Genomic DNA, 53422 nt, shown 5'->3' with positions numbered 1-53422 from the left:
GCATCAAGGCATTATCGAGCTGAAGGCGGAAGGGCTGTCCGTCTCTGCCCATGGAGGCTTGCGTAAGTCCGGCACATCGTCGGCAGCTGCCTGAGAAGTGGGAAGCCTCGCCCGTGGCGCGTCAGCGCTTAGGGCGGGGAGCAGTCACTAATAGGGGGCTAACTCACGGCCTGCCACACCAAGTTAATCCCCACTAAGAACATGGCCAGAATGACTAAGCGGTAAAACAGCTTTTCATTGACGCGACTCTGTAGCCAGAGGCCGTTACGCACCCCGATCCAAGCAACGGGCACAAGCAGCAGCGAGGCCCAGGCGCTGGTCATGTTGACTTCGCCTAGCCACATATACGGGCCTAGTTTGATAGTGTTTACCACCGCGTAGGTCACCGTACAGGTGGCAATAAAGGTCTCTTTCGTGAGCTTGCGCGGCATCAGGTACATGTTCATCGGTGGCGCGCCCGCGTGGGCAATGAAGCTGGTAAAGCCGCACACACTAGAGGCGGGCAGTGCCCAGTAGGTGGAAATGGGTTTTTTCGCCACGGGCTTGAGCAGCATATAGGCCGCAAACACGACCGAGAGAATGCCCAGCACCAGCCGCACGCCCTGCTCGCTCAGGCTGCCAAACAGCAAAGTGCCCACCGTCACTCCAATAAACAGCCCCGGCACAAAGCGCCATACCTCCGCGCTATCGTGCTTACCCCACCACGCTTTGACGGCAAATGCATCCATCACCAGCAATAGCGGCAGCAGCAGCCCGGCTGCCTGGGTCGGGCTAATCGCCAGCGCCATCAACGGCACCGAGAGCGTGCCAAAGCCGCCTGCAAAGCCCCCTTTAGAGACGCCGGTGAGGTAGACAGAAAAGATAATCAACAGCCAGGCGATAAGGGAGTAATCCGGGAGCATGGGAGTCTCTCAAAGTGTTCAAAAGCGACCGACATAAAAAGCCCCGCAGAGGCGGGGCACAACAGCATAGCATTAGATAAAAGTTAGCGGGCGAATAGAAAGGCAGCCGCGCCTTGTCATCACGTTGATCACAAAATAATCAGCGTCGCCAGCCCCAAGAACGATAGAAAGCCAACGACATCCGTAACGGTGGTCAGGATCACCGCGCCGGATAGAGCAGGGTCAATTTGCAGCCTTTTGAGTACCAAGGGGATCAGTACACCAGACATATTGGCGAGGCTCATGTTGATAAAAATCGCCAGCGTGATGACCAGAGTAATGAGCGGGTCGCTAAACCACAGGTAGGAAATACCGCCGACCACCAGCGCCCATACCAAGCCGTTCAGCATGCCCACCCACAGCTCTTTGTTGTAGAGCCACTGCTTGTTGTTACCGGCGATTTGCCCAAGCGCTAAGCCGCGAATGACCACCGTTAGCGTCTGGCTGCCAGCAATCCCGCCCATGCTAGCGACCACCGGCATGAGGATAGCGAGCGCTACAACTTGATCCAGCACCGCTTCAAACTGACCGATCACAAAGGCGGCTAGAAAGGCGGTTAATAGGTTGATACCAAGCCAAACGCCGCGGCTCTTGGCACTGCGCAAAATCGGGGTGAACACTTCCTCTTCGTCGCTCACGCCGGACATGTGTTTCAACGTCATGTCGGCATCGTCTTGGGTAATTTCCAGTACGTCGGCGGCGTTTAATTGGCCTACCAGTAGCCCGTCGCTATCACATACCGGCACAAAGGACAGCTCTTTGGAGCGCAGCAGGGCGGCGGCTTCGCTGACTTTCATCTGGTCGTTGAGCGTGTAGGGAGCATCGTCCATGAACTCGTCCACGGTGCTCTCCTGGGGCTGTTTGACCAAATCAATCAGCGTCAGGGTGCCCAGTAGGCGCTTGTCCTTATCGGTGATCATGATCTGCTGAGAGTCATCGTCGAGCAGGTGATGAATACGGATGTAACGCTGCACGGCTTCCAGCGACATGCCCTGCTTCACATTGACCGTTTCCGGGTCCATGTAGCGGCCAACCATGTCCTCTTCATAGGCATGAAGATTCTCGACCTGGGCGCGGATCTCCTGGTCTAGACTGGCGTAGACGGTGGTTTTGATCTCTTCGTCAGCAACATCGAGAACTTCGGCGACTTCCTGGGCATCCAGGCCCTTAACAATTTGCTCAACGTCGCTGGCGGTCAGGTCTTCGATGTAGTCGGCACGGATGTCTTCATCGACTTCGGCCAGCACCTCGCCGAGCATCGTTTCTGGAATGTACTCCCACAGCAAATCACGGGTTTTGGCGGGAAAAGACTCAAGAGTGCGTGCAATCGCTAAAATATCGAGCTCATTAAACAGCTCGTTTAAGGCAGCGGTATCTTCTTCGTCTAGCAACTTTTGAAGATAGAGCAGCTGCTCCTCGGTGTTGGTGTATTTCTCTTCATCGCGCATAGAGTCCATCCTTTGGGGAATTAATTTTTAACACAACTACTTGAAAGCGCTTGATGGCTCACTATGAATCTTAGCGATAGCCTGGGTTGAAAGCCATGCAGGCTTATTGACCGGCATAATTAAGGAGAGCGTAGTGACGCATGGTGGCTGATGAGCTTATCCGCAGCATTATTCATATAGCGCCTGCCATCGAACCGTCATTAAAAAGTCGCTTACCCGTCATACATATTTCATTTTGCGCTACTAGCCTCTTCAAAAAACCGTTATGACCATGTCCATGACTACGAGGGGCTCCATGAGCAAGGAAATCGAAGATCACCGCTTGTTTAACCACAGCCATAACCAGCCATTTGCCGAGGTACTGGCTCAGCACGTCTCCCGGCGCGACGTAATGCGGGGCGGCCTGGGGTTGGCGGCGGCTTCTATGCTGGGGTTTGGCGGTGCGGCTCAAGCACTCGCAGGCGAACAGGCGAAGACGCCACTAACCCTCGCGTTTGAAGCGGTGCGAGGTTCTCGTATCGACGCCATCGTTGTGCCGGAAGGATACGTGGCTCAAGTGTTAGTGCCCTGGGGCACGCCGCTGCAGGCAGGCCAAGAGTGGCAGGCTGACCAACCCATGACGCCCGAGCGCCAAGCGACAAGTGTGGGCATGCACCACGACGGCATGGCCGGTTTTGCCCTGGATGCGGATAACGCCTCGCGCCGTTTTGTACTGGCACTGAATAACGAATACATCGACCAAGATGCGCTGTGGGCACCCCAAGGTGGACCGACCAATGCCGAAGCGGGCGCGCGCCCAGCGGACGAGTCACGCACTGAAATCAACGCCCATGGCGTGACGATCGTCGAAGTAGAGAAAGACGCCAGCGGCCAGTGGTCTCACGTTGCCAATTCGCCCTATAACCGCCGCCTCACCAGCGCCACGGTGATGGATCTTGCCGGCCCCGTGGCGGGTAGCGACTACGTAAAAACCCAGTTCTCCCCTGACGGCACGCAAACCCGTGGTACCAACAACAACTGCGGTAACGGCGTAACGCCCTGGGGCACTTACATCGCCTGTGAAGAGAACTGGCCCGATATCTTCGTCAACCGTGGCGAGCGCTTCCAAGACGATGCGCGCATCGGTATTCCTACGGATAAAAGCCGCTATGGCTGGGATACCTCGGCAGGCGATGCTAGTGAACAGAACGGCGAGTTTGCGCGCTTTGATATCACTCCACGCGGTGAGCGTGCCGAAGATGATTACCGCAACGAAGCGCGCACTTTTGGCTACCAGGTAGAAGTCGACCCCTACAGCGGCGCCCGAGCGGTGAAGCGCACGGCGCTGGGGCGTTTTCGCCATGAGGGGTGCTGGCTGGGTAAACTGGAAGCAGGCAAGCCCATTGTGTTCTATTCAGGCCACGATGCCCGTAACGAGTATGTCTATAAGTACGTCTCTGATGCCGCCTGGGACCCTGCCGATGCCAACCGCCCCGGCGTGGAGTACGACCGCCTCGCCATTGGCAGCAAGTATATGGATAACGGCACGCTCTATGTCGCCCGCTTCCATGCCGATGGCAGCGGCGAGTGGCTGCCCTTAACGCCGAATGCTAAGACACAGGATGGCCGCATGTTGGCCGCTGCGCTTGGCCTAGCCGAGAACGACTTGGCAGGCATCATCATCAACACCTGCGATGCTGCTGATCTAATGGGCGCCACGCCAATGGACCGCCCCGAGTGGGCCACGGTAGACCCGGCCTCGGGTGAGGTGTATCTAACGCTGACGAACAACACCCAGCGCAGTGAAGAGGGCAGCGATGCCACCTTCACCAACGACGGAAGCGAGCTTGCCCAGCCGGGCGTTGGCTTCGCTACCGCCCCTGCGAACGCCGCGAACCCCCGCGCCAATAACGAGGCCGGGCACGTGATTCGTTGGCGGGAGAGCCGCTTGCCCAACGCCTTCACCTGGGAAGTGTTTGTGTTTGGCGCAGCCGCCGATGACGCCGATAACCACTCCGGGCTAAACGAGATGAACCAGTTTGCCAGCCCCGATGGCCTGTGGTTCGACGAGCGTGAAGACGGCCAAGGCATTCTCTGGATTCAGACCGACAACGGCTATGAAGGCGTTACCGAGCACACCAACGACCAGCTACTTGCCGTGGTGCCCCAAGGGTTAGAGGATATTCGCGGTACGGGGCCGGTGATCAACAGCAGCAACCAGCAACAGCTCAAACGCTTTGCGGTGGGGCCGAACGGCTGTGAAGTTACCGGCATCTTTGCCACGCCAGATAAAACCGCGCTGTTCATCAACATCCAGCACCCCGGCAACTGGCCAGCGGATGCTAGTGCGTTGGTGCAAGACGCCACTGCGGCGGCGAGTGGTCAAGTACGCCCGCGTGCGGCTACCGTGGTGATTCAGAAGCGCGATGGTGGGCCGGTGGGGGTGTAAACCGCCCCGCCCACCATAGCGGTCATGCAGAGCGTCATTGCCATTCTAAGGGCGTCGAGCCATCTTCAGGCTCGACGCCTTTTATCGCTATTTTTTCATCGCACACCTCCAACGTACACCTGCTTTCTAGTGGCATTACGCCTGCTGAAAGGGTGTCATGTATGTCAATAAGAAGGAGGGGCGCGACCTCTGATCACTAGCTTGATGCTCAACCTTGGATCAATCAAACGAAAAGAATTACACTGTGCCTTAAGTTTTTCTGAAAGGTGCTGTGATGAATCAGTTCGCTGGTGCGGAGACTAATCGGGCCGCTTTGCCATTACTGGATAGCGAGGTGCTGCGTACCTTTGTAACAATTGCGGAAAGTGGCAGTTTTACTCGCGCTGCCCAGCAATTGTTTCGGACTCCTTCCGCGCTGAGCATGCAGATCAAACGCCTGGAAGAGATACTGGGGCAGAACCTTTTTGTGCGTGAAGCGCGCCAGGTGCGATTGACGGCAGAGGGGGAAGTGCTGCTTGGCTATAGTCGGCGGTTGTTGAAACTCAATGCTGAGGCAGTGACTCAATTCTTGGCGCCGGCACTGGAAGGGCGTGTAGGCCTGGGCATAACCGATGATGTTGTCTGGCGTGTACTGCCCACCGTACTGGCCCAGTTTGCCCGCTCTCATCCTGCCGTGCAGGTCGATGTGATTGTTGGCCGCAGCGTAGAGCTGCTCGCAAGATTGGATGAGTCGGAACTTGATCTGGCTCTGGTGATGGCGGGAGAGCCTGGGCAGGCGAGGCGTGGCGAGATTGTGCATAGCGAGCCGCTGGTATGGGCGGGTCGTGAAGATGGTGTTGCCGTACAGCGTACGCCGCTGCCGGTGACCCTGGCTCAACAGGGTTGTGCATGGCGTAGAATTGCACTCCAGGCACTGGATAGCGCTGGGATGAACTATCGAATTGCCTACTCCTGCGACCACTGTGCCGGGCAAGAAGCCGCCATGTTGGCGGATCTGGCTATTTCACCGTTTCCAAAAAGCTTAATTCGCCCCCCGCTCAAACGTCTCACTCGTGATTTGCTTCCCCCGCTGGGCGATTATCAGGTAGCGCTGGTTAAACGGCCTGGTAGTGGCGATGCCAGCGAAGTGTTGGCCGAGCGGGTGGTGGAGGCTTTTCGTGAAGGATGAGCTGACGTCATTAGTCATTCGGAAAGATTGTAAAGTCGGCTAACGAGGTGCCTTTATCAACTCGCTGTCATCTTCATAGGTGAGATTGGTTTCCCAGCTTTCGCTGCTGGTGGCTATCGCCGCATGGATACCAGCGGTGTCGCCTGCTTTGAAAGCCGCATAGATAGCTTTATGGTCCTTCAGTGCGGTTTCGGGAAGTGAGCGCATGGAAGTTTCCAATGCGGCTTCGGTTAGTTGCAGTAAGGTTTCCCCGACGCGGATGGTCATGGGGTTATGGGTGCTGTGTAGAATGGCGCGATGGAAGGCTATATCGTGCTTTGAAGTCTGAACGCTCGCGCGGATGGCCTCTTCCATGGCGTCGATACTCTGCTGAATACGCTGATGATCCTCTGCCGTTGCCCCGTGCATTGCTTGAAGCGTATAAGCCGGTTCGAACATGCGACGAAACTCCAGTACATCTCGCGTCATGCCTCGTGCCAGGATCATCCCAAACGCCATAGGATCCACTAGCGGTGTGCCTGGTTCACGGCGAATAATGGTACCTTGACCTCGTTTTACTTCCACAATTCCAATGGCTTGTAGCATTTTAATGGCTTCACGCACGCTGGATTTTCCAATTCCTAAGCTTTGGGTTAGCTCCGTCTCTGAGGGCAGGTAATCACCAGGCTTCAGGTCACCACGTATCAAAGCGCTTTTTATGCGTTCGAGAAGTTGTAGCGCTACAGAACTGCGCTCCATTGAATCCCCAAAAGGCGGCTTGTTCGAGAAAGTGGTCTCGTACTGGTGTTTCAAACTCATGTAGGCCTCGCGTGACTCATGGATGTCTATCCCATTCTATCAATGCCTTAAGCCTAGCGGCTCCAGGCGTTTGCTTGCATATATTTAAAAAGAATATGTTTATCTTGCTTTGGTTTTATTACTTGCCTTGATTATGGTTTGTTTTTAGGGCTAGCATGATATCAGACATCTGATGTCTGGTGTTTAGGTAGGCCCAAGCACGCTGAAGCGAGAATTAGCATGACGAAGAAGCGCATAGTGGTACTGACAACTGGCGGCACTATTGCTAGCAAGCCTAGCGAGTCAGGTCGTAGTGAATCAGGTGCATTGAGCGGTGAACATTTGCTCAGTCAGGTAACGTTACCGCAGGGCGCTGATATCACGTTAGAAGTGGTATCAATCCTACAGAAGCCCAGTAATGCGATTACCCTCTCTGACCTTGCTGAGCTTTATCGTCATGGCCGGGAGGCGTTAGACCGTGAAGAGGTCGATGGTTTAGTGATCACCCATGGCACCGATACGTTAGAAGAAACAGCGTATTTTCTCTCGCTGACATTACCCATTGATAAGCCTTGCGTGATCACTGGCTCTCAGCGGGCGCCCCACCAATTAGGCACTGATGCTTTTAAAAATATTTGTGATTCCGTTGTAGCAGCGGCAGATGACCAATTGCGTCAGTTGGGCTGCGTAGTGGTATTTAATGAGTCGATCTTTGCAGCGCGCTACGCACGCAAGGTAAATAGTTTTCAACTGAATGGTTTTGAAGCCCCAGGCGTAGGGCCAATGGGGTATGTCGATGGTCGTCGGGTGAAGCTTTATTACACGGCTGCGGCGATCACTTCACCCATGACGGGATGGGACTTCCCGTTACCCAGAGTTGACCTGCTTCCCGCCTATTTGGATGCCTCTCCGGCGTTACTAAAAGCCTGTATTGAGAGTGGGGCAAAAGCTGTTGTGATTGATGGTTTGGGGCGTGGTCATGTGCCTCCAAGTTGGATGGCTCCGATCAAAGAGCTGATTAACGCGGGTGTCCCCATAGCGATAGTCAGTAACTGCGCTCAAGGACCGGTAAACACTAGCTATGAATTTAGCGGCAGTTTAGCCGACTTAGCGTCGGCTGGAGTGCTAATGCTTAACGATATCAGTGCACGTAAGGCAAGGCTTGCCCTTGCACTGTTACTGAGCAATACCCCAAGCGCAGCGCTAGGGGAGGCGATGGAGCGCATTATGTCCTGAGCATTTAATCCTGCTCAGGTCTCAGGAAACAAAAGAGTAATTCACCATAACTAAATAAGGTGCTGGACATGAAACTAACATTAAAGAAAGCCACACTCTCTGCTGCCATTGCAGTCGCTTCTTTAGGAGCTGCCCAGCTTCATGCAGCAGACTACACTTTCAGTTTCGCCCATGTGTTAATTGAAGACACACCTAACGGTCAGGCGGCGCTACGCTTTAAAGAAGAGGTAGAAGAGAAGTCAAACGGTCGTATTGCAATTAACGTATTACCTGCTGCGCAAGTGGGTGGTGACGTTGAGATTATTGAGCAGGTTCAAATGGGCCTAGTCGATATCGGTATTCCCCCAACTGCTACGCTGGGCAACTTTGAGCCACGCATGCAGATTTTGGATTTACCGTTCTTAATTGCCGATTACGACACCATGGTGGAAACCCTGGATGGTGAAGTAGGCCGTGAAATCCTCGATACCTTAAGTGGCCATAACATGTATGGCGTTAACTTCTGGGGCGCGGGTTTCCGCCATATCACTAACAATGATCGCCCGATCGAAACTCCTGAGGATATGGATAGCATCCGCATGCGTACCATGCAGGCGCCTATCATCATCTCCACCTATGAAAACCTGGGCGCTAACGCCACCGCAATGGCCTTCACCGAGGTTTACAACGGCCTGCAGCAAGGCGTGGTGTCGGGTCAGGAAAACCCACTGGCCAATATCTATACCATGCGTTTCCATGAGGTGCAGGATTATCTCTCGCTAACCAATCACGCTTACCACGCCTATGCTGCAGTAATGAATCAGGACTCCTGGGACTCGCTGCCGGAAGATCTGCAGGCGGTCATGCTGGAAGCTTTCGATAACGGTCGAGACACTTCCCGTGAGCTAACACTGCAGGACGAAGAAACCATCTTGGAGGAGATTAAAGACGAAATTGCGATCAACGAACTCACCTCAGAGCAGCGTGACGCCTTTATTGAAGCCAGTATGCCAGTGCATGAAGAGTATGAAGATATCGTTACTACGGAGCTGCTACATAAAGTTTATGACGCAGTAGGTATCGAGTATTAAGTCTAAGCTTTATCAATAAAGCTGTTCTCTGCTGACCCATTAGGGGTGTGGATATCTCATGTTCGAAGCGCTCAACAAATGTCTTGATCGCTTGGAAAGTGTGGCGATGGTCGTTTTCATGTCGATTGCGACCATCCTCACTACCATCCAAGTCGTGTATCGCTACGGCTTTAGCGGTTCGCTATTTTGGGCTGAAGAAGTCGTTATTTACTCCATTATCTGTATGAGTTTTGTAGGCGCCAGTATGGGTGTGCGCCATGGCACGCATATTTCGGTGGATGTGCTGAATGCCATTGCCTCGCCCGCTGTGAACCGCTGGCTGCACATGATCGCAGCACTGATCGGTATCGTCTTCGCTGGCTTCATGACCTATTACGGCTTTGTCCTCTATTTCAGCACACTGGACCGTGGGCAATTAACCGCTGCACTTCGCCTGCCGATGGCATGGTTCTATCTGCCGATAGGCGTATCCGGTGTTCTGCTGATTCTGCGTTATCTATGGGTCATCAATGAAGTTTGGAAAAAGCCTCCGGTGAGTCTCTCCGAAGAGCTTGTGGCTGAGTCGGATAAGCTCATTTAACCCTGGAGGGCGACCATGATTACTGCTTTATTACCGATCTTTTTTGCCGTTCTACTGCTTGGGCTACCCATCTTTGCTTCCTTGGCATTGGCGGTGTTTCTTGCGATTGAATTCTTTGGCGCCACCAATCCTGTCATCGTGCCGATGCGCATGTTTACCGGCATGAACAACTTTTCGCTGATGGCAATTCCGTTTTTTATTCTGGCGGCGGAGCTGATGCGGATTGGCGGGCTTTCCGACCGGTTGATCAATCTTGCCAAGGCGTTGGTAGGGTGGGTGCCAGGCGGCTTGGCAGCGGCCACGGTGCTGTCATGCCTCTTCTTCGGGGCCATTTCCGGTTCAAGCCCTGCCACGGTGGTGGCGATTGGCTCGATCATGTTCCCGGCGCTTGTCGCTGCTGGCTACGATAAGCGCTTTGCGATTGGGTTGATAGCCACTGCCGGTACTTTGGGGCCGATCGTGCCGCCGAGTATTGCGTTGATTATCTACGGATCAGTGACCGGTACTTCGGTGGGACGGCTGTTTGCAGCAGGTCTGCTGCCCGCCATTGTGATTGCCTCTATTCTCATCGCCTACTGCATCGTCTTTAGCAGCCTCAAAGGCTATGAACGCGCGCCTTTTCCTTCGCTGCGGCAAATTTTAGTCGCCTTTAAAGATGCTGCCTGGGGCCTTGGACTGCCGGTAATTCTGCTGGGGGGCATTTATAGTGGCGTCTTTACTCCGACCGAGTCGGCGGCGGTCGCCTGCGTATATGGCCTGTTTGTCGGCATGGTGGTCTATCGCACCATTAACGTAACGGAACTGGTGGGAACGCTACGAAGCTCTGGTTTGATTTCCGCGACGCTGCTGCTGATTACGGCGGGTGCCTCTGCTTTCTCTTGGCTGCTCGCCATTACCGGTACGCCCAGTCAGTTGGCAGGTGAGGTGCTGTCTTGGACTGACGATCCGTTTCAGGTCATGGCGCTGTTTAATGTCGTGATGATCGTTGCTGGCTTCTTCCTCGACAGCGCCTCCGCCATCATCGTGCTCTCGCCGCTGCTGCAGCCTATTGCGGCCCAGGTGGGCGTGGACCCGGTGCATTTTGGGGTGGTCACGCTGATCAACTTCTCAGTAGGGATGATTACCCCGCCGGTCGGGTTGAACCTATTCGTTGCCATGGCGATATCTAAAATGTCGCTGCAGGAAGTTTTTAAGGCCTGCCTGCCGCTGATTGGTTTGATGTTGATAGCGCTGATTATCATCACTTACGTTCCATGGCTAAGCACTTGGCTGCCCTCGCTGATTTATTAATAAATCGCTTGAATACGTTAGTTAATAAGGACAACGAACCATGAGCAAAACGATTGAACAAGCGGTGGCAGAGCAGGGCCTTATGTTACCGGCGATTCCAACACCGCGTGGCCTGTTTCTGCCCTGGTCCCGGTTAGGCAACCAATTGTTTTTAGCGGGCCAGATCTGTGAGCGTGACGGTGATGTTCTCTATCCTGGCAAGGTGGGGGGTGAGTTCGATCTTGAAACCGGAAAACTAGCGGCCCAGGCGTGCGCTTTGAACCTCTTGGCTGAATTGAGCGATGCTGTCGATGGCGACTTCTCCCGCGTGGTGCGCTGCGTGCGCATGAATGGCTTCGTCAATGTGGCGCCGGGCTTTCACGATGTGCCGCTGGTGATCAACGGGGCATCCGAGCTTTTTGTCGCGCTCTTTGGCGATGCAGGGCGTCACGCTAGAACCGCCATCGGAGTCGCGACACTACCCGGTAATGCGGCGGTGGAAGTCGAAGCTATTTTTGAAGTGCGTTAAGCACCCACAAAGGTACGTAAAGCATGCAGGATTCACCCATTTTTCTACCGTTGCGTGAGCAGCGAGAGCGGCTTCGGGCGGGCACGCTGACGGCTACCGCGTTGGCCGAAGCGGCAATCGCTGCTTATCAGCAGCGCGGCCAACATGACCATGCCTACCTCACTTGGAACGGCGAGCAGGCACTGGCAATGGCAAAAGCTGCCGATGCGGTGCTCGCCCAAGGTGGTGATGCGGGGGCACTAATGGGCATGGCGGTATCGATCAAGGATATCTACGCCGTGACGGGGCTTCCGACTTATGCAGGCTCTTCCCAACGCCTGCCGAAGCGCTGGGAGCGTCCCGGCCCGGTGGTGAGCACGCTATTAAAACAGCTGCCTTCTGTGATGGGTAAAACCCACACCGTTGAGTTTGCCTTTGGTGGACTGGGCACCAACGCCCACTGGGGAGCACCGCGCAACCCGTGGGATGCACGTCAGCACCGCACGCCTGGTGGCTCCAGCTCAGGCGCGGGTGTTTCGTTAGTGGGTGGCACGGCAAGCTTGGCGTTAGGCACTGATACCGCCGGTTCAGTGCGTATTCCTGCCTCTATGACGGGTGTAGTTGGCTTGAAAACTACCGCCGGACGCTGGTCGACCGAGCAGATTGTGCCGCTTTCAAGTACGCTGGATACCCCAGGATTACTGGCGCATCGGGTCGATGACCTTGCCTTTGCGTTTGATGCACTGGATGGCAGCCTTTGCGGTCAGAATGATCGAGTACCAGCAACACCTATGCTTGCCGGTTTGACCTTTGGGGTGCCGGAAACGTTTTTCTGGGACGATTGCAGCCCAGGTGTCGCGGAAACCGTTCGTGCTGCGATTAAGCGGCTGGAGGCTGCAGGGGCGCGGATAGTCACGTTGGAACTGCCTGGGATTGACGAGGCGTATGAGTTGTTCAAGCTAGGTGGCGTGGCGGCGGCAGAGCTAGCATCGTTTCTAAAGACGGAACTGCCCGAGATGATTGACTCCCTGGACCCTAACGTCGCCGCTCGCGTCAAAGCGGCAGATGATATGCCCGCCTGGGAGTATGTACGTCGTCGCACGATTTTGGACTCGCTCTATCAATCGGCTGCCGTTCGCATGGCAGATGTCGATGCGGTCCTGACTCCCACGGTAGCGATTACCCCGCCCACTATCGAGAGTCTTGAGCCGGCAGGCGCCTACCCCAAAGCCAACATGCATGCTCTGCGAAACACGGTGATCGCTAATTTTTTAGGCCTATGTGCCTTAACGCTGCCGGTTGGTAAAGACAACGCAGGTATGCCCGTTGGCCTGCAAGTGCTGGCAGGGCCTTGGCAAGACGCCAAACTGCTAGCAATGGGTCAGGCAATTGAAAACGAGCTGGGGACAGGCTTAGAAATCCTGGGGCAACCGCCAGCGGTGTGAATAAGAAGAGGCGGACCCGCCGATGCGGTGCGTAAGGCCCTCATCGTGCTGGCCAAGTGCAGGCCGTTAAGCCCAGCAATTGCAGTGGCACATTCAAGTCTTGGCGCTAGGTAGACAGTGCCCGATAGCCTGAGCATCAGCGCCGCCCATACGCCATTAAAAACACGTCTACAGCGCTGGTGATCTGGCGCTTTAGCTCGTCATCCGTGGGCGGTGGGCGTACGCCCATACGAACTTCTTTGGTCAGCATTCCCTGCCACATGCTGCAGAGTTGATCGGCAGCTAGCGCGGGGGCGGGCAGGGTGAGGTGGCCTGCGCTGGCCAGTCCTTCCAGTTTTTCCCGCAGCCACTGGCTAATAGCCCAGGGGCCTGCCTCAAAAAAAGCCTGTAACAGCTTGGGGTGCTGTTCACCCTGCTGACTCATCACCCGTTCGACCGCCAATACATGGGGCTCCAGTAAAAAGCGCACCATGCCGATGCCTACTTCAATGAGCGACTGGCGTACCGCGTCGTGGGTGTCGGGGAGCTGTTCCAACCCTTGCCGAATCGTCGCGGTTTCCCGCCGAATCACGCTGCCAAACAGCGCTTCCTTAGACGTGAAGTGCCCATACACCGTTACTTTGGAAACGCCTGCCTCCCGCGCAACGGCCTCCATGGTGACGGCCTCCAAGCCATTACGGAAAAACAGGCACGCCGCAGCGTCCATCATCGCATTACGTTTGGCCATATCTTTAGGGCGGCCCGCGCTGCGTTTTTGGTCAGATGACGGCGGTTGAGCGTCTGTCATGCAATTAACCTCTGCCCAAGCATAAATAATTATTGAACGGTGGCGTACACATATTATAGTGAACGTTATCGTTCAAGAATAAATCATTTGAGGCCAACATGGGCACGTTAAACACTTCCTGGGGGCATCGGCTGCGCGGCATGCTGGCGGCACTGCTGATGATAGGCGCTACCGTTGTGGTAATACTCCTGCTAACCAGCCAGCACAGTAGTGCCCAGCAGGCACGCCAGCAGGGGGCAGATAACGCTTTATTACAGGTGGCAACCATTCCGCTTGCCGAGGCAGATGCGTTGAGGCGGGAAGTGCGCTTAACCGGTCGGGTGGTGGCGCGCCAGTCGGTGTCGTTGGCTTTTGAACCAGCGGGGCGGGTGGAAGCCGTACTGGCCGAGCGCGGAGATGCGGTTGAACAAGGGGAGGTGCTCGCCCGTCTGGATACCCGCCGCTTGGAGAGCCGTTTAGCCGAAGTGGCGGCGCGCAGCGAAGAAGCCCGTGCCAGCTTGGCCCTTGCCCAGCGCCAGGAAGAACGCGAAGCGCAGCTCAATCAGAGTAACTTTGCTAGCCGCACGGCGCTGGACCAAGCCCGCACCGACCGCTTAACCCTGCAAGCGCGACTCGCTGCCCTAGCGGCCGAGCGCGATAGTCTCACGGCTGACTTAGAAGACAGCACCCTAAAAGCCCCCTTCGCTGGGCGGGTGGTAGAGCGCCATATTGATGTGGGCAGCTTGATGAGCAGCGGCACGGCGGCTTTCGATATCGTGGATACCCGCCACTTAGAAGCGCACCTTGGCTTGCCAGCCCGGCTAGCGGCGACGTTCACCATGGGGGAGTCTGTGACGCTGCACGTAAATGGCCAGCCAATTACGGGTGAGGTACTCGCTCGCCTGCCCCAGGTGGATAGCGACAGCCGCACGCAAACACTGGTGGTGGCGCTGACAAGTAACAGCCGCGCGGTGCCTGGTGATTTGGCCGAGTTGAACTACTCAATTACCGAGCCCGCTAGCGGTTACTGGGTACCACTATCTGCACTACGTGCCGCCGACCGCGGGTTGTGGAACGTACTGGTTGCCGAACCTCAGGAAAATGAGCGCTACCGTGTGGCACAGGCGAGCGTAGAGCTGCTGCATACTGAAGGCGACGACGCCTTTGTGCGCGGCACGTTGGCCCCCGGTATGCGATTAATTAGCAGTGGCACTCACCGCATCACGCCTGGGCAGCAGGTCACGCTCAGTGAGGAAGTGGCCCATGCAGCGCATTGAGTGGTTGTTTAATCGCCGCCTGCTGGCGCTGTCGCTTGGCTTGCTCATTGTCGCGGGGCTATCGGCTATCCAGACCCTTCCCAGGGCGGAAGACCCACACCTTGTCGCGCGGATTGCCACCGTGCTGGCACCGTACCCAGGGGCGACTCCCGAACAAATCGAAGCCTTGGTCGCGCGTCCTATCGAACAGGAGCTACGCACCATTGGTGACTGCTCCCCGCCCTACGCGCTGACGCGCCACGGGCGAGGCTTCCCACTTCTCAGGCAGCTGCCGACGATGTGCCGGACTTACGCAAGCCTCCATGGGCAGAGACGGACAGCCCTTCCGCCTTCAGCTCGATAATGCCTTGATGCTTGATGTTCAGCGCCGCGTTGATGTCCCGGTCGTGCTGTGTGTGGCAGGCGGGGCACTCCCACGACCGGACGTTCAACGGCATGGCGTCCATCTTGTGCTGGCAGACATGGCAGGTCTTGGAGCTGGCAAACCACGGGTCAATCTTGACCAGATGCTTGCCCTGCTCCCTGGCCTTGTAGTCCAGCTTGGTCATCAAGGCATGCCAGGACGCATCGCCGATGTGCTTGGCGAGGCAGGTGTTTTTCATCATGTTGCGGACCTTCAGCGTCTCGACGATCACCGCTTGATTATCGTCAACGATCTGTCGAGAGAGCTTGTGCTGGAAGTCGTTGCGGGCATTGGCGACCCGCTCATACGCCTTGGCGACGAGTAACCGTGCCTTGGCCCGGCGGGCGCTGCCCTTCTTCGTGCGTGACAATGCCTGCTGTTTGCGCTTGAGGTTCTTCTGCGCCTGCTTGAGGAAGCGCGGATTGGCGACCTTGCGGCCATTTGAGTCGATAGCAAGATGGGATAGCCCCATGTCCAGTCCGACGACGCGAGAGGTATCAACGTCCATGGTCGGCACGGGGGTCGCCTGGTCGGTATCAAAGAGCAGCGAGGCGTAGTGCTTGCCGGTGACCGTGCGCGACAGCGTGATGCTCTTGAGCTTGCCGTCAACAGGCCGGTGAACTTTGGCCTTGATCGGCCCCAGTTTGGGCACCTTGATCCAGTTGTCGCCGGCCTTGACGCCGACGCAGTGATAGCTGGACTGCTTGCCCCGCTTGCTCTTGAAGCGCGGATAGCCGGCCTTCTGCTTGGGGTCGAAGAAGCGCTGGAAGGCATGATCAAGGTTGATGCAAGACTGCTGGAGCGCCATGGAATCCGCCTCTTTCAGCCAGCCGTACTTGCGCGATTTCTTGGCCACCGGCAGCAGCTTCTTGATGTCGTGCTTGGCGCTCAGCGACTGCCCGTGACGCTTGTAGCGATGCGACATGATGCGAAGGCCGGTGTTGTAGCAGAAACGTACCGCACCGAACTGGCGGTTCAGGAACTCCGCCTGCTCGGTCGTGGGATAGATGCGTACCTTGGTGGCCTTCAGCATGTCAGTGCTCACTGCTATAATAGCCAGAGATTAAGGACTATAACGAGGAATGTAAAGTGAGTGTGTATGAAAGTTATCGGCGAGGGCGGCATAGCGTCACTCGGCTAGTCGTCCACCTTGTTTTTACGACGAAGTATCGGCGCAAAGTGTTCGACGGCTACATGATAGGGCAGCTCCGAGAGGCATTTGAATCAGCTTGCGAAAAACTCGACTGCCGCATCCTTGAGTTCGATGGTGAAGAAGACCATGTTCACCTGCTCGTGGAATATCCGCCGAGGCTGTCGATCAGTGTGCTGGTCAACAATTTGAAATCCACGTCGTCCCGACGGGTGCGGTTCTTGAATGCCCATATTCCGCGCCTCAGCAAGAGCGCCGTGCTGTGGTCGAGATCGTATTTCGCTTGTAGCGCAGGCGGAGCCACTATCGAGACGCTCAAGGCTTATGTGCAGGGACAGAAGACACCAGAATAGGGCCGCTTGTGCGGCCCCCGCTTACCTCCCCGCCCGAGTGGGCGAGGGTTCACGCGGGTTTTTGCTGACGTTTTCCACAAGTAGACGCCCTCCTCCTCTTATCTACGCCCCTTAACAGGCTCGCGAGGAGGGTTTGAGTCACCCTGCATACCGTCATGTTATGAGCAACAATGACAACAAAGGTGATCTTATGTTTGCGAAATACTCCGTTGCCCTGGCTACCAGCGCGACACTGAGCATAGGGCTTTCCGCGCAACCTGCTAGCGCCGACACGTTCGTACACTTATTTGAGTGGCAGTGGGAGGACGTTGCCCAGGAGTGCGAAAATTGGCTAGGCCCAAAAGGATTTAAAGCCGTACAGGTCTCGCCCCCACAAGAGCACATTCAGGGTGATGCTTGGTGGACTCGCTACCAACCGGTCAGCTATCAACTTGAAAGCCGCAGCGGCTCCAGCGAAGCATTTGCTGATATGGTGCAGCGCTGTAACGCAGCGGGGGTCGATGTTTATGCGGATGCGGTGATTAACCATGTTGCCCACGGCAAGGGCCAGGGCATTGCAGGCTCCTCTTATGACAGTGAAGCACTGAGCTATCCCCATTATCAACGCGACGACTTCCACGAACCCTGCGGCATCGAACAGAGCGACTATGCGCAAAATGCCGAAAGCGTTCGACAATGTCAGTTAGTTGGCTTGCCCGATCTGAACACGAGCGACCCCACTGTGCAGAGCCGTATTGCGGATTACCTGGATACCTTGGCAGCACTGGGTGTGAGAGGTATTCGGATCGATGCAGCCAAGCATATGGCACCCAGCGATATTGCGGAAATTCTGGCGCAGGTAGACGCTCCGCTTTATGCCTTTCAGGAAGTGATTGACCTAGGGGGCGAAGCGATCAGTGCCACGGAGTATCAAGGCACGGCGGATATCACCGAGTTTCGCTACGGCGCGTCTCTTGGTGATATTTTCAACAATCAAGCCCTTGCCAACCTTCAGCAGTTTGGCGAATCGCCTGCCCTGCTGCCGAGCGAACAAGCCGTCGTATTTACCGACAACCACGATAACCAGCGTGGCCACGGTGCGGGCGGCAGCAATATTTTGACGCATCGAGATAACGCGCTTTATCGCTTAGCCAACATGTTTATGCTGGCATGGCCTTATGGTTACCCGAAAGTCATGTCAAGCTACGCCTTTTCTAATAGCGACCAAGGCCCACCGCAAGCCCCCGTCTATCAGCAGGGCGAGGCCCAATGTGGGGAAACCTGGGTATGCGAACACCGCTGGCCCGAGATTGCCAATATGGTCGCGTTTCGCCAACAAGCCGACGGCGCAGAGGTCACCCACTGGTGGGATAATGGCCATAATCAAATCGCCTTCAGCCGCGAAGCCCAGGGCTTTATTGCGATTAACCGGGAGCAGCAAGCGCTCACCCACACTTTTCAAACCGATATGGCAGATGCCCGCTATCAAAACGTGACGGCTGAAGAGCAATGTATCACGGTGGAGAATGGTCAGCTCACGCTGAATATCCCCGCCATGTCTGCGGCGGCTCTGCACGTCGGTGCTCCTTGCCCAGCCTCATAACTTAGCATATAGCGGGCTCTGCCAGCAGAGCCCTTCAAGGAGACGCTATGGCCCGACTGGCAAACCTGACCATGCAGTTAAATCACCTTAGCAACAGAGGTAGTTGCGGCTGCCCGCCAATCTAAACGCCGCGCTAGCCGTTTAGCCAAGTGCGGGCAAACTCATCGGCGGGCAGCGGTCTTCCAAACCAGTAGCCCTGGGCCTGATTGCAGCCCATCTCAGCCAGCAGCGCCGCTTGCTCGGCACTTTCAACCCCTTCGGCGAGGGTTTTCATTTCTAATGTGTTCGCCATGGCAATAATCGTTTGCACAATCGCTCGGTCGTGATGGTTATCGAGCATATCGCGCACGAAGGAGATATCGATTTTCAGCGCGTCGGCGGCAAAGCGGCGCAGATACGAGAGCGATGAGTAGCCGGTGCCAAAATCATCGATAAACAGTGCGTACCCAGCTTTGCGCATGGCATGAGTAATGATGATGGCTTGATCCGGGTCGCGCATAAAATCGCTTTCCGTCAGTTCCAAGCCAATCGCACTGGGTGAAACGCTGGAGGTAAGCGTCGCAATATGCGCCGTCAGCCGGGGGTCGGCAAACTGCTGCGCGGAGATATTAATCGAAAGCCGTCCCGGCAGCGGCGTGCTCGCCGACTGCCAAGCGCTAAGCTGGCGAGCAGCCTCCTTCAGCACCCAGTCGCCGAGTAAACGAATCAGCCCGCGCTCCTCCGCTAGGGGAATAAACTCACCGGGGCTAACCCAGCCCCATTCGGGGTCGTGCCAGCGGCATAGCGCTTCTGCCCCGGTCAGCGTTTGGGTATGTAGATCTACCTGAGGCTGAAAGTAGAGCTCAAGCCGCCCTTCTAAAATTGCCCGATGCAGCCGCTCGGTCATCCATTGGCGGCGCTCCAGCGTATGGCGCATGGCCTGGGTGTAGGGGGAGATATTCGTATCACGCTTTTTGGCGTGATGCAGTGCGATGCTAGCCGCGTTGAACAGTTCGCTGACTTTAGCTACATCATCGCTCGGATAACGCGCGAAGCCAATGCTGACATCCAGGTTAAACACGTGGCGATCCAGACGAATAGGCCGATTCACCAACGCACATAGCTGCTTCACCACCTCATCAAGGCTGGCACGTTCAGTATGGGGGAAAAGGAGCGCGAACTCATCGCCAGAAAGCCGCGCACAGTGGACGCCCGGCAACTCTAAATGGCGTAGTCTTCCTGCCACAGTGGCCAGCAGCTGATCGCCAATTTGATGGCCGTACAGGTCATTAATTTCTTTAAAACGACGCAAATCGAGCAGCAGTAATGCCAGTGGCGACTGCTGCTTTTGGGCCTGCTGGCCCATCTCACGCAGGTGTTCCATAAACTGCACCCGGTTTGGCAAACCGGTAGTGCTGTCGGTATAGGCCAGCTGGTGCATATGGCGGTGATCGCGGCGTCGCTCTAGCTCCGCCGCAGCACCGTTGGAGAGAATTTGTAGCACCGATGTCGCAAAGGCATTTGTCGTGAGGGGCGCTTGATAAAACACCATCATCACTCCGATGGCTTCGCCTTTTGCGTTATCTAAGCGTCGACCAATCCATGCCTGCGCACTCAGCGTCGCTCCCGGCAGCGTAAACCGCTGGCCGTGATGCACGACGCTCTCTTGCTCTAACACCACCCGTTCGACGGGGGTGTCACACAAAAGAAAGGTGTGATTTTTACGGATTTGGCCGTCGACCACTAAGCTTACGGTATGGCCTGTGGTCGCAGGTAATAGGCTATTGGGGTGAGTGTGCTCGCTCTGTTGAGACGGCACAGGTTGGTCTAAGAGGGCAATAAAGCCCGCATCGGCTTCTAACAGCGTGGTGAGCGTAGAAATAAGCTGCTGAAAGTAGTCATCCCCTACCCGCGAGGTGACGGTTGAGGCAACTTGCACCACCGCCTGCTGCACCCGTTGTGCCTCTTGCTGGTCGGTCACGTCGGTAATAAAACCTTCCAGGCAGAGCACGTCGCCCTCATCGGAAAAAATGGCCTGCCCTTGCTCCCACATCCAGCGTTCGCTGCCGTCGCGATGGCGAATGCGGAACGTCACGCGATAAGGGCGTCGCTGATGAATGGCGGACTGCACGGCTTTAACCAGCCGGTCGTGGTCTTCTTTGTGGATTAAGTTCGCAAAACTGGTGATGCGATTATTCTCAAGCTCATCAGGCCGATAGCCAGTCAGCGCTTCAGCGCCCTTGCTCACTAGCTGCATGGTCCAGTCGTTATCATTCAGGCAGCGGTAAGCCATCCCCGGTAGGTGATTCAGCAGGGTATTGAGGCGACGTTCGTTCTCTTTGGCAGCGGCTTCGCTTTTGCGCAAGGCGCTTTCAGCTTGGCGTCTGCCTAGTTCAGCCCCCGCTTGGGCAGCGGCAATACGTAAAATCTCATTCTCTAACCCATCAAACGCCATGGGTTGATTGTTCAACACGGCCAGCAGGCCAATGGCTGAGCCATCGGGAGCAAACAGCGGTAAGCCCATATAGCTATCAGCGCCTAGCTCACTAAGAAGATCATCTTCAGGAAAGCGGGACTGTACATCGCAGGCATACAGACAGGGCTCAACCCCCACCACGGTTTCACAGGGCGTACCCGCAAGAGGGTAGGTAATATTGGCCTGCAGGGCACCGCTTGACCAAACGGCCAAGGTTTCGGCTATATTAGCTTCAGTGACCACGGCGACCAGTGCGTGGTCGACATTGAGTAGACGAGCCAGCTGTTCCACCAGCGTAGCAAAGAAGTTGGGATGGCCACTGCGCCCAAAACCTTCCGCTAGCTGACGAAAAACCTCTGCTTCTTCTTTGCTTGTGTGCATCGTCGCACTCGCTTATGTCGTTGTAGAGCAGCTAAGCTTTGCCACTGTTTTAACAAAGCACAGCGACGTTTGCACCATAAACAGCTATCTTATGGAAGAACACTGGGGCCATAAACGATATCGGCCACCCCTAACATTATGTTAGAAACATCTATCGATATTATGTTGACTGCCCGCTTCGCTGCATGGCATTTGAGGAGACACTATGACGGGGCCTAATGCCGTCAGCGAAACACTCTACACCTCGCTGACTGACCAGCTGCCCAGCTTTCTTAGCAGCGCGCTGCTTCAGTGTAACCAGCTGCCTACTCTACCGGCGGTCGCCCTGAACATCTTGGATATCTCTCAGGGCGCTGAGGCTACCTTGAGCGACTATGCCAGTGCCATCGAACATGACCCCGCGTTAACAGCACGGATCATGAGCGTAGCCAATAGCGTCCACTACCTGCGCGCGGCTCAGCCCCCACACACGTGTTTTGATGCCACACAGCGCATAGGGCTAGATGTCACCCTGGCTACCGTATTGAGCTTTTGCCTGTTTGAAAACGATCATGGCGCACGCGGTCGCTTACCGTTTTGGCAGCGATCTATCACGGCGGCCGTCGCCGCCAGCTATCTCGCACAGCAGCTTTGTCCTCACCAATCAGGCAGCGTATTCACCACGGCGCTGCTGCAAGATATTGGTATTTTAGCGTTACAAACCGCTTACCCCGGCGACGCAGAGCTACTCTACGGCATCGAGAATACCTCTCATCAACACATCATGCAGGTGGAAAAGCGCTATTTTGGCTGCCACCACGCCCTTGTGGGCGCTTGGTTGCTGGCGAAATGGGGTGCCCATGACAGCTTGATTCACGCCATTCAACACAGTCACGATGGCCTGGATACGGAAGATAACGCGACACTTTGCCTACGCGTCTCCGGCGCCATCGCGGATGCTTGGTTATCGGCGAACCCTGCCGACGCTTTAGCCGGCGTGATGCGCCAGCTCAACGCGTTAACCCCATCAAGCGAGTGGGCCATGTCGGGGCTGTTGGCCCATTTACAGCAAACGCTTCCACCGCTGATGGAGACACTCGGGCTGGGCATGCCGGTCACCGTTGATAGCGTCGCCCTGCTAAAAGAGGCCCAGCAGCGGCTTTTTGAACACACCTTATCGTTGAGCGCACGCTTAGATGCTCAGCAAAAAGCGCGGGAAACGCTGCTCAACGATTATGCCGAGCTGCAACAGCGCAGCCGGCTCGACCCGCTAACCCAATTAGCGAATCGCGCTTGGCTAGAGGAGCAGTTACGGGAACGCTTCCGCCTTTGCCTCACAACCGAACGAACCATGTCGGTGGTGTTTATCGACCTGGATCATTTTAAGGTGCTGAATGACCGATATGGTCATCAGGCGGGTGATCAGGTGCTGGCTCACTTCGGCAGGATGCTCGCCTCGTTAATTCGCGTGGGCGATCTTGCAGGCCGCTATGGTGGTGAAGAGTTTCTGGTGATTCTTCCCGATGAAGATGCCGAGGGTGCTCGGCGCTTTGCTGAGCGTATTACCCGGCGGCTGCAGGAGCGGCCCATGGCCCGAGTAGACCAAGAGCCGCTTTACGTGTCCGTATCGATTGGCGTGGCCTGCCTCACCGACGGCGGGTTTGGAGATGAACGGGAGCTTATCGACGCCGCCGATCAAAGCATGTACTTCACCAAGCGCTCTGGCCGGGGCGGTGTATCGGTTTATGGCCACTAACCCCGCCGCTTGTCGGCGGGGCGGTGGAGTAAAGGTTTAGCTCGTCATTGCGTAGGGAAGATAGAGCGCAATGCTGGGGAAGATATGCATAAGCGCAATAGCCAGCATCATCAGCAGGAAGAAGGGCAGCGTGGCCTTGGTAATGGTCAGAATATCTTTGCCGGTTAACCCCTGAATCACAAACAGGTTAAATCCAACCGGCGGTGTGATTTGCGACATCTCCACCACAATCACCAAGTAGATACCGAACCAAATCAGGTCAAAGCCTGCCGCGCTGACCACCGGCATGATAATCGCCGTCACCAGTAGGATGAGCGAAATACCATCCAGAAAGCAGCCCATGATGAGTAGCAGCAACGTGAGCGCAATCAGCAGCATGGTGGGCGACAGCCCCATTTCACCAATCGCCTGAGCGAGCTTCATGGGTACCTGGGTAAAGCCCATGGCTGAGGTTAAAAACGACGCCCCGGCAATAATAAAGGCGATCATGCAGGCCGTGCGTACCGCAGCAAACAGCGAATCGGTAAAAATCACCCGATTAAAGTGGCCGTTGAACCGAGCAATGATCATCGACAGCACCACGCCAACCGCTGCCGCTTCCGTCGGCGAAGCCAGCCCGCCGTAAATCGACACGATAATCCCGCCGATTAGCAGCAAAATAGGCACCAACGACCAGGTATTACGCAGCTTTTCGGCAAAGCTAATATCGGATTCGTCAGCGCCGGTCAGGCCGTCACGGTTGCCTTTCAGTAGCGCCCAGAGCACCAAATAGGCCATGAACAGCGCCAAGATCATCAAGCCTGGGCCAATGCCCGCCATAAACAGCCGCGAGATGGATTGCTCCGTAACCACCCCGTAGACGATCAGCACGATTGAGGGTGGAATCAACAGCCCCAGCGTAGACGCACTGGCCAAAGTGCCAATGGCCATATTGCTGTCGTAGCCCCGGCGCTCCAGTTCCGGCAGGGTCATTTTGCCCACCGTGGCACAGGTAGCCGCCGACGAGCCACACACCGCCGCGAACATGCCACTGCCAATGATATTGGTATGCAGCAAGCGGCCCGGCAGACGGTTCAACCAGGGTGAAAGTCCACGGAACATATTGTCCGCCAGCCCCGAGCGAAACAGAATCTCGCCCATCCAGATAAACATCGGCAGCGCGGTTAAATCCCAGCCGTAGCTTGCGCCCCAAAAATCGGAGGCCAGAATCGGGCCAGGGTCAAAAGGGCTGAAAAATTGCAGCGCAATCCACGCTGTGCCTATCAAGGCAAAGGCAATCCACACCCCGCTGCCCAGCAGCAGCACCAGGGTAAAAATAGTCGCTAAACTTAGTAGTAGCACGAGGGTATCTCCCGAGTAGCCGCTTAATGCGCTTCGTTATCGTCGATGGAAGTGGCTTCGCGGAAGCTTGATGGGTCGCGTATGGCAATGCGCCCGGCCATCCACAGCGCTTCTAACAGCGCCAAGGCCAGAAGCCCTACCCCAACGGACAGCACCACCTGGGGGATCCACAGGGGAATCGACAAAAAGCCCGACGAAACATCGTTGTACTCTAGGCTTTCCCTCGCTAAACCAACCAGGCCATAGGCCAGTAGTACGCTGATAACCAGCGCAATAATCAGCCCAAACACCTCAAACCACACGCGCACCGCAGAAGGCAGGCGTGAAATCAGTAAGGTCACACGGATATGGGCGTGGTGAACAAAGGTATAGGCCAACCCAAGAAAGGTGGCGCCTACCAATAAATAGGAGGCCATTTCCGAGACGCCGGTAATGCTGACACCGAGCCGCTCCTGGCCGACCAAAACCAACAGCGCATCTACTAAACGGAAAGTGACCTGAAGCGCGATCAGCGCACAAATCGCCACCATGCATGCTGCTGCGCCCCAGGCACCTAGGCGGTAGAGTTTGTCGAATTTAAACGTCATGTTCGCAGTCTCACAGAGCGCGTAGGGAAAGGGGCAGCCCTCGGGCTGCCCCAGGCGTTACCGTAGCAACGAAGGGTTAGTTGCCACGCTGGGCGCGGTAGGCTTCCAGTGCCGCTTTGGCTTCGTCATCGGCGCGGGACTGCCAATCGGTGAACAGCTCGTCACCTGCGGCTTGCAGCGCGGCGGCAACGTCAGCATTAGGCTCGGACACGCTGATGCCGTTCTCTTTCAGAGCTGCCAGGCTTTCATCGTTGTTGTCACGGCTCATCTGCCAGCCACGCTCTTCGGCACGCGCCGCTGCTTCCATCAGCGCTTCTTGAGTGGCTTCGTCTAAGCGGTCAAAGCTGCGCTGGTTGATGAAAACGATGTTCTTCGGCAGCCACAGGTTGGCGTCGGTGTAGTCGGTGACGTAGTCCCACGCGGCCATTGAGTTACCGGTGGAGCTTGAAGTAATCATGGCATCTACTCGGCCAGTGCTGAAGGCAGTGGGGATATCCGACTCTTCGGTTTCGGTGGGGCTACCGCCTAGGTTATCAACGAAGCGCTGGGTGTTGATGTTTGGTGCGCGTACGCGCAGCCCATCAAACTGGGCTGGGTCAGTCAGCGGCTCGGCAGTATAAATGCCCTGAGCAGGCCATGCGACGGCGTAGAGCGGAATCAGCCCCTCATAGGCGAATAGCTCAGTAATCATCGGCTTAGTGGCTTCCCACAGCGCATAGGCATCATCGTAGCTACCGGCCACACCGGGCAGCGTATCGACTTCAAAAATCGGGTCGTCGTTAGAGAGGATCGACAGGAACACTTCACCGGCATCGATGGTGCCACGACGCACGGAGGGCTTGATCTCCCCGTGGGATACTAGCGAGCCACCGCTGTGAACGGTAATGGTGAGCTCGCCGTCCGTGGCTTCCGCCACATCTTCCGCGAACTGCTTGGTGTTTTGGGTATGGAAGCTGGCATCCCCGTAGGGCGTGGCCATGGTCCACTCGGCGGCCTGAGCCGTGGCGGCGGCGGCAAGACTGCACGCCGTAGCAAGAAGCAGGGGGGTCGCAATGCGAGTACGCATAGGTAAAGTCCTCTTATTCATAGGGATGGAGGTGCTGTACAGGGGTGGAGGAGGCGGCGTTAGGGGTCACCCAACGCCCGGTAAAACACGTGTTAGTAATCTCGTTATGCTTTTCAGCGGCATACTCTAGCGCGCACTCCTGCGCCAAGCGGCCAACGCCACGGCAGAAACGAGGATGATTTGTGCTGCGCCAAATAACATCATAGTGCATGGCTGGTAGTGGCGCGGGAAGCGCCAAACGGAACAGCTCGCCCCGCCGCCACTCATCCAGCACGGTGGCTACTGGTAGCGCGCCGATACCCAGCCCTTCCGTGGTTAAACGCACTATCGTCATCAGCGTGCTCACACTATGAATACGCGGCTGTTGAACACCTTGGTCGGCTAAATAACTTACTAACTCTTCATACGGACGCGCCAGCTTGCCAAAGGAGATAAACGGCAGCGTTGAATGCCAAGCATCGGGGCGTTTGCTTAACATCTGGGCGTGTCGAGGTGAAACAAACATCCCCATTTCATAGGGGCTGAGCGTCTCATGGTCAATTTGCTCTGAAGGCAGGTAGCCGTTCATGGCTAGCAGAATATCTAGCTCATTGCTGTTCAGCCGCTCGTTCAGCGCCGGGGAGTAATCCACAGTGAGCTCAATAATCAACCGCGGGTAGCGCTCGGTGAGCCGCTGCATAAACGTGGGGAACCAACTGTGGGCAATGGTTTCAATCGTTCCCAGGCGCAGCGGGGCGGAAAAGTCTTCTTCACTATCGAAAAGTTTGAGGGCTTCATCGCGCTGGGCCAGCATACGTTCGGCATGCAGGAAGAATTCCCTACCACGCATAGTAGGCTGAATAGGCCGCGCCGAGCGCTCAAGCAGTAGCTCGCCCACCGTGCTCTCTAAACGCGAGATACGCTCAGATATCGATGGTTGCGTAATGTGTAAACGCACCGCCGCTTTACGAAAAGAGCCAAGTTTCACCGCCCAAACAAAGGCGTCGAGTTCCTTAAAATCCAGCATTGTGCTTAACCAGTCTGTAATGAAGCATTCACGGGAAGCACAGCGTCAAGCGCCTCCACCACGCCACACACCATGGTCTCCCATCGTGAGGCGTTGATATGCAAATGTAAGTGCAACATGCCGTGTTGGTCACGGACATGCTGTCGCGGGGCTGGCAACCGCATGTGGTACTCCTCGAAATCACCCTTTCATTGCCATTTTTATTGGTGGCGCAACGGCGCTACATCAGGCGGATAAGGGCGTCTCTTTTGTAATCTTTTTTGAGTCGCTTTATTTAGTTGATAATCGTATAGCGCCCTAGCGTCAACTATTTTTCCACTAAATAACAGCATGATAGGAAGCACCGATACTTAATATCGCTAAAAACGATTGGCACTTGTGACGCAGGCTCCATATATTATTTTTGCGCTAACAACACCATAAATAGGCTCATTAATACGTCATCACTATGAGCAAATAGACTGACTCATTTGGCTAATGAATAGCGATATCAATTACTAACAACACACAACCCAGCAGGAGACGTTATGGCGATTCCGCTGCTTAACTGCGACATGGGCGAAAGTTTCGGCAACTGGTCGATTGGCTTGGACGCTGAGGTCATGCCCCACGTTGACTGTGCCAACATTGCCTGCGGCTACCACGCATCAGACCCCCATGTGATGCGCAAGACGGTGGCACTGGCCGTTCAGCACGGCGTCAAGATCGGCGCGCACCCCGGCTATCCCGACTTGATGGGGTTTGGCCGCCGCTCCATGGCCTGCTCGCCTGCCGAAGTGGAAGACATGATGCTCTACCAGATCGGCGCGCTGGCAGGCATTTGCCAAGCGGAAGGCACCGCGCTGAGCTACGTCAAACCCCACGGGGCGATGTACAACGACATGGCCGCCAATCTGGAATTGCTGGAAGGTGCCATGCGGGCCGTGAAGGCATTCGATGCCCGCCTGCCGCTCATGGTGATGGCCACCGCCAACCCAGAGCCGCATCGTCAATTAGCGGAAAAAATGGGCGTGACGCTGTGGTTTGAAACCTTCGCTGACCGCGCTTATGAGGCCACTGGGCATCTCGCCTCTCGCCGCCTGCCGGGGGCTGTGCATCACGACCAAGCCACTATCGTCGCCCAAGCCGTTGCCCTGGCCAAAGGCGAAGCGCTGACCGCCCGGGATGGCAGCGCCTTACAGCTCCCCTGCGACACGCTCTGTGTGCATGGCGATAACCCCGAATCCGTGGCCGCCGTGCGCGCCATTCGTGAGGCCTTTACGGCGCTGGAGTCCGCGTGAAACTGCGCTTAGAAACGGCGGCGATGGACGCCCTGACGGTGCGCCTGTTCGATGCCATTGATGAAAGCAATATGGCGTGGATCATGGCCGCTGACGAGGCGCTGCGGCGCGCCTTTGATCACGCGCTGATTGATCTCATCCCGTCATACACCACCCTGCTGGTGCATTACGACTGCCAGAAGCTCACTTTTGCCCAGGCCACGACGCTGGTGCGTAGCGCACTGCGCAATCTCACGCCCGCCGATGCTCAACAGGGCCAGCTCCACGAAATCCCCGTATGGTACGACGAGAGCGTTGGACCGGAGCTGCCCACCGTTGCCAAGCGCGCCGGGCTCAGCGTCGAGGCGTTGATTGAGCGCCACTGCAGTCACGACTACTGCGTGTTTGCACTGGGGTTTGCGCCTGGCTACGGCTTTATGGGCCTGGTGGATGAGGCCATTGCCACGCCGCGTTTAAAAACGCCCCGCCGCCGCGTGGCGGCAGGAAGCGTCGGCATTGCCGACCGGCAAACCGCCATTTACCCCCTGCTTTCGCCGGGCGGCTGGAACATTCTTGGCAGAACAGCCGTGCCGCTTTTCGAGCACGCCAAACGGGGCGAGCCGCTGCTGCGCCCGGGCGATAAAGTGCGCTTTAAGGCGATATCCCAATCAGAATTTGAAGCGGCTGGGGGCGATACGACCCCGCTGGAGGAGCGGTCATGAGCCAACCCATGTTGACCGTTAAGCAAGCCGGACCGCTGGCGATGATTCAAGATGCGGGCCGCTTCGGCGTCGGCCACTTAGGCGTGACTCAGGGCGGCGCCGCCGACTGGATCGCCTTCCGCTGGGCCAACTGGCTGCTGGGCAACCCGCTGGGGAGCGCCGCGCTGGAAATCGTCATGGGCGGCAACCTGACGCTGGTGGCCAATAGCGACGTGCGCCTTGCCCTCACCGGAGCCGACCTTGCCGCCACGCTGGATGGCCAGCCGCTTGCGCCCAACGACAGCTTTATGATGCAAGCGGGCCAAACGCTGGTCTTTCGCCAGCCGAAAAAGGGCCTGCGCGCGTACCTCGCCTTTCCTGGCGGGCTGGATGCGCCCGAGGTGCTAGGCAGCCAAGCCTGCTCGGCAAGAGAGCACATCGGCGGCCTGCACGAAGATGGCAAACCGCTTAAAACCGGCGACCAACTCACCTGGAAAGGCAGCAGCGCCACGCCGCGTCAGTTGCCCCAAGGCACTCAGCTTCCTCTGCCTGATGCAGTAGACACCGTGCTGGACATGGTGCTGGGCTCCCAGGCCGCGCACTTTGCCGGGCGCAGCCTGTTTGACGCCTTCAACCAGCCATGGACCGTGGACCAACGCGCCGACCGCATGGGCATTCGACTGACCGGCAAAGCGCTGAACAGCCGCCTGGGCGGTATCGTCTCCGAGGGCATTCCGTTAGGGGCTGTGCAGATTCCTCCCGATGGCCAACCGATCATCCTGATGAACGACCGCCAAACCATCGGTGGCTACCCGCGTTTGGGTGCTTTAACCCCCATGGCCTGCGCCCGCCTCGCCCAGTGCCTGCCGGGCACCAAGGTGCGCTTGCAGCCCATCAGTGCGACGCAGGCGCAGGCGGCCTACAGAGCGCAGTTATTGAAGTGGCAGTAAGGCTAAAAAGCCCCTCATCAGGGGCTTTTATCGCTAGGGTGCCTAATGAGCCGCTTGCTTGGTCGCCGGGTCATTGGCAGTGCGACGCTGCTGTGTACCCAACTCTTCCGCGATGGCGGCAAAGAAAGCATCGGTAGAGTCTTGATGAGGCTTGGTCACAAGACTAACGCCAACAAACAGCACACTCGCGACCACAATGCCCCATACACCGGCAGGCAGGCCCAGCAACGAGTTACCGGTGGCATACATCAGCAGCACAAAGGCGCTGGTACCCACCACGCTGGTCAGTGCACCGGCAGCCGTGCCGCGCTTCCAATAGAAAGCACCGATCAGCGCAGGCACCATAGCCACCAAGCCCGATGAGGCGGCCACCGACAGCACCGCAATCAGGTCAAGCTGCAGCTCTGCGAAGGCCAGCGCCATCAGTGCAATCACCGGCACTACACACTTACCCACCAGCAGTTGTCGCTTTTCACTGACGTTCAGCTTGAGGTTGGCATAGACGTCGCGGGAGACCATGGACGCCAGCGTCAGCATGATTGAATCGATCGTGGAAACAGCGGCGGCCATAATGCCGATCATCACAATCACGCCTAATACGGGCGGCACAAACTCTGAGGCCAGTAGCGTGGGCGTGGCTAAATCGGCGCGCTCTAGGCTAGGGAAAGCAGCCAAAGCCGAGAACCCCCAAAGCACCGAAACGAGGGTGTAAATAAAACCGAACACCAAAAAGCCAATCAGCATGTGGCGCATCGAGCGCAGCGACGAGGGCATGAAAAGACGCTGGCTGACCTGCGGATTAGAAAGGCTAAAGAAGAACCATGGAATGGTGAGCCCTAGGAAGGTCACAAAGCTGAACAAACCAGGGCCAGGCACCGTCAGTGACTGCGGGTGCTCCGTTGCCAGCGTATCGAAGAGCGCGCCAAAACCGCCCAGACTTTGAATCACCAGAAAGGCTACCAGGGTAGAAGCCACGATCATCATGATGGCCTGGAGCGAGTCGGTCCACATGACCGAACGAATCCCTGCGATATAGGAGAAGAAAATGGCGATCACCGTGGCTAACACGACCCCGGTGGTAAAGGTAATGGCGCCATCAGTAATACCCTGCAACAGGTAGCCGACACCAGCGAGCTGAACGGCCGAGTACGGAATTAGGAAGATACAGCTCGCTATCGACACGGCCATGGCCACCTGCTTGCTATGGTAGCGGTGGCCCAGCATCTCGCTGGGCGTCACGTAGCCGAACTTCTTGCCGACCGCCCAGAACTTAGGGCCGAAAACCGCCACCAGTGAGACACCGGCAAAGTAGATGATTTCAAAACCGAGCGCGCCCACGCCGCCCGCATAGGTCAGGCCAGCCAGGCCCACCATCATAAAGGCGCTATACGTCGTGGCACTGTAGCTCAGCGCCGAGACAAACCCGTTCATTTGGCGGTTACCCAAAAAGTAGCCGGACATGCTTTCTGAACCGCCTTTCACTGGGCGTTGGCGCGACAGAATAGCAATGCCTATGGCCACTAATAAGTAGATAGCAATGGACCACCAAATGAGCGACTCAGTCATCGCTATGCTCCTTAAAATCTGTCGTAATAAACACGTTCAGAGCAATGATGGCCACCCCGGCCACGGCCCAAAACAAAAAGCTGCCGTACCATCGCGACACGTCGCTTAACAGCGTGTAAGGCACTAAATAACTTAACAAGACAACGGCCCATACTAGCCATATCCATTTACTGCGTTTCATCGTCGATCTCGTGTTGTTATATCAAAGGGAAAGCATGCGCTACTGTAGCAAAGCTGACGAACCAGCAATGCCCAGGCACGCATACAAAAAAGGCACCCGCTAGGGGTGCCTTAGATAGTACGACGAACCGTTGCTGACTTACGACGCGACGTCGAAACGGTCGGCGTTCATCACTTTGGTCCAGGCGGCGACGAAGTCTCTGACGAACTTCTCGCCGTTATCGTCCTGGGCGTACACTTCTGCGTAAGAGCGCAGCAGCGAGTTGGAACCAAATACCAGATCCACCCGCGAGGCGGTCCACTTCACGGCACCGGTCTTGCGGTCGCGGATTTCGTAGGCGTTGCTACCTACCGGCTTCCAGCTGTTCCCCATATCGGTCAGGTTCACAAAGAAGTCGTTGGTCAACTGGCCTTCACGATCGGTGAATACGCCGTGTTTGGTGCCACCATAGTTGGTGCCCAGTACGCGCATACCGCCCAGCAGCACGGTCATTTCCGGGCCGGTTAAGCCCATCAGCTGCGCACGATCCAGCAGCATCTCTTCCGGCTTCACCACATACTCTTTCTTCTGCCAGTTGCGGAAGCCATCGGCCAGCGGCTCCAGCGGTGCGAAGGAGTCTGCGTCGGTCATCTCGGCGGTCGCATCGCCACGGCCTTTCAGGAAGGGTACGCGTACCTCGTAACCTGCTGCTTTCGCGGCTTTCTCGATGCCTACGCTACCGGCCAGAACGATCACGTCCGCGACGCTAGCGCCGGTGTCAGCAGAAATCTGCTCGTAAACGCTCAGCACTTTCGCCAGGCGCTCAGGCTCGTTGCCCTGCCACTCGTTCTGTGGGGCCAAGCGAATGCGGGCACCGTTAGCACCGCCGCGCATATCGGAACCGCGATAAGTACGGGCACTGTCCCAAGCGGTGGAGACCATCTCGCTGATGCTCAGGCCACTTTGCGCGATTTTCTGCTTCACCACTTCTTCGCAGTAGTCGGTGCTGCCTGCCGGGATCGGATCTTGCCAAATCAGGTCTTCCGCCGGTACTTCCGGGCCGATGTAGCGTGCTTTCGGACCCAGGTCACGGTGCGTCAGCTTGAACCACGCCTTCGCGAAAGTCTTCTTGAAGTACTCCGGATCGGCCATGAATTTTTCGCAGATAGCGCGATAGGTCGGATCTACCTTCATCGCCATATCCGCATCGGTCATGATCGGGTTGTGGCGAATAGAGGGGTCGCTGGCGTCAACCGGCTTGTCTTCCTCTTTGATGTCAATCGGTTCCCACTGGTGGGCACCGGCAGGACTCTTTCTCAGTTCCCACTCGTAGCCGAACAGCAGGTCGAAATAGCCCATATCGAATTTCGTGGGGTTGGTGGTCCACGCACCTTCGATACCCGAGGTCACGGCGTTGCTCGCCTTGCCCTGCATGTTGGGGTTGCCCCAACCTAAGCCCTGGTTTTCAACGTCAGAGGCTTCTGGCTCAGCGCCCAACGCAGAGGCATCGCCATTACCATGGCATTTACCGACGGTGTGGCCGCCAGCAGTGAGGGCTGCGGTCTCTTCGTCGTTCATCGCCATACGGGCGAAGGTTTCACGTACCTGCTGCGCGGTTCTCAGCGGATCAGGCTGGCCGTTAACACCTTCCGGGTTCACATAGATAAGCCCCATCTGGACAGCCGCCAGCGGGTTTTCCATGGTCTCTGGCTTGTTCACGTCGCCGTAGCGTTCGTCAGAAGGTGCCAGCCACTCTTTTTCGTCACCCCAGTAGATATCTTTTTCGGGTTCCCAAATATCGACGCGGCCGAAAGAGAAGCCGTAAGCAGGTAAGCCCATGGACTCATAAGCCACGGTGCCAGCCAGAATCATCAGGTCTGCCCAGCTGATTTTGTTGCCGTACTTCTTCTTGATCGGCCACAGCAGACGGCGCGCTTTATCCAGGCTGACGTTGTCCGGCCAGGAGTTGAGCGGTGCAAAACGCTGGCTTCCGGTACCACCGCCCCCACGGCCATCAGCAATACGGTAGGTGCCAGCGGAGTGCCAAGCCATACGGATCATCAAACCGCCGTAGTGCCCCCAGTCAGCGGGCCACCACTCTTGGCTATCGGTCATCAACGCGTGGACATCTTTCTTCAGCGCGTCGAAATCGAGCTTGCGTACTTCTTCACGGTAGTTGAAATCCGGATCCATCGGGTCTGATTTGCGATCTTGCTGATGCAAAATATCCAGGTTCAACCCTTCCGGCCACCAATCTTTGTTGGAAGTACCGGTCGAGGTGTTACCACCGTGCATGACAGGACATTTACCGCTCATAGCTCTCTCCCTTATTGCTCTTAGCCTTGGTGATACCAAGGGAACAAATGCTCTGCATCTTTGCTGCAAGCTACTGTGTAGATCGTCAGCGGATGCGTTATTCATGTTTTACAGTTTTAAAGCACCTACTCAATAGTCACAATTTGCATTTAACCAACAAGCTGATAGCTATTAACAATCAAACGTGAAACGGGGCGCTGAGCGCCCCGTTCCTTATCAGTCTACTGCTTTACTTGATTACTCCACCAGCGGTAGCAGGGCGTTTAAGCTATCGCGAGCATCGCCGTAGAACATTCGCGTGTTCTCCTTGAAGAATAGCGGGTTCTCAATACCCGAGTAGCCGGTACCCTGGCCACGCTTGCTGACGAACACCTGCTTCGCTTCCCATACTTTGAGCACCGGCATCCCCGCAATGGGGCTGTTGGGGTCCTCTTCGGCCGCGGGGTTCACGATATCGTTGGAGCCGATAACGATAACCACGTCGGTACTGGCAAAATCGTCGTTAACCTCATCCATCTCCAGCACGATATCGTAAGGCACCTTGGCTTCCGCCAGCAGGACGTTCATATGGCCTGGCAAGCGCCCAGCCACGGGGTGAATGCCGAAGCGGACGGTTTTGCCAGCGGCGCGCAGCTTGCGGACTAAATCGCTGACCGCCGTTTGCGCCTGGGCCACCGCCATACCGTAACCCGGCACGATAATAATGCTGTCGGCGTCATTCAGTGCATTGGCAACGCCGTTGGCGTCAATCGACACCTGTTCGCCTTCGATTTCGGCAGCGGGGCCAGTAGTGCCACCAAAGCCGCCTAGAATCACGCTGACAAAGTTACGGTTCATCGCCTTACACATAATGTAAGAGAGAATTGCACCAGAGGAACCCACCAGCGCACCGGTCACAATCAGCAGGTCGTTGGAGAGCGTGAAACCAATCGCCGCCGCCGCCCAGCCGGAGTAGCTGTTCAGCATAGAGACCACCACTGGCATATCCGCCCCGCCGATGCCCATGATCAGGTGGTAGCCGATAAAGAACGCCAGCGCCGCAATCACTAGCAGCGTCCAGAAGCCTGCGCCGTTGAGGTACATAATCGCCAACAGCAGCGACAGCGCCGCCGCACCGGCATTCAACATATGGCCGCCGGGCAGCTGCTTGGGCTTACCGTCCACCTTGCCCGCCAGCTTACCGAAGGCAATCACCGAGCCGGTGAACGTCACCGCGCCAATGAAGATACCCAGCACCACCTCGATTTGCAGGAACATCAGCTCGTCGGGGGCCTTGGTGGCCACCAGTGCCGCAAAGGCAGAGAACTGGTCCAGCGATGCTTCAGCGGCACGTGCTGCCATCACCCGGCGACGCTCCAGGTCTGCGCTCCAGGCAACGAAAACCGCTGCCAAGCCCACAAAGCTGTGCAGCGCCGCTACCAGCTGGGGCATTTCGGTCATTTCGACCTTACCGGCCACGTAGGCCCCAATGGCAGCGCCAATCAGCATCATCGGAATGAGCCACCAGTAGCCGCCGATACCGGGGCCAAACGCAGTGAAAAACACCGCGACCGCCATACCCACGATGCCGTACCACACGGCGCGCTTGGCCTTTTCCTGATTACTCAAGCCGCCCAGCGACAGAATAAACAGCACGCTTGCCGCAATCGCTGCGGCAGATACGAATCCCTGCTCTAACATATCGTCTCTCCGCCGCTTAGGATTTTTGGAACATGGCCAGCATCCGGCGTGTTACCAGGAAGCCACCCACGATATTGATTGATGCGATTAACACCGAAATAGCCGCCAGCACGCTAACCACCGCACTGCCCGAGCCAATTTGCAGGATCGCCCCCAAAATAATGATGCCGGAAATGGCATTAGTGACCGCCATCAGCGGTGTATGCAGCGAGTGGCTCACTTTCCAAATCACCTGGAAGCCGATAAAGCAGGCCAGTACAAACACAATAAAGTGCTGCATAAACGAGGCAGGAGCGACTAACCCCAGTAGCAGCATCAGCGCGCCGCCCACTGCCAACATGGTCACTTGGCGCTTCGTTTGCGCTTTGAAGGTGGCAAGCTCAGCGGCTTTCTTCTCTTCTGGAGTCGGCGCTTTCTCTTTTTTCTTCGGCTTGGCCGCGCCAATGGCTTTCACCTTCGGCGGCGGCGGTGGGAAGGTGATCTCCCCTTGGTGAGTCACCGTGGCCCCACGAATCACGTCGTCATCCATGTTGTGATGGATAACGCCGTCTTTCTCCGGGGTAAGGTCGGTGAGCATGTGGCGGATATTGGTGGCATAGAGCAACGAAGCCTGTGTCGCCATGCGCGAGGGGAAATCGGTATAGCCGATCACCACCACGCCGTTATCGCTTACCACCCGCTCGTCGGGCTTGGTCAGGTCGCAGTTACCGCCCTTCTCGGCAGCCAAATCCACGATCACCGAACCGGGTTTCATGGCGGCGACCATGTCTTCCAGCCAGAGCTTGGGCGCGGGCTTGCCGGGAATCAGTGCCGTGGTAATCACGATATCCACGTCCGGCGCCTGCTCGCGGAAGCACGCCAGCTGCTTTTCGCGGAACTCAGGGCTTGAGGGGGCCGCGTAGCCACCGCTCTCGGAGCCGTCCTGGCTATCCTCAAAATCGAGAAACAGGAATTCAGCGCCCATGGATTCGATCTGCTCAGAAACTTCAGGGCGCACGTCAAAGGCGCGCACTACCGCCCCTAAGCTGGTCGCGGTGCCTATCGCCGCTAAACCTGCCACCCCAGCCCCGATAACCAATACCTTGGCAGGCGGCACTTTGCCTGCGGCGGTCACCTGGCCGGTAAAGAAACGGCCGAAGTTATTGCCCGCCTCAATGACTGCGCGGTAGCCCGCAATGTTCGCCATGGAGGAGAGCGCATCCATCTTCTGCGCTCTGGAAATACGCGGCACCATGTCCATCGCGATCACGGTAGCGCCTTGGGCTTTGCACTTCTCCAGTAACGCTTCGTTTTGCGCGGGCCAGAAGAAGGCAATCAGCGTTTGACCTTCACGCAGCCGCTCGGCCTCTTCATCAGAAGGCTCGCGGACTTTAATGACCACCTCAGCGTCGCGCCAAAGCGCGTCGGCACTCTCCGCCACGGTCACGCCAGCGTCGCGATAAGTGTCGTCATTAAAACCCGCGGCCAGGCCGGCACCTGTTTCGATGAGACATTCATGGCCAAGCTTCTGAAGTTGCTTTGCGCTCTCGGGGGTCAACGCGACTCGCGCTTCTCCCCGAGCAATCTCTTTCGGTGCGCCTATTTTCACACGCTTTCTCCCTTGGTTTGTCCGCGTTCAGCGCCCAATCCCTTGCAGCCGGGTGGTTGCCCCAACGTCTTTGGGCGCTGTCTACTCACTATTATCTACTCACTATTGCCTATTCACTATTGCGCGAAAAAATGCGCCAGATAGCAGTTTAGGATCTAATGCCGAGCCCGCCAGTGACCATTCAACCTTTGATTCAATCGCGTTGTTTATTTACAACCGACGGTTTCCTTCACTAATAGCGCTCTTTGCAAACGCGGTCAGCTCGTTATAGAGCCACACGTTTTCAGGGGCATTGGCGTAGAGACTATGCTGGATCAGTGTCATGGTTAAGGCGGGTAGTTCTTCAGGTGGGGCAACCATGCGAACAGGCAGCATCGCGACAAAGCGCTCGGCCATTTGCCGGGGCAAGGTAATAATGGCACCGGTGAGCGCCACCACCCGCGCGGCGGCGATGTAGTTGAGGTTTTTCGAGATCACCCGGCGGCTCAGCCCATGCTGGGCTAGGCAGCTCTCAATGCGGCTGGGCAGCAGGCCGCTGATATCGGCAAGCTCCACATGGGGCTGGCGGGCAAATGCCTCGAGTTCCAACGCTTCCCCCATGTGCGGATTGTGCTGGGCCGCCAGACACACCAGCTCTTCGTGCATCCAGGGCGTTTGCAACACGCCGCTGGGTAGCGATGATTGGCTATCCAACCCCACCACCATATCCACTTGGCGTTGCTCTAACGCCTCACTAAGCACCTCCGGCGTAATCAGCTCAATGGAAAAACTGATGCCCGGCGCATAGCCCAACAGCTGGCTAAGAAATGCCGGGTACATGACCTCTTCAAAGTAGTCGGTAGTCGCCAGGGTAAAACGCCGGGTGCTGGTGGCTGGCTCAAAGGATGCGGGAGGTGCTAAGCCTGCCTGCAATGATGCCAACGCCTGCTGCACCACGGGTAGCAGCGCCATGGCGCGTGGCGTTGGCTGCAGGCCCTGCTCGGTGCGTACCAATAGCGGGTCACCCAACGCTTCACGCAGGCGCTTGAGGGCATGGCTGAGCGCGGGCTGGCTTAAATGGAGCTTCTCAGCGGCGCGGGTCACATGGCGCTCGCGCATCAGCACTTCAAATACCAGCAACAAATTTAGGTCAAAGTGGCGTAGCGAACGCATATCGCCTCACTATTTATATCATGAATGATTTCATTCTAAACATTCATTTCATTCATCGTGAAAAATTCCTTATCGTCGCGCTTCTTCAAGCAGCACCGCTCGCGCTTGCCACCCTTTTCTTACTACTGCACACCATAGGAGTACACGTTAGGTGCCCCCATCTCAGATCATGCCCAGCCTGTTTGGTGACGTTATCTCCACGTTTATGGGCGTGCCCAAAGCGACTGATCCCAACGCCACCGATGCTGAAGTCGTGGTTAGCGGCGTACCGTTTGATCTAGCGTGCTCTGGCCGTTCTGGCACCCGCATGGGGCCTAACGCCATTCGCCAAAGCACCGCCAACCTGATTTGGGAAGGCAAGCGCTGGCCGTGGGATTTTGCTCTGGAAGATCGCCTGCGGGTATGCGATGCCGGTAACCTGGATTACGCCTACGGTGAACCGGAAAGCCTAGTAGACAACCTAGAAACCCACGCCATGCGCTGGTTGAAAGCGGGCAAAAAGATGCTGACGCTGGGCGGCGACCACTACATCAGCCTGCCGCTGCTACGCGCCCATGCCCGTGAACATGGCCCGCTAGCACTGATTCACTTTGATGCCCACACCGATACCTATGAGCAAGGCACGCGCTTTGACCACGGTACGATTTTCCACCATGCCTTACAAGAAGGCTTGGTCGTGCCGGAGCACTCGCTGCAAATCGGCATTCGTACCAGCTATGACCGCAACAACCACCCTTACGAAGTGCTCGATGCCGATTGGGTGAACGACCATGGCCCTGCGGCGGTACTGGAGCGGATTCGTGCTCGGGTGGGCCATCACCCAGCCTACGTGACGCTGGATATCGACGGCCTGGACCCCGCCTTTGCACCGGGCACCGGCACGCCGGTATGCGGCGGTATGTCCACCGATCTGATGCTGAAAGTAATGCGCGGCATGGTGGGGATGGAACTGGTGGGAATGGATCTAGTGGAAGTGAACCCCGCCTACGACCACGGCGACATTACCTCGCTGGCCGCCGCGACGCTGGGGCTGGAGTTTTTGTATGTGCTGGCGGCGTCCCAGACGCCTATTCAAAATTAATCGCGTGATCAGCTCCGTAACCACCGATGGAGCGATGCATGCTGGCATTGTCGAGCACCACAACGGCGAAGGTGTCTGGATCCTTCTGGATCACAAACTGGTCAAACGCTTCTATGACCGTTTCCGTCGCCAGTCCGTTTCGTCACGTTGGCTCTTGAGTGAATGAGACCATCAAAACCGGACACTTCCCATTGCTTGAACCATCGTGATACGGCATCACGGCGAACCTAAAGTATCTCACTGATTTGGTTAATCGTATGGCCTTGGTCACTCAGTAGAATGGCATGCGCCCGACGACGGAGAGCGCGCTTCTCGCCATGGTGATAGGCGGAGGTCAGCGTCTGTTGTTCAGGTTCAGTGAGAGGGGCAACGAAGCGTTTTTCCATGGAGTAGTGATTTCTTCAGGCTACCGCCCTCGGTGAACACCACGAATAAAGCCCATCGTGAACGTAAGCATGGCCACCAAAGTGATGGGCAAAAAAATCCAGCAGCCCATGCCAGAAGTTGGGGCCTCTGCCATTCATAGGGTGTTTCTCTTTTCGTCTTGGGCTCATAGCGCACCTCTCTGGCGGGCCTCGTCAGTCAGGCGATGGAAATACCGCCAGCCGCTTCATAAACACTCAGCAGATCATCTGTCGCCAGCTCCCGCTGGCCATAGCCAGCATCTGGGATGCTTACCCACATGCACCGACACGCATGAATCGCTTCTTTGATGCGGCCATAATGGATTAGGGAAAATGCCTTGCATTAGGGAAACGCTGCATAAATCCCCCTGAAGCTGCCAGAGCGCTACCGGCAGGGTAAAATCTTAGCTGTCCATCACTTGCTAACCGAGCCACCCGATGAAGCAGATCTCTTTCGCCCAGGCAGAGCACCAGAACAAGAAGAAGGTAACCCGCCGCGAGCGGTTTCTGGCCCAGTTGGAGGTGCTGGTGCCTTGGCAACGGCTCCTCGACGCGCTGTCGCCGTCCTACTTCCTGAACGCAGCGGGCAAGCGTGGCCGTTCACCCATCGACCTGGAGCGCATGCTGCGGATCTACTTCCTGCAACAGTGGTATGCGCTCACCGACGAGGCGCTCGAAGATGCGATCTACGATAGTCAGGCGATGCGCGACTTCATGGGTATCGATCTGGCCATCGAGAGCGTACCGGGCGCGACCACGCTGCTGCGCTTCCTTCATCTGTTGGAGAAGCATGCGCAGACCCAGCGGATCTTCGAGGAGATCAACGCCCACTTGGCTGAGCAGGGCCTGCTCATGTGCGAGGGCACCATCGTCGACGCCACCTCGGCCAACGTCGCCGATGCCACCATGGCGGGCCACCTGGTTCGGGACGATGACCAGCGGGTATACGGCGACGCGGGCTACACCGGCATGTGGAAGCATCTGGAGGAAGAGAAGGATGCTCCGGACTCTCGCTGCTGTGTGTCCGCCAAGCGTGGCGCCATCAAGAAGATAGACGACAGCCCGATGAAAGCGCTGCTGCTCAAGATCGAGAAGGCGAAGGCCAGCATCCGTTTCATGTGTTCAAGAACCTCTTCGGCTACCGGAAGGTGAGCTACAAGGGGCTGGCCAAGAACCAGGCGCAGCTATTCAGCCTGTTCGGGCTGGCCAATCTGGTGCTGGCGGCACGATGCGAAGGACGCGTTGACAGGGCCAGTGCGTCTTGAATCTGCCCTGCCAGCCGGATAATCCAGCTGGCAAGGGAAACAGACCACCTTCGCTGGTCAGAAAGCGACCGCTGATGCAGTGAAAGCGCCATTATGAGCGTTTCAGCCACTTAGAGACGAATTGATCAGCGGTTCCTTAATCACACCCAATACTACGTTTTGTTCGAATTCCTATCTCCGACATTCATCAGCGCCTCCCCTGCGCACATCGTTGCTTTGAAAGCAACAAACACATCTCTTTTGGCACTCGTTCCTGCCCGCCAAGTCGCTTAGCGTTACCGATGCCCACAACGACACAGACAACGGCAAGGACAGGACATGCATTCATCCCCCTTTTTCACCCAGCCACAAATTGACGACGCGGTGGCCGTGCGCCATCAGCTTCACCAGCATCCAGAGCTCAAATTCGAGGAAACTGACACGGCCAAACGGGTGGCCGAACGGCTGACGTCACTGGGCTATAAGGTCACCGAAGGCATTGCTACTACCGGCGTACTGGCCGAGCTGGACACCGGCCGTAAAGGCCCTGTGATTGCCTTTCGGGCCGATATGGATGCGCTGCCGATCAAAGAAGCCAACAGCTTTGCGCACCGCTCCCAACGAGAAGGGCTGATGCACGCCTGCGGCCACGATGGACACACAGCGACGCTGCTGCTCGCCGCTGAAGCGATTATCGCCCAGCGCGATCAGCTCTGCGGCTACATCAAACTGCTGTTTCAGCCAGGAGAAGAGGGTGGAAACGGGGCCGATAAGATGGTCAAAGCGGGCGTGCTCCAAAACCCGCAGGTAGACGCGATTTTTGGCTACCACAACCGCCCTGGCTTTCCCGAAGGGCAGCTGTTCGTCAAACCCGGCCCCGCTATGGGCGGTAACGACACCTTCAAAATCACCATTGAAGGCGTCTCTGGCCACGCGGCCATGCCGCATTTAGCGGTCGACCCGATCTATGTGGGCGCGTCTCTCGTTCAGCAGCTGCAAGGGCTGGTGGGCCGCCATAAATCACCGTTGGAAGCAGGCGTGATTACCGTCGCGGCCTTTCATGCGGGCGGCGCCGCCAACGTGATTCCAGGCCAAGCAGAGCTGCTGGTCAACATCCGCAGCGACCGGGAAAGCTCCCGCGCTGCATTGGTCGGCAAGCTGGAACAGGTCGTTAATGGGGTGTGTTCCGCTCACGGCGCTCGTTTTCAGCTAGAGCATCAGCACCAAATCCCTCCGTTAGTAAACGATACCGCTTGGTCGGAGCGTGTGTTGGCGATTGCCGCCGAACAAGGCGTCAGCGCCGATATTCAGCAGCTGGACTACATGCCCACCATGGGCGCTGAGGATTTTGCGTTTTACCTGCAAGAAGTACCGGGGTGTTTCTTCTTTGTGGGGAACGGCGACAGCGCCTACCTGCATAACGAACGCTACGACTTTAACGATGCCATTCTGCCCGTCGCAGGCGGCATGTTTGTGGCGCTGGCCACATCACTACTGAAGCGCGACTAACAGCGCTAGCCGCCACGTTAAGTGGCATAACAACGTTGAATAACAAGGCTTCTTATAAGGAAACTGTCATGCAAGGTGTTCTCGCTTCCATCGAGCGGGTAGGCAATAAGCTGCCGCACCCGTTTATCCTATTCACTATTTTGGCCGCCCTGGTGGTGGTTATTTCCGCTATTTTAGCCGCGCTAGGCGTCTCGGCGGTCAACCCGCAAACCGAGGCAGAAGTGACCGTTCGCAGCCTGCTCTCTGCGGATGGCGTCGAGTTCATGCTGACCAGCGTGGTCAGTAACTTCGTCAACTTCCCGCCGCTGGGGCTGATTTTGGTGGTGATGTTCGGCATTGGGCTGGCCGATAAAGTGGGCCTGATGTCGACGCTGATGCAGGTGAGCGTCGCCAAGGCACCGCCTTCACTGCTGACGTTCTGCGTATTTATGGCGGGTATTTGCGGCAGCATTGCTTCCGATGCCAACTACCTCATCCTGATCCCGCTGGCCGCGATGGTCTACTACTCAGTGGGCAGACATCCCGTGGCGGGGGCCGCCGCTGCTTACGCAGCCGCCGGGGCTGGGTTTGATGCTAGCCTGTTCATCACCGTGGGCGATGCGCTGTTTGCAGGTATTACGACCGATGCTGCTCGGCTGGTAGACCCAGACGCTTACATCTCTCCCGTAGATAACTACTACTTTGTGGCCTGTTCAGTGTTTGTACTGGCAGCCGTCGGCACCCTGCTGGTCGACAAAGTAGTGGAGCCACGGCTACAGCGTACGCTCCCCATGGGTAAAGATTTCAAAACCGAGGTGGTCACGCCGACGCTGACGGAGGCCGAAAAGCGCGGCCTCAAGCGCGTTGGATTGGCAACGCTGGCCTACATTGCCCTGGTGCTGCTGGTGGTGCTACCCGAAGCCTCGCCGCTGCGCAACGAAGAGGGCGGTTTGATTCCTTCGCCGTTTCTGCGCTCGCTCGTGCCGCTGATGTTTATCTACTTCGTCACCATTGGGTTGGTGTACGGCATCACCACCGGCAAGATTACCCGCAGCCGCGATGTGCCCCAGCGCATGGCGGAATCAGCCAGCGACCTCGCCCCGACCCTAGTGCTGTTCTTCGCGATCTCGCAGTTTATTGCCTACTTCCGCTGGTCGGAGCTTGGCCAGTTTATCGCCATTGAAGGCTCGAACGTGCTGCAAAGCACCGGCTTTACCGGGCTTCCCCTCGTCGGGGCGTTTATCGCTATGAGTGCGGTGCTGAACGTCTTTATGACTAGCGGCTCGGCTCAGTGGGCGCTGATGGCTCCTGTGTTTGTACCCATGCTGATGATGATCGATTTCGACCCTGCCTTCGTGCTGGCGATGTTCCGTATTGGGGATTCCAGCACCAACATCATCTCGCCCATGAGCCCCTACTTTTCGGTAGCACTGGTGTACATGCAGCGCTACAAACCGGACATGGGGCTGGGCACGCTGATTGCCACTATGCTGCCCCTTGCCATGGGCTTCTTGCTGGCGTGGTCGGCGTTTCTGATGTTCTGGCTGATGATGGGTTGGCCCATTGGCCCGGGTGTTTACATGATGGCGAACTAGCGCTACTGCATCGCCATCATCAACTTCCACAAATAGTCGGCAGCGGGCGAGAGCCTTCTGCCGACACGCTTTACCAAGTTGCCCTGGCTGCTGGCCGCCATGGGGTGATCAATCGGGATTGCTTTCAGTAGCCCCGCCTCAATCTCGCTGCGTGCAGCAGCCGCCGTCATAAACGACACCCCAATGCCCGCGCTCGCCATACGCCGCGAGACAGAGTGCAAATTACAGCGATACGCCGGTGTGGCAGGCTGCCCCGCTGCGCCAAATAGCGCATTCACAAACTGCTGAGAGCCCGACACATCGGGCAGAAAAATTAGCTTATGCTGCAGCAGTTCCGCCACGCTCACGCGCTCATGTTTGGCCAACGCATGGGAAGGTGCCACGAGCGCACACAGCGGCCCCCGCTCAAACGAGTGCACCACCAAACGTGGGTCAGAGATCGGCCCATAGGTAATGGCAATATCCACCTCGTCGCTGGCCACCATCTCATGGGGTTCGCGAGGATAGTAAATGCCGGTTTTGATCTCAATGAGTACGTCCGGATAGTGCTCAGAGACCCGCTTCATCACATGGTTGATAAAGCTATCCACAAAGCCATCGCCCACCGACACCACCACCTTCCCGGCCTGCAAGTTACGAAGCCGCGACAGCGTATCGCCCAGCTCAGAGTTCAGCCGCCGCTGGGCCAAAAAGCCATCCACCACCAACTGCCCCGCCTCCGTGAGCATGACATGCCGCCCCTGACGCTCCAGCAACGCCATGCCCAGCGCCTGCTCCAACGATCGGATCTGACGGCTCACCACCGACGGGTTGGTATGCAAATGCTCCGCCGCCGCGCGAATACCGCCGCAACTGCTGACTTCTAACAGGTAGAAGGCACGTTTATCGAGTAAGGTCATTGAGGAAAGCTCTTTTACCTGCGCTGGAAATGCTTTAGATGCACCATCTTTTGATGACGAAGTAGGCTTCACTGATGCTGCAATAAAAACAACACATTCAGTATTGCATAGTCAACACAGCAACCTCTAGGCTGCTAGTGAAGCTGAAGAATAACAACCAAAACACAACCGAGTGATGCAACGCCAGTTGGCTATCGCGCCATATCACAAAAAAAGTAACTCAATGAATAGCGCCTTGGTTGGCGTTTAAGAGGCCACAGGAGATCATAATGACACTTAACTTCCCTCTCGTTTCAATGAAAACACTTGCTGCAGCATGCCTTACCGGTAGCGCGTTAATGGCAAGCCAAGCCATGGCGCAGACGACCATCAACCTAGGCTATAACGGTGCCCCCGATCCCGACAAAAACGCTGTACATGTGTTTGCAGAAAACCTAAAAACGCTGGTCGAAGAAAAAACCGATGGCGATATTCAGCTGCGTTTATTCCCGAATAGCACCCTTGGGGAAGAGCAAGAGCGCATGGAACAAACCATGAGCTCGCCCATGTTGAACATTGCCTCGTTTGCGGGCGTATCACCTATTGCCGATGAAATCTTCGTCAGCGCTATCCCGTTCTTGTTTGATGACTTTGAAGCTGCTCGTACATTCTTTGATGAGGGTAGCTACTGGGAAGAAGTAGAGAACGTTGTCAAAGAGCGCGCCGGTATTGAAATGCTGGCAGTGGTGGAAGAAGGTGGCTTCCTCGCATTCACCAATGATGAAAAACCCATCTCACACCCAGATGATTTCAAAGGGTTACGTTTCCGCGCGATGGATCCAAGCCAAGTAGCGCTTTACGAATCCTTCGGTGCCTCTGGCACGCCTATCCCGTGGACAGAAGTATATATGGCCCTACGCACGGGGGTTGCCGATGGCCAAATGAACCCACCCATGTACATCATTTTGGGCAGCCTCTATGAAGTGCAGGACTATTTGACGCTGGCCAACATCCAGTACTCTAACCAATTCCTGGTAGGCAACAGTCAAATGATGGAAAGCTGGGAGGAAGAAACCCGTAACGCCTTTATGGAAGCGGTAACAGAAGCGAACCAACAAGCGCGAGAACATAACGAGTCCCAGGTGGAAGAGCGTATTGCTTACTTAGAAGAGCAAGGTATGGAAGTGATTCGCCCTTCTGAAGAAGACCTAACCGCCTTTAGAGATATTGGCCAACCCGCCTACTTAGAGTGGCTAAAAGAGCGCAATATTGATCAACGCTGGATTGATATGGCGCTGGAAGATGCAGGTATGAGTGACCTGCTGGACTAAGCCTGCTCATCATTCATTGCGTTAGACAGGGCCGGATACGCCCGGCTCTGTCATTACCTTCCTCACCTTGCGGATAAGACTCTCATGCACGCGCTTCAAACTCGCATGCTGGCGATCACTCGCCCGCTTTCCCTCACGGTGGCTGCCGCTCTTTTACTTACCAATTTGGGCGTCATTCTTTATGGCGTTTTAATGCGCTATTTCGTGGGCGGCGCACCGATATGGACCGATGAACTCTCACGCTTTCTCATTATTGGCACTGTGATGATTGCCGCAGGAGCGGTGTGGATAGAGGGCAGTCATATGCGTGTGGCATTGATAGAACGCCTACTCCCGAGACCTCTTGCGCGCCTACTCAACCTGTATCAATGGCTACTCACACTTGGTATCGCTTTAGGAGGTACCTGGGTGAGCTACCACTATGCACAGTCAGTAGGCATGTTCACGACGTCTGGCCTAGGGGTTAGTCGCACAATACCAGTCATGTCGATGCCCATAGGGTTTACCTTGCTGGCATGGCACGTGTTCTGGTATGGCCCAGCACCATTGCCAACGCTAACCGAGCAAGGCGTTGAAGAGACTCATCCCGAGGAGCACTCCCAATGATTATGACAATGCTTGGTGTGTTTCTTATTCATGTACTCTTCGGCCTACCGCTATTTATCGCTTTATTAACCACCGCACTGGTCGGCTTTATGTTTGTCGACCCGGCCATGATCCCACGCATGATGCCGCAGCAATTTTTTGGCGGCATCAATGCCTTCTCGCTCATGGCGATTCCGCTGTTTATTCTCGCGGGCAATTTGATGAATGTGAGTGGCCTAACCGAGCGCCTCATGGGGCTCGCACGCTTACTCGTGGGACACATGCGCGGCGGAATGGGCCATGTGAACGTAGTATCGAGCATCTTTTTTGCCGGGGTAAATGGCTCCGCAGTAGCTGACACCTCCGCCCTTGGCTCCCTCTTGGTGCCCGCTATGGAAAAAGAGGGTTATTCGCGCGCCTTTGCCGCGGGGCTCACGGCCGGTAGCTCACTGATCGGCCCCATTATCCCCCCCAGCATTTTTATGATTTTGTACGCCTCGCTCACCAACACCTCGGTAGGCGATCTGTTTCTCGCAGGTGTGATACCCGGCCTGTTGTTAGGGGTGGCATTTATGGGGATGAATGCCTGGTACGCCTGGAAAAAACGCATGCCTAAAAGCGGCCAGTTGCCCAGCGCGAAAGCCCTTGGTATCGCTACCATCGTAGCAATGCCCGCCTTAATTGCCCCGGTGATTATTGTGGCAGGCATTGTCCTGGGCGTGGTCACACCTACCGAGTCTGGCGCACTTACCGCTCTTTATGTAGCCATGTGCGGCGTTGTGCTAGGCGGCTTAAAGTTCACACAATGCTGGCAAGCCATCAAAGACACCGCTCGCCTTACTTCCGCCATTTTTCTAATTATGGCGGCCTCGGCCACCATTAGCTGGCTACTCTCCTACGCACAGGTGCCACAGCAGTTTGTTTCTCTGCTCGCCCCTTATACCGAAAGTCCGATCCTCATCCTCTTGCTGCTCAGCGCCATTACCTTTGTAACCGGCATGTTTATGGAAGAAGTCTCGGCGCTTATGCTACTTACTCCAATTTTTGCCCCGGTTGCCATGATGGCAGGTATTGATCCCGTTCACCTTGGGGTGATTATTACGCTCAATATCACCATCGCACTCATTACACCGCCTATGGGTGCCTGCGTCTTTGTAGCGGCAGCGGTGAGCCGTATCGAAATAGTCTCGCTCTTTAAGACCATCTGGCCCTTTGTACTCACCGCCATCGCGGTATTGCTGCTACTGATTTTCTTCCCGTCTCTAACGCTCGTACTGCCCCGAATTCTTGGATAATGATGATGCCCACTGCCTCCACAACCTCAGCCACTTCAGCCTTAGCGCCTATTCCTAGTTTGCCCTCGCCTGAGTGGTCAACCGTTAGCCGCATCGCCATTAAAGAGTGTCATGAACGCCTGCTGCCCATGAGTCTAGCGCCTTCACCCATCATGGTGTTTCCTGCCTACCAACGACTAGGAATTCCAGGGGCAGTCCCAGAATGTTTTGTACGCGAAGGGGTGTATCTAGCCCTACTAGCGGCGGCAAGAAGCTTACCCGAAGGGATTAAACTACTGGTACTAGATGGCTGGCGGCCATGGCGTGTACAGCAATACTTGTTCGATACGCTGCATGAAGCGATTAAACACCGCCACCCCAACGCTACCGAAGATGAGCTATTAACCCGTACACGTGAGTTTGTTTCTCTGCCTAGTCGTGACCCCGGCGCGCCCAGCCCCCATTTAACGGGCGGTGCAGTGGATGTCACGCTATGCAATGCTGACGGTATACCATTAGATATGGGTACGCTGTTTGATGAAGCGACCCCAGCCTCACATACTGACCATTTTGAGCAACTCAATAAGCTGACGCCCGCCCAGCAACGCGCAAGAGACCACCGCCGCTTGCTTTACCATGCGATGCATCAACAAGGCTTCACCAACCTACCTAGCGAGTGGTGGCACTTCGATTTTGGCGATCAGCTTTGGGCTCACTACGGCGGACATAGTGCAGCCTGCTATGGCCCTGCTGAACTAGACACCATTGAAAACCGCTGGCGGCGACAAATCGGCTAACACAACCGGGGCGCATCCGCAGAGAAAAAGCACATACCGGTGCGTAAATGCTCTACGCACGTGGTGGCGGCAACCGTGAGCTGGCGGCCTTCTAAACTCACAATCTGTGCCCTGGCTCCGCTCATTACTGGGTAGGCCATGGGCAACGCCACAATCTCCCCACGCCTGATCTCATCAGCGACGGTTAGCTCGGGCATAAACGTGATACCAATGCCCGAGCGCACAAAATTCTTCAGTACGGCCACCGAGTTAGTGTGCAAACGTGCATCCAAGTAGCGGCGCTCCTGGTGAGCCACCATGTTGACCATCTGACGCATCCCAAAAGGGTTATCCATTAACGCCAACGGCCACTGCTCGATATCGCTCAAAGTCGCTGGGCGAGACAAGCTACTTAGCTCATGCCCTGGTGGCACAATGAGATCTAGCGGCTGACGGGTTTCCACATGGCAATGAATGTGAGGGTCAACCGGCGGTGCATATAGCAACGCGAGATCTACTTCCATCTCCTTCACCAACGTCATCGCCTCGTTTACGCCCGCCATACGGATTTCTACATTGATGCCGGCAAAGCGCGACATGAATGCCCCCAAGGGAGCTGCGATTAAATCGGCAATAAAGCCTTCCCCTACGGCAATTCGAACCTCGCCACGGACCATTTCCTGAATCGCCATGAGCTGGGAAAGCACCGCCTCTTCCGAAAGACGCTGTGCATGGTAATGCTGAATTAACAGCCTGCCTGCTTCTGTCGCGCGCATGCCACTGCCGTGACGTTCGCACAACATAACGCCCAGCTCCTCTTCCAGAGCCTTCAATTGGCGGCTAATGGCCGATGCATCCACATTGATATGCGCCGCCGCACGCCGAAGAGAGCCGCGGCGCACTACCTCATTGAGATATGCCAAAGCTCGTTGGCTAAGCATGAATGAATATTCTCCCAAATGAACTCACCAGCCATAGGATGCAATGTAGTGCTTCAAGATATTTTGCCCAATGGCCATGGTCATTCGCTATCCTGCCGAAGTGAAAAAGCATTATATTTGAAAGTGCAGGGTCTAGTACTTCAGTCGTAACTACTGCCGTGATCGTTCATGCATTGCCATCCGGGCTTGCTGCTGCCGACAGTGGCATCGCCAAGCCCGGTACTGGTGCTTTCGTCGCCAGTCCGACCAATGAAGCACATGGGACAGGGCCTGTTGTCCTTGCCATAGACATCTCCCGATTAGTCGCCTGAGCTCGGAGAGTGTCCACTCAATCCTGTTGGTACGAGTTTTTTTGCTGGTGACTCGCTTGCCGTATCGCCACCAGCAAGGCGTGGGCGAGCAGCGACAAAGTAATGTGGCGATGCCAACTGGCCCAGCGCCTCACCTCATACTCATCCAGACCGCATTCCCCTTTGGCCGTCTGAAAACCTTGCTCGATTTTCCAGCGCTGACCTGCGACTCGAACCAGCGTCTCTATTGATACCCAGTCCCTGGGCGCATGGACCACATAATAGGCCTACTCATCCGGTGTCGAGAGGCTGCGTCGGATCAGAAGATAATGGCCCCAGCGGCGTCAACGCCCAGTCGTACCAGCGTTCGCCCTTGCTGCCTGAGCCAACGGATAGGGTCTGCCATGCGTCATCCGGCAATGCCGCTGCGATCTCGTCCGATCGCGTGTAGTGGAAGCTCTGCCACCACAAGGATTCGTTACAAGTCACTTCTAAAACAAAGGGTTGTGAGCGCTCCTCCAGCCACAGACGCAGGCTGCGGTTACCACCATAGACGCTATCCCCCCGTCACCCAGGCGGCCGGTATATCCTGATCCATCGCGCGCTCCAGCATCCGGCGAGATAGCTTGGGTTTGCTGGCAAATTCGACGTCATCAGGGATGCCCGCACGCCGACAACGCTCGCGGTCCTGTGTCCAGGATTTGGCCAAGTACAGGGCGTGATCCTGGAAGGCATGCGCCGCCGGGCTAGCGTAGCTACTCACAAATCCCTCAATGCCGGGTACTACAAAAGTTTCGTAATGCTAGCCTTCCCGTGCTTCCCCCAGCGTAAAAAAGGGGAACGCAACAGCCAAGGCAACAAAACGCAACACAAAATAATGCCGACTCAAAACACTTTTGGATTGCTGTTTGTGGTTACTAGCGTGGTTATAGCTGCTGACTGACCAAAACAAAAGGGCCTACGCGTTAACGTAAGCCCTTGATATATCTGGCGCGCCCGGCAGGAATTGAACCTACGACCTTCGGCTTCGGAGGCCGGTTTAAGCCGCACAAGCATCGCCCTTCCCCACCGTCAAAAAACCAATAAACAATATTTAAAACAACAAGTTAATTAAAAATCCAATGCATTTCAAATCTTCTCCGTCACACCCATTAACGCCATTCTGTGCCCTTCATTGTCAAAACGATGGCACACAGCGTGACTTTTCTGTGTCCTGTTTTCTACCAAATTTGACCTCTGGTCACCGCGCACTACGGACTCCTTTAATTGATTCGGCTACGCGTAGAACGCCAGCAGTACCTATGCAAAAAAACACAGCTCCATACGCGCCACCTGCCCTTATCGCCACCGTGCTAAACTGTCCTGTGTTTCATCGGTTCAGCATTGGAGGCCAGCATGCCAGCTGCTCATCGTCGTAAGCTGCCTATAGGCATTCAAACTTTTTCGGATATCCGAGAAGGCGGCTATTACTACGTCGACAAAACGCCGTTCATTGAAAAGCTGGCGAACCAAAACAAATACTACTTTCTCTCCCGCCCGCGCCGCTTTGGCAAAAGCCTGCTGCTAGATACTCTGGGCTGCCTATTTGAGGGCCGCGAAGCGCTATTTGACGGGTTATATATTCACGACAAGTGGGACTGGCAGCAGCGATACCCGGTGGTGCGTTTAAGCTTTGGCAATGGAGTGGCGGCTGACAGAGAGGACCTAGATGCGAACATTCGATATCAGTTACAGCAGCAGCGTGCACGTCTGCAGATTACGTCGACGCCTCCTAAGCGTATTGCGGACGACTTTGCTAGCTTGATTGAGCAAGCGCATCGTGTTCACGATCAACGCGTAGTAGTGCTGATCGACGAGTACGATAAACCCATCCTTGATAATATTCTCGATAGCGATAAGGCGCGCGAACTGCGCGAAGGTCTGAAAAACCTCTATAGCGTGCTGAAAGATGCCGACCCCCACCTGCACTTTGTACTACTGACCGGCGTTTCCAAGTTCAGCAAAGTCAGCCTGTTTTCAGGGCTGAACAATCTGCGCGACATCACACTCTCATCTGACTATGCCGCTATCTGTGGCTATACCGACCACGATGTGGATACGGTGTTTGCGCCTGAACTGCCTGGGCTTGAGCGTGACGAGATTCGCCGCTGGTACAACGGCTATCGCTGGGGCGGGCAAGACGTGCCCAGCGTTTATAACCCGTTTGATGTATTGCTCTTGTTAGAAGAGCGGAAATTCACCCCTTACTGGTTTGAAAGCGCTACCCCTACGTTTTTAGTCGAACTGCTAAAAAAACGCGGTGTGTTCACTCCTGCCTTGAGCCAACTGCAAACAGAAGCCGAATTGTTAGGCCGCTTTGATGTCGACCATATCGCCACCGAAGCGCTCTTGTTCCAAACGGGCTACCTGACCGCGCATGCTGTCGAGGAGCCGATGACCGGTTATTGGCTCTACACCTTGGGCTACCCCAACCTTGAGGTGGAAGCCAGCCTTAACCAAGCGCTTTTACCTGTGCTGGGTGTGCAAGCCCCCCCTCGGGAGCGGCTTACGCTGTTCCGTAACTTGCAAGCGCACAACCTCCAAGGCCTGGAAACCCACCTCAAAGCGCTTTATGCCGGCTTGCCACACGACTGGTACCGCAACAACCCCATTGCCCAATACGAAGGCCATTATGCCAGCGTGTTTTACAGCCACTTCGCCGCGCTGGGTGTGAATGTGACGGTGGAAGACGCCAGCCACCACGGCAAAGTGGATATGAGCATAGACTTTAACGGGCATGTTTACCTGTTTGAGTTCAAGGTGGTTGAACAACTGCCTAAAGGCAAAGCGATTGAGCAGATCAAAACCAAGGGCTATGCCGACAAGTACCGTGCTAGCGGCAAGCCTATTCACTTAGTAGGCGTAGAGTTTTCCAGCGCTCAACGGCAAATCGTAGCGTTTGACGTGGAGACGCTGTAGTACGCTGCTGCTCATCATCGTCCACTACTTAAGCTCGACGAAAAAACTGGGCACAAGGGCCAGCCTGCTAACAAAACGTCAATAGACACATCTTACTAGGGTCTCCCCATTTTCCGGCGTGTCATCGGCATAGTCCTCCTGAGGAGGTGAACAAGTCTGGTATTCGTGCCTCGGCGTCTGGCGCTCTTCTCCAGAGGGGGTAGAAAACACTTCGGCCTTGAGCAAACAGCCGT

The 53422-nt window shown here is 56.2% G+C and carries 43 protein-coding genes and 2 pseudogenes; 24 read left to right on the top strand and 21 right to left on the bottom strand.

Annotation, left to right across the window (positions count from 1 at the left end; translation table 11 throughout):
• Positions 1–158: 158 nt before the first annotated feature.
• Both AC13CY_RS08825 and mgtE read right to left on the bottom strand, forming a co-directional pair.
• Positions 159–902 carry a sulfite exporter TauE/SafE family protein gene (locus AC13CY_RS08825; RefSeq protein WP_054641033.1) on the bottom strand — a complete coding sequence of 248 codons (744 nt, stop codon included), beginning with the start codon at positions 900–902 and terminating at the stop codon, positions 159–161.
• 128 nt (positions 903–1030) lie between these two features.
• Positions 1031–2389 (bottom strand): magnesium transporter, encoded by a 1359-nt coding sequence (gene mgtE / locus AC13CY_RS08820; RefSeq protein WP_058577458.1) that lies wholly within the window; start codon positions 2387–2389, stop codon positions 1031–1033.
• Positions 2390–2684: 295 nt separating this feature from the next.
• Between mgtE and AC13CY_RS08815 the strand changes: the two genes are divergently transcribed.
• Together AC13CY_RS08815 and AC13CY_RS08810 are read left to right on the top strand one after the other, a co-directional pair.
• Positions 2685–4817 (top strand): PhoX family protein, encoded by a 2133-nt coding sequence (locus AC13CY_RS08815; protein WP_474791293.1) that lies wholly within the window; start codon positions 2685–2687, stop codon positions 4815–4817.
• Between the two features lie 274 nt (positions 4818–5091).
• The gene (locus AC13CY_RS08810) at positions 5092–5985 is read left to right on the top strand and encodes a LysR family transcriptional regulator (protein WP_213262623.1); all 894 of its coding nucleotides are present in this window, start codon (positions 5092–5094) and stop codon (positions 5983–5985) included.
• A 39-nt stretch (positions 5986–6024) separates the two neighbouring features.
• On the opposite strand, the gene AC13CY_RS08805 is transcribed toward AC13CY_RS08810, so the two are convergent.
• Complete coding sequence (locus AC13CY_RS08805) at positions 6025–6783, bottom strand: FadR/GntR family transcriptional regulator (RefSeq protein ID WP_228169081.1); 759 nt, start codon at positions 6781–6783, stop codon at positions 6025–6027.
• 219 nt (positions 6784–7002) lie between these two features.
• Here AC13CY_RS08805 and AC13CY_RS08800 point away from each other — a divergent pair, with 219 nt between their 5' ends.
• The 6 genes from AC13CY_RS08800 (at position 7003) to AC13CY_RS08775 (ending at position 12870) form a co-directional block, all read left to right on the top strand.
• On the top strand, positions 7003–7998 hold the full coding sequence (locus tag AC13CY_RS08800) for an asparaginase (protein ID WP_213262624.1): 996 nt from the start codon (positions 7003–7005) through the stop codon (positions 7996–7998).
• Between the two features lie 68 nt (positions 7999–8066).
• Positions 8067–9068: a TRAP transporter substrate-binding protein gene (locus AC13CY_RS08795; protein ID WP_213262625.1), complete on the top strand. Its 1002-nt coding sequence runs from the start codon at positions 8067–8069 to the stop codon at positions 9066–9068.
• A 58-nt stretch (positions 9069–9126) separates the two neighbouring features.
• Positions 9127–9648, top strand: coding sequence for a TRAP transporter small permease (locus AC13CY_RS08790; protein WP_039857381.1), 522 nt, complete (start codon positions 9127–9129; stop codon positions 9646–9648).
• 15 nt (positions 9649–9663) lie between these two features.
• Positions 9664–10938 carry a TRAP transporter large permease gene (locus AC13CY_RS08785; RefSeq protein WP_172515019.1) on the top strand — a complete coding sequence of 425 codons (1275 nt, stop codon included), beginning with the start codon at positions 9664–9666 and terminating at the stop codon, positions 10936–10938.
• A 40-nt stretch (positions 10939–10978) separates the two neighbouring features.
• The gene (locus AC13CY_RS08780; protein ID WP_172515018.1) at positions 10979–11446 is read left to right on the top strand and encodes a RidA family protein; all 468 of its coding nucleotides are present in this window, start codon (positions 10979–10981) and stop codon (positions 11444–11446) included.
• A gap of 23 nt (positions 11447–11469) precedes the next feature.
• The gene (locus tag AC13CY_RS08775) at positions 11470–12870 is read left to right on the top strand and encodes an amidase (protein WP_172515017.1); all 1401 of its coding nucleotides are present in this window, start codon (positions 11470–11472) and stop codon (positions 12868–12870) included.
• Positions 12871–13006: 136 nt separating this feature from the next.
• On the opposite strand, the gene AC13CY_RS08770 is transcribed toward AC13CY_RS08775, so the two are convergent.
• The gene (locus AC13CY_RS08770; protein ID WP_054645052.1) at positions 13007–13657 is read right to left on the bottom strand and encodes a TetR/AcrR family transcriptional regulator; all 651 of its coding nucleotides are present in this window, start codon (positions 13655–13657) and stop codon (positions 13007–13009) included.
• Positions 13658–13755: 98 nt separating this feature from the next.
• On the opposite strand from AC13CY_RS08770, the gene AC13CY_RS08765 reads away from it, so the two are divergent.
• Complete coding sequence (locus tag AC13CY_RS08765; RefSeq protein ID WP_054641028.1) at positions 13756–14913, top strand: efflux RND transporter periplasmic adaptor subunit; 1158 nt, start codon at positions 13756–13758, stop codon at positions 14911–14913.
• A 260-nt stretch (positions 14914–15173) separates the two neighbouring features.
• Here the strand turns inward: AC13CY_RS08765 and AC13CY_RS08760 are convergent, their stop codons facing one another.
• On the bottom strand, positions 15174–16349 hold the full coding sequence (locus AC13CY_RS08760; protein WP_054641839.1) for an RNA-guided endonuclease InsQ/TnpB family protein: 1176 nt from the start codon (positions 16347–16349) through the stop codon (positions 15174–15176).
• A gap of 62 nt (positions 16350–16411) precedes the next feature.
• Between AC13CY_RS08760 and tnpA the strand changes: the two genes are divergently transcribed.
• Positions 16412–16819 (top strand): IS200/IS605 family transposase, encoded by a 408-nt coding sequence (gene tnpA / locus AC13CY_RS08755; protein WP_371858625.1) that lies wholly within the window; start codon positions 16412–16414, stop codon positions 16817–16819.
• A 190-nt stretch (positions 16820–17009) separates the two neighbouring features.
• Complete coding sequence (locus AC13CY_RS08750) at positions 17010–18401, top strand: alpha-amylase (RefSeq protein ID WP_172515023.1); 1392 nt, start codon at positions 17010–17012, stop codon at positions 18399–18401.
• A 133-nt stretch (positions 18402–18534) separates the two neighbouring features.
• On the opposite strand, the gene AC13CY_RS08745 is transcribed toward AC13CY_RS08750, so the two are convergent.
• The gene (locus tag AC13CY_RS08745) at positions 18535–21237 is read right to left on the bottom strand and encodes a bifunctional diguanylate cyclase/phosphodiesterase (protein ID WP_483052465.1); all 2703 of its coding nucleotides are present in this window, start codon (positions 21235–21237) and stop codon (positions 18535–18537) included.
• A 205-nt stretch (positions 21238–21442) separates the two neighbouring features.
• Between AC13CY_RS08745 and AC13CY_RS08740 the strand changes: the two genes are divergently transcribed.
• Complete coding sequence (locus tag AC13CY_RS08740) at positions 21443–22972, top strand: sensor domain-containing diguanylate cyclase (RefSeq protein ID WP_483052464.1); 1530 nt, start codon at positions 21443–21445, stop codon at positions 22970–22972.
• A 36-nt stretch (positions 22973–23008) separates the two neighbouring features.
• On the opposite strand, the gene AC13CY_RS08735 is transcribed toward AC13CY_RS08740, so the two are convergent.
• The 4 genes from AC13CY_RS08735 to AC13CY_RS08720 form a co-directional block, all read right to left on the bottom strand.
• Positions 23009–24313, bottom strand: coding sequence for a TRAP transporter large permease (locus AC13CY_RS08735; RefSeq protein WP_483052463.1), 1305 nt, complete (start codon positions 24311–24313; stop codon positions 23009–23011).
• A 23-nt stretch (positions 24314–24336) separates the two neighbouring features.
• Positions 24337–24900 (bottom strand): TRAP transporter small permease, encoded by a 564-nt coding sequence (locus tag AC13CY_RS08730; protein ID WP_074211410.1) that lies wholly within the window; start codon positions 24898–24900, stop codon positions 24337–24339.
• Positions 24901–24976: 76 nt separating this feature from the next.
• Positions 24977–25966 (bottom strand): TRAP transporter substrate-binding protein, encoded by a 990-nt coding sequence (locus AC13CY_RS08725; RefSeq protein ID WP_172515026.1) that lies wholly within the window; start codon positions 25964–25966, stop codon positions 24977–24979.
• Positions 25967–25979: 13 nt separating this feature from the next.
• Complete coding sequence (locus tag AC13CY_RS08720) at positions 25980–26972, bottom strand: LysR family transcriptional regulator (protein ID WP_483052462.1); 993 nt, start codon at positions 26970–26972, stop codon at positions 25980–25982.
• Between the two features lie 527 nt (positions 26973–27499).
• Here AC13CY_RS08720 and AC13CY_RS08715 point away from each other — a divergent pair.
• Genes AC13CY_RS08715 through AC13CY_RS08705 form a run of 3 tightly spaced genes read left to right on the top strand, consistent with a single transcriptional unit; the run spans position 27500 to position 29882 of the window.
• Positions 27500–28252, top strand: a complete 753-nt coding sequence (locus AC13CY_RS08715) for a 5-oxoprolinase subunit PxpA (RefSeq protein ID WP_062374184.1) — start codon at positions 27500–27502, stop codon at positions 28250–28252.
• Positions 28249–28953 (top strand): 5-oxoprolinase subunit PxpB, encoded by a 705-nt coding sequence (pxpB, locus tag AC13CY_RS08710; protein ID WP_483052461.1) that lies wholly within the window; start codon positions 28249–28251, stop codon positions 28951–28953. The genes AC13CY_RS08715 and pxpB overlap by 4 nt, the downstream gene beginning before the upstream one ends.
• A complete protein-coding gene (locus AC13CY_RS08705) occupies positions 28950–29882 on the top strand; it encodes a 5-oxoprolinase subunit C family protein (RefSeq protein WP_483052460.1) in 933 nt (310 codons plus the stop codon). Before pxpB ends, AC13CY_RS08705 begins: the two co-directional genes overlap by 4 nt.
• Before the next feature lie 42 nt (positions 29883–29924).
• On the opposite strand, the gene AC13CY_RS08700 is transcribed toward AC13CY_RS08705, so the two are convergent.
• The 6 genes from AC13CY_RS08700 to AC13CY_RS08675 all read right to left on the bottom strand — a co-directional run bounded on the left by AC13CY_RS08700 (position 29925) and on the right by AC13CY_RS08675 (position 38344).
• The gene (locus AC13CY_RS08700) at positions 29925–31448 is read right to left on the bottom strand and encodes a sodium:solute symporter family protein (RefSeq protein WP_483052459.1); all 1524 of its coding nucleotides are present in this window, start codon (positions 31446–31448) and stop codon (positions 29925–29927) included.
• Entirely contained in the window at positions 31441–31629 is a 189-nt protein-coding gene (locus AC13CY_RS08695) for a hypothetical protein (protein WP_054641039.1), read from the bottom strand. The genes AC13CY_RS08700 and AC13CY_RS08695 overlap by 8 nt, the downstream gene beginning before the upstream one ends.
• Before the next feature lie 138 nt (positions 31630–31767).
• Positions 31768–33924 carry a catalase/peroxidase HPI gene (katG, locus tag AC13CY_RS08690; protein ID WP_483052458.1) on the bottom strand — a complete coding sequence of 719 codons (2157 nt, stop codon included), beginning with the start codon at positions 33922–33924 and terminating at the stop codon, positions 31768–31770.
• A 237-nt stretch (positions 33925–34161) separates the two neighbouring features.
• Entirely contained in the window at positions 34162–35604 is a 1443-nt protein-coding gene (locus AC13CY_RS08685) for an NAD(P)(+) transhydrogenase (Re/Si-specific) subunit beta (protein ID WP_483052457.1), read from the bottom strand.
• A 16-nt stretch (positions 35605–35620) separates the two neighbouring features.
• Positions 35621–37192: a Re/Si-specific NAD(P)(+) transhydrogenase subunit alpha gene (locus AC13CY_RS08680; protein WP_483052456.1), complete on the bottom strand. Its 1572-nt coding sequence runs from the start codon at positions 37190–37192 to the stop codon at positions 35621–35623.
• A 210-nt stretch (positions 37193–37402) separates the two neighbouring features.
• The gene (locus AC13CY_RS08675) at positions 37403–38344 is read right to left on the bottom strand and encodes a LysR family transcriptional regulator (RefSeq protein ID WP_483052455.1); all 942 of its coding nucleotides are present in this window, start codon (positions 38342–38344) and stop codon (positions 37403–37405) included.
• Positions 38345–38513: 169 nt separating this feature from the next.
• Between AC13CY_RS08675 and speB the strand changes: the two genes are divergently transcribed.
• Positions 38514–39425, top strand: coding sequence for an agmatinase (speB, locus tag AC13CY_RS08670; protein ID WP_483052467.1), 912 nt, complete (start codon positions 38514–38516; stop codon positions 39423–39425).
• A gap of 161 nt (positions 39426–39586) precedes the next feature.
• On the opposite strand, the pseudogene AC13CY_RS08665 reads toward speB, so the two are convergent.
• Positions 39587–39811: pseudogene (locus tag AC13CY_RS08665) on the bottom strand (helix-turn-helix domain-containing protein); the annotation flags it as partial.
• A 456-nt stretch (positions 39812–40267) separates the two neighbouring features.
• Here AC13CY_RS08665 and AC13CY_RS08660 point away from each other — a divergent pair.
• From AC13CY_RS08660 to AC13CY_RS08650, 3 genes and pseudogenes are all read left to right on the top strand, one after another.
• Positions 40268–41094: pseudogene (locus AC13CY_RS08660) on the top strand (transposase).
• A gap of 318 nt (positions 41095–41412) precedes the next feature.
• Entirely contained in the window at positions 41413–42582 is a 1170-nt protein-coding gene (locus AC13CY_RS08655) for a M20 metallopeptidase family protein (RefSeq protein WP_228168968.1), read from the top strand.
• A gap of 68 nt (positions 42583–42650) precedes the next feature.
• The gene (locus tag AC13CY_RS08650) at positions 42651–44156 is read left to right on the top strand and encodes an AbgT family transporter (protein WP_483052454.1); all 1506 of its coding nucleotides are present in this window, start codon (positions 42651–42653) and stop codon (positions 44154–44156) included.
• Positions 44157–44158: 2 nt separating this feature from the next.
• On the opposite strand, the gene AC13CY_RS08645 is transcribed toward AC13CY_RS08650, so the two are convergent.
• Entirely contained in the window at positions 44159–45055 is an 897-nt protein-coding gene (locus tag AC13CY_RS08645) for a LysR family transcriptional regulator (protein WP_228168978.1), read from the bottom strand.
• Positions 45056–45324: 269 nt separating this feature from the next.
• Here AC13CY_RS08645 and dctP point away from each other — a divergent pair, with 269 nt between their 5' ends.
• From dctP to AC13CY_RS08625, 4 genes are all read left to right on the top strand, one after another.
• Positions 45325–46365: a TRAP transporter substrate-binding protein DctP gene (dctP, locus tag AC13CY_RS08640; RefSeq protein ID WP_228168979.1), complete on the top strand. Its 1041-nt coding sequence runs from the start codon at positions 45325–45327 to the stop codon at positions 46363–46365.
• Positions 46366–46449: 84 nt separating this feature from the next.
• Entirely contained in the window at positions 46450–46971 is a 522-nt protein-coding gene (locus AC13CY_RS08635) for a TRAP transporter small permease (protein WP_228219965.1), read from the top strand.
• Positions 46968–48245, top strand: coding sequence for a TRAP transporter large permease (locus AC13CY_RS08630; RefSeq protein ID WP_228219964.1), 1278 nt, complete (start codon positions 46968–46970; stop codon positions 48243–48245). The genes AC13CY_RS08635 and AC13CY_RS08630 overlap by 4 nt, the downstream gene beginning before the upstream one ends.
• 5 nt (positions 48246–48250) lie before the next feature.
• Positions 48251–49021: a M15 family metallopeptidase gene (locus AC13CY_RS08625; RefSeq protein WP_228219963.1), complete on the top strand. Its 771-nt coding sequence runs from the start codon at positions 48251–48253 to the stop codon at positions 49019–49021.
• On the opposite strand, the gene AC13CY_RS08620 is transcribed toward AC13CY_RS08625, so the two are convergent.
• From AC13CY_RS08620 to AC13CY_RS08610, 3 genes are all read right to left on the bottom strand, one after another.
• The gene (locus AC13CY_RS08620; protein WP_228219962.1) at positions 49018–49941 is read right to left on the bottom strand and encodes a LysR family transcriptional regulator; all 924 of its coding nucleotides are present in this window, start codon (positions 49939–49941) and stop codon (positions 49018–49020) included. The genes AC13CY_RS08625 and AC13CY_RS08620 overlap by 4 nt on opposite strands.
• A gap of 328 nt (positions 49942–50269) precedes the next feature.
• Positions 50270–50509 carry a transposase gene (locus AC13CY_RS08615; protein WP_353734472.1) on the bottom strand — a complete coding sequence of 80 codons (240 nt, stop codon included), beginning with the start codon at positions 50507–50509 and terminating at the stop codon, positions 50270–50272.
• Positions 50510–50787: 278 nt separating this feature from the next.
• Positions 50788–51006, bottom strand: coding sequence for a transposase (locus AC13CY_RS08610; protein ID WP_483052466.1), 219 nt, complete (start codon positions 51004–51006; stop codon positions 50788–50790).
• 620 nt (positions 51007–51626) lie between these two features.
• Here AC13CY_RS08610 and AC13CY_RS08605 point away from each other — a divergent pair.
• Positions 51627–53189 carry an ATP-binding protein gene (locus AC13CY_RS08605; RefSeq protein ID WP_483052453.1) on the top strand — a complete coding sequence of 521 codons (1563 nt, stop codon included), beginning with the start codon at positions 51627–51629 and terminating at the stop codon, positions 53187–53189.
• Positions 53190–53422 lie beyond the last annotated feature (233 nt).

The organism is Vreelandella sp. L-15 (assembly GCF_056857635.1).
The sequence above is the reverse complement of the archived record's forward strand: the minus strand, read 5'-3'. Positions and strand labels throughout refer to the sequence as shown.

Bases quoted from the DNA above. Each gene is read 5' to 3' on its own strand.
- AC13CY_RS08825 (WP_054641033.1), bottom strand. From the start codon at position 902: ATGCTCCCGGATTACTCCCTTATCGCCTGGCTGTTGATTATCTTTTCT.
- mgtE (WP_058577458.1), bottom strand. From the start codon at position 2,389: ATGCGCGATGAAGAGAAATACACCAACACCGAGGAGCAGCTGCTCTAT.
- AC13CY_RS08815 (WP_474791293.1), top strand. From the start codon at position 2,685: ATGAGCAAGGAAATCGAAGATCACCGCTTGTTTAACCACAGCCATAAC.
- AC13CY_RS08810 (WP_213262623.1), top strand. From the start codon at position 5,092: ATGAATCAGTTCGCTGGTGCGGAGACTAATCGGGCCGCTTTGCCATTA.
- AC13CY_RS08805 (WP_228169081.1), bottom strand. From the start codon at position 6,783: ATGAGTTTGAAACACCAGTACGAGACCACTTTCTCGAACAAGCCGCCT.
- AC13CY_RS08800 (WP_213262624.1), top strand. From the start codon at position 7,003: ATGACGAAGAAGCGCATAGTGGTACTGACAACTGGCGGCACTATTGCT.
- AC13CY_RS08795 (WP_213262625.1), top strand. From the start codon at position 8,067: ATGAAACTAACATTAAAGAAAGCCACACTCTCTGCTGCCATTGCAGTC.
- AC13CY_RS08790 (WP_039857381.1), top strand. From the start codon at position 9,127: ATGTTCGAAGCGCTCAACAAATGTCTTGATCGCTTGGAAAGTGTGGCG.
- AC13CY_RS08785 (WP_172515019.1), top strand. From the start codon at position 9,664: ATGATTACTGCTTTATTACCGATCTTTTTTGCCGTTCTACTGCTTGGG.
- AC13CY_RS08780 (WP_172515018.1), top strand. From the start codon at position 10,979: ATGAGCAAAACGATTGAACAAGCGGTGGCAGAGCAGGGCCTTATGTTA.
- AC13CY_RS08775 (WP_172515017.1), top strand. From the start codon at position 11,470: ATGCAGGATTCACCCATTTTTCTACCGTTGCGTGAGCAGCGAGAGCGG.
- AC13CY_RS08770 (WP_054645052.1), bottom strand. From the start codon at position 13,657: ATGACAGACGCTCAACCGCCGTCATCTGACCAAAAACGCAGCGCGGGC.
- AC13CY_RS08765 (WP_054641028.1), top strand. From the start codon at position 13,756: ATGGGCACGTTAAACACTTCCTGGGGGCATCGGCTGCGCGGCATGCTG.
- AC13CY_RS08760 (WP_054641839.1), bottom strand. From the start codon at position 16,349: ATGCTGAAGGCCACCAAGGTACGCATCTATCCCACGACCGAGCAGGCG.
- AC13CY_RS08750 (WP_172515023.1), top strand. From the start codon at position 17,010: ATGTTTGCGAAATACTCCGTTGCCCTGGCTACCAGCGCGACACTGAGC.
- AC13CY_RS08745 (WP_483052465.1), bottom strand. From the start codon at position 21,237: ATGCACACAAGCAAAGAAGAAGCAGAGGTTTTTCGTCAGCTAGCGGAA.
- AC13CY_RS08740 (WP_483052464.1), top strand. From the start codon at position 21,443: ATGACGGGGCCTAATGCCGTCAGCGAAACACTCTACACCTCGCTGACT.
- AC13CY_RS08730 (WP_074211410.1), bottom strand. From the start codon at position 24,900: ATGACGTTTAAATTCGACAAACTCTACCGCCTAGGTGCCTGGGGCGCA.
- AC13CY_RS08725 (WP_172515026.1), bottom strand. From the start codon at position 25,966: ATGCGTACTCGCATTGCGACCCCCCTGCTTCTTGCTACGGCGTGCAGT.
- AC13CY_RS08720 (WP_483052462.1), bottom strand. From the start codon at position 26,972: ATGCTGGATTTTAAGGAACTCGACGCCTTTGTTTGGGCGGTGAAACTT.
- AC13CY_RS08715 (WP_062374184.1), top strand. From the start codon at position 27,500: ATGGCGATTCCGCTGCTTAACTGCGACATGGGCGAAAGTTTCGGCAAC.
- AC13CY_RS08705 (WP_483052460.1), top strand. From the start codon at position 28,950: ATGAGCCAACCCATGTTGACCGTTAAGCAAGCCGGACCGCTGGCGATG.
- AC13CY_RS08700 (WP_483052459.1), bottom strand. From the start codon at position 31,448: ATGACTGAGTCGCTCATTTGGTGGTCCATTGCTATCTACTTATTAGTG.
- AC13CY_RS08695 (WP_054641039.1), bottom strand. From the start codon at position 31,629: ATGAAACGCAGTAAATGGATATGGCTAGTATGGGCCGTTGTCTTGTTA.
- katG (WP_483052458.1), bottom strand. From the start codon at position 33,924: ATGAGCGGTAAATGTCCTGTCATGCACGGTGGTAACACCTCGACCGGT.
- AC13CY_RS08685 (WP_483052457.1), bottom strand. From the start codon at position 35,604: ATGTTAGAGCAGGGATTCGTATCTGCCGCAGCGATTGCGGCAAGCGTG.
- AC13CY_RS08675 (WP_483052455.1), bottom strand. From the start codon at position 38,344: ATGCGTTCGCTACGCCACTTTGACCTAAATTTGTTGCTGGTATTTGAA.
- speB (WP_483052467.1), top strand. From the start codon at position 38,514: ATGCCCAGCCTGTTTGGTGACGTTATCTCCACGTTTATGGGCGTGCCC.
- AC13CY_RS08655 (WP_228168968.1), top strand. From the start codon at position 41,413: ATGCATTCATCCCCCTTTTTCACCCAGCCACAAATTGACGACGCGGTG.
- AC13CY_RS08650 (WP_483052454.1), top strand. From the start codon at position 42,651: ATGCAAGGTGTTCTCGCTTCCATCGAGCGGGTAGGCAATAAGCTGCCG.
- AC13CY_RS08645 (WP_228168978.1), bottom strand. From the start codon at position 45,055: ATGACCTTACTCGATAAACGTGCCTTCTACCTGTTAGAAGTCAGCAGT.
- dctP (WP_228168979.1), top strand. From the start codon at position 45,325: ATGACACTTAACTTCCCTCTCGTTTCAATGAAAACACTTGCTGCAGCA.
- AC13CY_RS08635 (WP_228219965.1), top strand. From the start codon at position 46,450: ATGCACGCGCTTCAAACTCGCATGCTGGCGATCACTCGCCCGCTTTCC.
- AC13CY_RS08630 (WP_228219964.1), top strand. From the start codon at position 46,968: ATGATTATGACAATGCTTGGTGTGTTTCTTATTCATGTACTCTTCGGC.
- AC13CY_RS08625 (WP_228219963.1), top strand. From the start codon at position 48,251: ATGCCCACTGCCTCCACAACCTCAGCCACTTCAGCCTTAGCGCCTATT.
- AC13CY_RS08620 (WP_228219962.1), bottom strand. From the start codon at position 49,941: ATGCTTAGCCAACGAGCTTTGGCATATCTCAATGAGGTAGTGCGCCGC.
- AC13CY_RS08605 (WP_483052453.1), top strand. From the start codon at position 51,627: ATGCCAGCTGCTCATCGTCGTAAGCTGCCTATAGGCATTCAAACTTTT.